Source organism: Pseudomonas sp. Yb2C2 (assembly GCF_052112325.1).
GTDB classification, from domain to species: Bacteria; Pseudomonadota; Gammaproteobacteria; order Pseudomonadales; family Pseudomonadaceae; genus Aquipseudomonas; species Aquipseudomonas marginalis.
Genome location: NZ_JAVAJK010000029.1, coordinates 1 through 57,350 on the forward strand (window position 1 = coordinate 1; position 57,350 = coordinate 57,350).

General features: G+C 61.6%; 48 protein-coding genes (1 of these 48 running past the window's edge). 20 read left to right on the forward strand and 28 right to left on the reverse strand.

What is annotated here, in order from left to right:
- Positions 1-145: 145 nt before the first annotated feature.
- The 3 genes from Q8X51_RS28695 to Q8X51_RS28705 are packed head-to-tail and all read right to left on the reverse strand — an operon-like array spanning position 146 to position 2,668.
- Positions 146-862 (reverse strand): ABC transporter ATP-binding protein, encoded by a 717-nt coding sequence (locus tag Q8X51_RS28695; protein ID WP_407694550.1) that lies wholly within the window; start codon positions 860-862, stop codon positions 146-148.
- The gene (locus Q8X51_RS28700; RefSeq protein ID WP_065927772.1) at positions 859-1,686 is read right to left on the reverse strand and encodes an ABC transporter permease; all 828 of its coding nucleotides are present in this window, start codon (positions 1,684-1,686) and stop codon (positions 859-861) included. Before Q8X51_RS28700 ends, Q8X51_RS28695 begins: the two co-directional genes overlap by 4 nt.
- A 10-nt stretch (positions 1,687-1,696) precedes the next feature.
- Positions 1,697-2,668 (reverse strand): aliphatic sulfonate ABC transporter substrate-binding protein, encoded by a 972-nt coding sequence (locus Q8X51_RS28705; protein WP_323147189.1) that lies wholly within the window; start codon positions 2,666-2,668, stop codon positions 1,697-1,699.
- Positions 2,669-3,097: 429 nt separating this feature from the next.
- On the opposite strand from Q8X51_RS28705, the gene Q8X51_RS28710 reads away from it, so the two are divergent.
- Positions 3,098-3,313: a TOBE domain-containing protein gene (locus Q8X51_RS28710; RefSeq protein WP_003173733.1), complete on the forward strand. Its 216-nt coding sequence runs from the start codon at positions 3,098-3,100 to the stop codon at positions 3,311-3,313.
- 47 nt (positions 3,314-3,360) lie between these two features.
- Here the strand turns inward: Q8X51_RS28710 and Q8X51_RS28715 are convergent, their stop codons facing one another.
- Both Q8X51_RS28715 and Q8X51_RS28720 read right to left on the reverse strand, forming a co-directional pair.
- Positions 3,361-4,506, reverse strand: coding sequence for a MalY/PatB family protein (locus Q8X51_RS28715; protein ID WP_407694549.1), 1,146 nt, complete (start codon positions 4,504-4,506; stop codon positions 3,361-3,363).
- A gap of 78 nt (positions 4,507-4,584) precedes the next feature.
- Positions 4,585-5,436: a LysR substrate-binding domain-containing protein gene (locus tag Q8X51_RS28720; RefSeq protein ID WP_370671275.1), complete on the reverse strand. Its 852-nt coding sequence runs from the start codon at positions 5,434-5,436 to the stop codon at positions 4,585-4,587.
- A 243-nt stretch (positions 5,437-5,679) separates the two neighbouring features.
- Here Q8X51_RS28720 and Q8X51_RS28725 point away from each other — a divergent pair, with 243 nt between their 5' ends.
- The 7 genes from Q8X51_RS28725 (at position 5,680) to ggt (ending at position 13,905) form a co-directional block, all read left to right on the forward strand.
- Positions 5,680-6,501 carry a transporter substrate-binding domain-containing protein gene (locus Q8X51_RS28725; RefSeq protein WP_407694548.1) on the forward strand — a complete coding sequence of 274 codons (822 nt, stop codon included), beginning with the start codon at positions 5,680-5,682 and terminating at the stop codon, positions 6,499-6,501.
- Positions 6,502-6,514: 13 nt separating this feature from the next.
- Positions 6,515-7,249 carry an amino acid ABC transporter permease gene (locus Q8X51_RS28730; RefSeq protein WP_074848142.1) on the forward strand — a complete coding sequence of 245 codons (735 nt, stop codon included), beginning with the start codon at positions 6,515-6,517 and terminating at the stop codon, positions 7,247-7,249.
- Entirely contained in the window at positions 7,239-7,922 is a 684-nt protein-coding gene (locus Q8X51_RS28735) for an amino acid ABC transporter permease (protein WP_407694547.1), read from the forward strand. Before Q8X51_RS28730 ends, Q8X51_RS28735 begins: the two co-directional genes overlap by 11 nt.
- Positions 7,909-8,733: an amino acid ABC transporter ATP-binding protein gene (locus tag Q8X51_RS28740; protein ID WP_065927767.1), complete on the forward strand. Its 825-nt coding sequence runs from the start codon at positions 7,909-7,911 to the stop codon at positions 8,731-8,733. The genes Q8X51_RS28735 and Q8X51_RS28740 overlap by 14 nt, the downstream gene beginning before the upstream one ends.
- A gap of 16 nt (positions 8,734-8,749) precedes the next feature.
- Positions 8,750-9,346, forward strand: a complete 597-nt coding sequence (locus tag Q8X51_RS28745; RefSeq protein WP_074846557.1) for a cysteine dioxygenase — start codon at positions 8,750-8,752, stop codon at positions 9,344-9,346.
- Between the two features lie 39 nt (positions 9,347-9,385).
- Entirely contained in the window at positions 9,386-12,088 is a 2,703-nt protein-coding gene (gene metC / locus Q8X51_RS28750) for a cystathionine beta-lyase (RefSeq protein ID WP_407694546.1), read from the forward strand.
- A gap of 92 nt (positions 12,089-12,180) precedes the next feature.
- The gene (ggt, locus tag Q8X51_RS28755; protein WP_074846565.1) at positions 12,181-13,905 is read left to right on the forward strand and encodes a gamma-glutamyltransferase; all 1,725 of its coding nucleotides are present in this window, start codon (positions 12,181-12,183) and stop codon (positions 13,903-13,905) included.
- A 142-nt stretch (positions 13,906-14,047) separates the two neighbouring features.
- Here the strand turns inward: ggt and Q8X51_RS28760 are convergent, their stop codons facing one another.
- From Q8X51_RS28760 to Q8X51_RS28770, 3 genes are all read right to left on the reverse strand, one after another.
- A complete protein-coding gene (locus Q8X51_RS28760) occupies positions 14,048-14,566 on the reverse strand; it encodes an AAA family ATPase (RefSeq protein WP_065927763.1) in 519 nt (172 codons plus the stop codon).
- On the reverse strand, positions 14,563-15,126 hold the full coding sequence (pnuC, locus tag Q8X51_RS28765) for a nicotinamide riboside transporter PnuC (protein ID WP_065927762.1): 564 nt from the start codon (positions 15,124-15,126) through the stop codon (positions 14,563-14,565). Before pnuC ends, Q8X51_RS28760 begins: the two co-directional genes overlap by 4 nt.
- Before the next feature lie 115 nt (positions 15,127-15,241).
- Complete coding sequence (locus Q8X51_RS28770) at positions 15,242-16,876, reverse strand: methyl-accepting chemotaxis protein (protein ID WP_065927761.1); 1,635 nt, start codon at positions 16,874-16,876, stop codon at positions 15,242-15,244.
- A 229-nt stretch (positions 16,877-17,105) separates the two neighbouring features.
- Between Q8X51_RS28770 and Q8X51_RS28775 the strand changes: the two genes are divergently transcribed.
- Positions 17,106-17,936 carry an undecaprenyl-diphosphate phosphatase gene (locus tag Q8X51_RS28775; protein ID WP_027607910.1) on the forward strand — a complete coding sequence of 277 codons (831 nt, stop codon included), beginning with the start codon at positions 17,106-17,108 and terminating at the stop codon, positions 17,934-17,936.
- Positions 17,933-18,316: a DUF1294 domain-containing protein gene (locus Q8X51_RS28780; protein ID WP_065927760.1), complete on the forward strand. Its 384-nt coding sequence runs from the start codon at positions 17,933-17,935 to the stop codon at positions 18,314-18,316. Before Q8X51_RS28775 ends, Q8X51_RS28780 begins: the two co-directional genes overlap by 4 nt.
- Here Q8X51_RS28780 and Q8X51_RS28785 read toward each other — a convergent pair.
- Both Q8X51_RS28785 and Q8X51_RS28790 read right to left on the reverse strand, forming a co-directional pair.
- Positions 18,299-18,661, reverse strand: a complete 363-nt coding sequence (locus tag Q8X51_RS28785; RefSeq protein WP_027607908.1) for an MmcQ/YjbR family DNA-binding protein — start codon at positions 18,659-18,661, stop codon at positions 18,299-18,301. The two genes, Q8X51_RS28780 and Q8X51_RS28785, sit on opposite strands and share 18 nt — an antisense overlap.
- A complete protein-coding gene (locus tag Q8X51_RS28790) occupies positions 18,658-19,566 on the reverse strand; it encodes a LysR substrate-binding domain-containing protein (protein ID WP_407694545.1) in 909 nt (302 codons plus the stop codon). Before Q8X51_RS28790 ends, Q8X51_RS28785 begins: the two co-directional genes overlap by 4 nt.
- 126 nt (positions 19,567-19,692) lie before the next feature.
- On the opposite strand from Q8X51_RS28790, the gene Q8X51_RS28795 reads away from it, so the two are divergent.
- Positions 19,693-20,304, forward strand: coding sequence for an FMN-dependent NADH-azoreductase (locus Q8X51_RS28795; protein ID WP_065927758.1), 612 nt, complete (start codon positions 19,693-19,695; stop codon positions 20,302-20,304).
- A gap of 240 nt (positions 20,305-20,544) precedes the next feature.
- A complete protein-coding gene (locus tag Q8X51_RS28800; protein ID WP_065927757.1) occupies positions 20,545-21,582 on the forward strand; it encodes an alpha/beta hydrolase family protein in 1,038 nt (345 codons plus the stop codon).
- Here Q8X51_RS28800 and Q8X51_RS28805 read toward each other — a convergent pair.
- The 5 genes from Q8X51_RS28805 to Q8X51_RS28825 all read right to left on the reverse strand — a co-directional run bounded on the left by Q8X51_RS28805 (position 21,576) and on the right by Q8X51_RS28825 (position 27,031).
- Positions 21,576-22,748 carry an MFS transporter gene (locus Q8X51_RS28805; RefSeq protein ID WP_407694544.1) on the reverse strand — a complete coding sequence of 391 codons (1,173 nt, stop codon included), beginning with the start codon at positions 22,746-22,748 and terminating at the stop codon, positions 21,576-21,578. The two genes, Q8X51_RS28800 and Q8X51_RS28805, sit on opposite strands and share 7 nt — an antisense overlap.
- Positions 22,749-22,961: 213 nt before the next feature.
- Positions 22,962-24,548 carry an ABC-F family ATPase gene (locus Q8X51_RS28810; protein WP_074846575.1) on the reverse strand — a complete coding sequence of 529 codons (1,587 nt, stop codon included), beginning with the start codon at positions 24,546-24,548 and terminating at the stop codon, positions 22,962-22,964.
- A gap of 221 nt (positions 24,549-24,769) precedes the next feature.
- A complete protein-coding gene (locus Q8X51_RS28815) occupies positions 24,770-25,096 on the reverse strand; it encodes a DUF2388 domain-containing protein (RefSeq protein WP_027607902.1) in 327 nt (108 codons plus the stop codon).
- A 71-nt stretch (positions 25,097-25,167) separates the two neighbouring features.
- Complete coding sequence (locus tag Q8X51_RS28820) at positions 25,168-25,743, reverse strand: hypothetical protein (RefSeq protein WP_065927754.1); 576 nt, start codon at positions 25,741-25,743, stop codon at positions 25,168-25,170.
- A 49-nt stretch (positions 25,744-25,792) separates the two neighbouring features.
- Complete coding sequence (locus Q8X51_RS28825) at positions 25,793-27,031, reverse strand: MFS transporter (protein WP_065927753.1); 1,239 nt, start codon at positions 27,029-27,031, stop codon at positions 25,793-25,795.
- Between the two features lie 154 nt (positions 27,032-27,185).
- Here Q8X51_RS28825 and Q8X51_RS28830 point away from each other — a divergent pair, with 154 nt between their 5' ends.
- Complete coding sequence (locus Q8X51_RS28830) at positions 27,186-27,998, forward strand: class I SAM-dependent methyltransferase (protein ID WP_065927752.1); 813 nt, start codon at positions 27,186-27,188, stop codon at positions 27,996-27,998.
- A gap of 217 nt (positions 27,999-28,215) precedes the next feature.
- Here the strand turns inward: Q8X51_RS28830 and Q8X51_RS28835 are convergent, their stop codons facing one another.
- The gene (locus tag Q8X51_RS28835) at positions 28,216-28,602 is read right to left on the reverse strand and encodes a TIGR03067 domain-containing protein (protein WP_065927751.1); all 387 of its coding nucleotides are present in this window, start codon (positions 28,600-28,602) and stop codon (positions 28,216-28,218) included.
- A gap of 335 nt (positions 28,603-28,937) precedes the next feature.
- Here Q8X51_RS28835 and lpxO point away from each other — a divergent pair, with 335 nt between their 5' ends.
- Complete coding sequence (gene lpxO / locus Q8X51_RS28840; RefSeq protein WP_407694543.1) at positions 28,938-29,837, forward strand: lipid A hydroxylase LpxO; 900 nt, start codon at positions 28,938-28,940, stop codon at positions 29,835-29,837.
- An 18-nt stretch (positions 29,838-29,855) separates the two neighbouring features.
- Here the strand turns inward: lpxO and ligD are convergent, their stop codons facing one another.
- A complete protein-coding gene (gene ligD, locus Q8X51_RS28845) occupies positions 29,856-32,333 on the reverse strand; it encodes a DNA ligase D (RefSeq protein ID WP_407694542.1) in 2,478 nt (825 codons plus the stop codon).
- A 24-nt stretch (positions 32,334-32,357) separates the two neighbouring features.
- Complete coding sequence (gene ku, locus Q8X51_RS28850) at positions 32,358-33,197, reverse strand: non-homologous end joining protein Ku (protein WP_407694541.1); 840 nt, start codon at positions 33,195-33,197, stop codon at positions 32,358-32,360.
- 184 nt (positions 33,198-33,381) lie between these two features.
- Between ku and Q8X51_RS28855 the strand changes: the two genes are divergently transcribed.
- Both Q8X51_RS28855 and Q8X51_RS28860 read left to right on the forward strand, forming a co-directional pair.
- Entirely contained in the window at positions 33,382-33,696 is a 315-nt protein-coding gene (locus Q8X51_RS28855; RefSeq protein WP_065927747.1) for a hypothetical protein, read from the forward strand.
- Between the two features lie 12 nt (positions 33,697-33,708).
- Positions 33,709-34,866, forward strand: coding sequence for a PQQ-dependent sugar dehydrogenase (locus tag Q8X51_RS28860; protein WP_065927746.1), 1,158 nt, complete (start codon positions 33,709-33,711; stop codon positions 34,864-34,866).
- A gap of 42 nt (positions 34,867-34,908) precedes the next feature.
- Here Q8X51_RS28860 and Q8X51_RS28865 read toward each other — a convergent pair whose 3' ends face one another.
- Both Q8X51_RS28865 and Q8X51_RS28870 read right to left on the reverse strand, forming a co-directional pair.
- Entirely contained in the window at positions 34,909-35,388 is a 480-nt protein-coding gene (locus tag Q8X51_RS28865) for a nuclear transport factor 2 family protein (RefSeq protein ID WP_407694540.1), read from the reverse strand.
- Between the two features lie 54 nt (positions 35,389-35,442).
- Complete coding sequence (locus Q8X51_RS28870) at positions 35,443-36,006, reverse strand: TetR/AcrR family transcriptional regulator (protein WP_065927744.1); 564 nt, start codon at positions 36,004-36,006, stop codon at positions 35,443-35,445.
- Between the two features lie 125 nt (positions 36,007-36,131).
- Here Q8X51_RS28870 and pssA point away from each other — a divergent pair, with 125 nt between their 5' ends.
- Positions 36,132-37,475, forward strand: coding sequence for a CDP-diacylglycerol--serine O-phosphatidyltransferase (gene pssA, locus Q8X51_RS28875; protein WP_074846587.1), 1,344 nt, complete (start codon positions 36,132-36,134; stop codon positions 37,473-37,475).
- Between the two features lie 155 nt (positions 37,476-37,630).
- The gene (locus Q8X51_RS28880) at positions 37,631-41,233 is read left to right on the forward strand and encodes a hypothetical protein (protein WP_407694539.1); all 3,603 of its coding nucleotides are present in this window, start codon (positions 37,631-37,633) and stop codon (positions 41,231-41,233) included.
- A 36-nt stretch (positions 41,234-41,269) separates the two neighbouring features.
- On the opposite strand, the gene efeO (Q8X51_RS28885) is transcribed toward Q8X51_RS28880, so the two are convergent.
- Genes efeO (Q8X51_RS28885) through efeU form a run of 4 tightly spaced genes read right to left on the reverse strand, consistent with a single transcriptional unit; the run spans position 41,270 to position 45,491 of the window.
- On the reverse strand, positions 41,270-42,088 hold the full coding sequence (efeO, locus tag Q8X51_RS28885; RefSeq protein WP_027607887.1) for an iron uptake system protein EfeO: 819 nt from the start codon (positions 42,086-42,088) through the stop codon (positions 41,270-41,272).
- Positions 42,089-42,113: 25 nt separating this feature from the next.
- The gene (efeB, locus tag Q8X51_RS28890; RefSeq protein ID WP_407694538.1) at positions 42,114-43,418 is read right to left on the reverse strand and encodes an iron uptake transporter deferrochelatase/peroxidase subunit; all 1,305 of its coding nucleotides are present in this window, start codon (positions 43,416-43,418) and stop codon (positions 42,114-42,116) included.
- A gap of 14 nt (positions 43,419-43,432) precedes the next feature.
- Positions 43,433-44,635, reverse strand: a complete 1,203-nt coding sequence (gene efeO / locus Q8X51_RS28895) for an iron uptake system protein EfeO (RefSeq protein ID WP_027607885.1) — start codon at positions 44,633-44,635, stop codon at positions 43,433-43,435.
- Between the two features lie 10 nt (positions 44,636-44,645).
- Positions 44,646-45,491, reverse strand: coding sequence for an iron uptake transporter permease EfeU (efeU, locus tag Q8X51_RS28900; protein WP_027607884.1), 846 nt, complete (start codon positions 45,489-45,491; stop codon positions 44,646-44,648).
- A gap of 168 nt (positions 45,492-45,659) precedes the next feature.
- On the opposite strand from efeU, the gene Q8X51_RS28905 reads away from it, so the two are divergent.
- Positions 45,660-46,676, forward strand: a complete 1,017-nt coding sequence (locus Q8X51_RS28905; protein ID WP_065927739.1) for an AraC family transcriptional regulator — start codon at positions 45,660-45,662, stop codon at positions 46,674-46,676.
- Positions 46,677-46,776: 100 nt separating this feature from the next.
- A complete protein-coding gene (locus tag Q8X51_RS28910) occupies positions 46,777-50,613 on the forward strand; it encodes a hypothetical protein (RefSeq protein WP_407694537.1) in 3,837 nt (1,278 codons plus the stop codon).
- Positions 50,614-50,718: 105 nt separating this feature from the next.
- Here Q8X51_RS28910 and Q8X51_RS28915 read toward each other — a convergent pair whose 3' ends face one another.
- The 4 genes from Q8X51_RS28915 to mexE all read right to left on the reverse strand — a co-directional run.
- A complete protein-coding gene (locus Q8X51_RS28915; RefSeq protein WP_407694536.1) occupies positions 50,719-51,966 on the reverse strand; it encodes an MFS transporter in 1,248 nt (415 codons plus the stop codon).
- A 300-nt stretch (positions 51,967-52,266) separates the two neighbouring features.
- Positions 52,267-53,682, reverse strand: a complete 1,416-nt coding sequence (locus Q8X51_RS28920) for an efflux transporter outer membrane subunit (protein WP_065927736.1) — start codon at positions 53,680-53,682, stop codon at positions 52,267-52,269.
- Positions 53,679-56,858, reverse strand: coding sequence for an efflux RND transporter permease subunit (locus tag Q8X51_RS28925; protein WP_065927735.1), 3,180 nt, complete (start codon positions 56,856-56,858; stop codon positions 53,679-53,681). The genes Q8X51_RS28920 and Q8X51_RS28925 overlap by 4 nt, the downstream gene beginning before the upstream one ends.
- 15 nt (positions 56,859-56,873) lie before the next feature.
- Positions 56,874-57,350, reverse strand: the 3' end of a protein-coding gene (gene mexE, locus Q8X51_RS28930) for a multidrug efflux RND transporter periplasmic adaptor subunit MexE (protein ID WP_065927800.1). The gene runs 765 nt beyond the window's last position; the window shows 477 of its 1,242 coding nt (coding positions 766-1,242); its start codon lies beyond the right edge, outside the window — the gene reads right to left on this strand; the stop codon is at positions 56,874-56,876.

Here is a 57,350-nt window from a genome sequence, read left to right on the forward strand (position 1 = left end):
CAACGCGGGGCAAGCCCGCTCGCCACAGGTTAGGAGTAGTCCTCAGATCACGTGGGGCGTGGAGGTGCAATCTCGAATGCGTTATTGGTTGAGCCTGCGCAAGCTTATTGTGGTGAGCGGGCTTGCCACAGGTTAGGAGTAGTCCTCAGATCACGTGGGCACGCTGCAACTCGGTCAAGGCCAGCGCCTTGAGCCGGGCCAGCAGCGGGTCACGCCGATCCCTCGGATGCGGCAGGTCGACCGTCAGCTCCTGGCGAATGCTGCTGGGCCGGTTGTCCATCACCAGTACCCGGTCACTCAGGTACAGCGCTTCGTTTACATCATGGGTCACCAGCAACAGGGCGATGGCGTGGTGCGCGGCCAGTTGCAGCAGCAAGTCCTGGAGCTTCATGCGGGTGAAGGCATCCACCGCACTGAACGGTTCATCCAGCAACAGCACCTGCGGACGTGAATACAGGCCGCGTGCGATCGCCACCCGCTGTGCCATGCCGCCGGACAATGCCTTGGGCAGCGCCTGGGCGAAGCCCTTGAGGCCGACTTCCTCGATCAATTGTGTGACCCAGGCCCTGTCGTAGCGGTTGTCATCGCTGAAACCAATGTTCTGCTCCACCGTTAGCCAGGGCATCAGGCGCGGTTCCTGGAACACGAACGCCACGTCGCCGTCAGGGCTGCGCAGTTCGCCCTGGAAGTCCTTTTCCAACCCGGCGACGATCCGCAGCAGGGTACTTTTGCCACAGCCGCTGGGGCCCAGCAGGCTGACCGCTTCGCGCGGCTGCAAGGCCAGGCGTACATCTTTCAATACGGTGGTGCTGGCAAAGCTTTTACGCTCCACCCGAATGTCCAATAACGGCTGCGTACTCATTGTTCCGCTCCTTGGCCGGTGAAGGTGTCGCGCCAGGCCAGGCAGCGTTTCTCCAACGCCGCGAGCAGGCCGTCGCTGACCTTGCCCAGTAGCGCCAATACGATAATGGCGGCCAGCACGATGTCGGGCCGAGAGGTTTCCCGCCCATCGCTGAGCAGGTAACCCAGGCCCTTGGTCGCCGCGATCAGTTCGGCCGCCACGAGGAACATCCACGCCAGGCTCAAGCCACTGCGCAACCCGGTAAACAGGCCGGGCAGGGCGGCGGGCAGCAGGATCCGGCGCACCAGGCGGCGGCGACTGAACCCGTACATTTGCCCGACTTCCACCAGCTTGCGATCAATATCGCGAATCGCCGCGACGCCATTGAGGTACACCGGGAAAAACGCGCCAATGGCGATCAGCACAATCTTCGAGGTTTCATCGATGCCCAGCCAAAGCAGCAGCAAGGGCACCCAGGCCAGGCTCGGGATCGAACGCAGGCCGGCGAAGGTCGGCTCCAGATAGGCTTCGGCTTCACGGCTCAAACCGACCCAGGCGGCGAACACCAGGGCCAGGCCGGCGCCGATGGCAAAGCCCAGCAGCACGCGGGCGAGGCTGGCGCTGATGTGTTTCCACAAGGCGCCCTCGGCGAGGTCGGTGAGGGTCACGGCGATCTCGCTGGGCGCCGGCATCTGGTAGGACGGCAGCCAGCCTACCCGCACGACCCCTTCCAGGATCATCAGGATCAGCACCGGCAAGACCAGGCCTTTGAACCGTCGTGGCCAGGCGCTGCGCTGGCTGACTGCGGGGACGGGAAGGGGCAATGCCTGGCTTTTGCTGGTCATCGCGCGCCCCTTATTGCTTCGACAGGGTTTGGCCAAACGAAGGGTCGATCAGTTGATCGATCACCTGGTCCACATTCACCCCACGACGCACCAATTCCTCGGACACCAGGATCGGCGCCGCCGCCTTCGACGACTGCACATCCTTGGCGCTCAACAACGGCGTGCTCAGATCGGTACGCGACAATTGCAGCTTGGCCACTTCCAGCGGCAGGCCGGATTCATCCGCCAGCAACCTGGCGAATTCATCGGGGTGCTTCACCGCCCAATCCCGGGCTTTTTCATACGCCCCGAGCACCTTGGTGATGGTCTGTGGGTGCGCCTTGGCGAACTGCTCGGTGACGCTCACCACGCCGTAGCTGTTGAAGTCCTTGTTGCGGTACAGCAGGCGCGAACCGGCCTGGATTTCACTCGCGGCCATGTGCGGGTCGAGGCCGGCCCAGGCGTCCACGTCACCTTTTTCCAGGGCGGTGCGGCCGTCCGGGTGTTGCAGGTGCACCAGCTCCACGTCGTCTTTTTTCAGCCCGGCTTGTTGCAGGCTGCGCAGGGTGAACAGGTACGGGTCGGTGCCTTTGGTTGCGGCGATTTTCTTGCCCTTCAGGGCGCTGACGCTGTTGAGCGGCGAGTCCTTGCGCACCACCAGGGCGGTCCACTCGGCGCGGCTGTAGACGTACACCGATTTGATCGGGCTGCCATTGGCCCGGCTCAACACGGCGGACAAGCTGGCGGACGAAGCGAAATCCACGCCGCCGCTGTTGAGGTATTCCAGGGAGCGGTTGCTGCCCTGGCTGAGTACCCAGCCGACCTTGCTGTGGGGCAGGGCCTGTTCCAGCCAGCCGAAGTGCTTGAGCACCAGGCTGACCGGCGAGTAGTAGGCGTAGTCGAGGTTGACTTCGGCGGGATCGGTTTCGGCGGCATATGCCTGCGCCTGCAGGCTCAGGACGAGGGCGCAGGCGCCGAGTACACGCTGGGTGAAGGGTTTCATGGAACAGCTCCGGACAAGGCGTTGAGAGAAGGCTTTTCTTATATTCAGAAAACTGATTCGGCATGTTCCATCATGCTTTCCAGGAATATGCAGTCTCTATGCCAAGGCCAGCGCTCCCCCGCGTAGATAACGTCTTAACCGTAAATATCGCCTTATCCACATCCGTAGCAGCTGCCGAGCGCAAGCGAGGCTGCGTCAGGCGCGCTGCCGATTCAGGCTCGAGTCGTGGCCGACGCAGCCTCGCCGGGGCTCGGCAGCTGCTACCAGGGGAGCAAATTGTTGATCAGATGTTGGTAAGGCAACAGTGTTCATATGTGTTTATGGAATAAATAAAGAGTTATATATTCCTTTTAATATTCTACGTGATAGCGCACTTTGAGGGCCTGCGCATTCGTGCGGATTGACCCAACAGCCAAAAGGAAAGCCGACATGACTATTAAAGCGATCAACGTGCGCAACCAGTTCAAGGGCGTGATCAAGGAAATCCTGCTGGGGGAGGTGGTGTCCGAAATCGACGTGCAAACCGCGTCCGGCATCGTCACCTCGGTGATCACCACCCGCTCGGTGCGTGACCTGGAATTGAAGGTAGGCAGCGAAGTGATTGCCTTCGTGAAGTCCACCGAAGTGTCCATCGCCAAGCTGTGAAGCCCACCGGATGTGGGAGCGCTGCTCCCACATTCATAAAGTCTGCCTCAGCGCTGCTGCAGCGCACGCTCCATACGTTGCAGACCCTCTTCCAGCAAAGCCCGTGGGCAGCCGAAGTTCAGGCGCACGAACTGCTGGCTGTCGTCACCGAATTCGATCCCCGCACTCAGCCCGACCTTGGCCTGCTCCAGGAAGAACTGCTGTGGGTCGTCCAGGCCCAGGGCGCTGCAGTCCAGCCAGGCGAGGAAGGTGCCTTGCGGCGCATGCATCACCACACCGGGCAAGCGGGTTTGCACGGCGTCGAGCAGGTAATCGCGGTTGGCTTGCAGGTAGTGCTTCAGCGCGTCGAGCCATTCACCGCACTGGCTGTAGGCGGCGCGGGTGGCTTCCAGGCCCAGGGGGCTGACGCTGTCGACCATGCCGCAGCGGGCCTGGTTGAAGCGCTCGCGGATCCCGGCGTTCTGGATCACCGCAAAGCAGGTCTTCAGGCCGGCCACGTTGTAGGCCTTGCTCGCCGACATCAGCGTGATGGTGCGCTGGGCAATCTCAGGGCTAAGGCTGGCGGTGGGGATGTGGCGGCGGCCGTCGAAGCACAGTTCGGCGTGGATTTCGTCGCTGATGATCAGCGCGCCGTTTTCCAGGCAGGCAGTGGCCAGGGCCAGCAGTTCTTCGCGGGGGAAGACCTTGCCGATGGGGTTGTGCGGGTTGCTCAGCAGCAGTGCGCCGGCGCCGGTCAGGGCCTTGCGCAGGGCGGGCATGGGGGTGATGTATTCGGCGTTGTTCAACTCGAACGGTACTTCGATGCGCGGCAGGTTCCAGTGGCCGGGCGCCAGGCGAATCGGCCGGTAGTTGGGGGTTTGCAGCACCACCGGCTGGCCCGGTTGGACGAAGGCGTGCAGCGCCATATTGAAGCCAGGCTCAACGCCAGGCAGGAACAGCAGGTCGTCGGGCTGCACGCGCCAGGCGTACTTGGCCCACAGGTCGGTCACGATGGCCTCGCGTACATCCGGGCCGGCCACACTGTAGCCGAGAATCTGCTGGTCGAGGCGCGCGTGCAGGGCCTGCAGCACGGCGGGCGGCGCGGCGATGTCCATGTCGGCGATCCACATCGGCAACACATCGGCCGGGTAGCGGTTCCACTTGGTGCTGCCGGTGCCGAGGCGGGGGTGGAGCGTGTCGAAATCAAAGCTCATGAAGGGGCTCGTGTCAGGGAGGGCAGGCGGGAATGGCGATGATTCTAACGGGATAAAATCCAGATGCCAGCCCCGTCTTTACAGGCCCTGGCTGCCCCGAATCAAGTCATACGCCTTGCGCGCAATGGGGTTCGCCGTATTCGGCCGAATCCACAGGTAATACGTGACCTCCGGCAACCTCGGCAACCCATCCGTTTCGCCCAGCACGCGCATGTCCGGGCCGAGCATTTCCATGCTGCGCGGCGTCACGCCCAGGCCCGCGCGAGTGGCCGCTTTAATCCCGATCAGGTTCGACGCCAGGTACGCCTGGCGCCAGGGAATGTTCGCCCGTTCCAGCGCCTCCAGCGCGTAGCGCCGGTAGATGCTCGGCTCATCCACCAGGATCAGCGGCAGCGGCTCGCTCGGCTGGTGGATGTACTGCGCCGAACAGATCCACCACACCGGCGACGTACGCAGCGCAAAGCCTTCCAGGTTCGGGTCGGCGCGGGTGGAGATCACCATGTCCACCTTGCCCCTGTGCAGGTCGTCCATCAGGAACGGACTGCGGCCCACGTCGATCTCCAGGCGCAGGCGCGGCGCCGAGCGGGCGATATGGCTGAGGATCGGCGGCAGGATGGTGTCGGCAATATCGTGGGGCGAGCCGATGCGCAGCACACCGCTCAGGCTGCTCTCGCGCAGGGAATTCAATGCATCGTCATTCAGCGCCAGCATCTGCCGCGCATGACGCAGCAGTTGCAGGCCGGGCTCGGTCAGTTGTTTTTGCCGGCCGCGCTTCTCGAACAGGCTGACCCCCACTTGCTGCTCCAGGCGCTGCATATGCTGGGTCACGGACGACTGGGTGCGCGCCAGGTGCGTGCCGGCTTCGGCGAAACTGTGGTGGTCGACCACGGCGATAAAGGTGCGCAGGAGTTCAAGGTCGAGGGTCGACATGGCCATTTCCAGGGGCGGTTTTATATCAAGGACGTGAAGTTAAACATTACAGATATTTATGCTTTTCTGAAGATTATTTTTTCGTGGTCCAATAAATAAAGGGTTATGCCAAAAACGAAGGCGGGGCAGATACGGCAAGTTATAACGATATGAGATATTTGCATTTCCGTTGCCCGCGCACTCTCCCTAGCATGCCCCTCCATCAGGTCGGGGTACGCCGATCATTCGCCAGGGGGAAGTCCAATGATGTTCAAGAAATGGTTGCCGGTGGCCCTGGGGTCGATGATCGCCCTGGGCGGCAGTGTGGCGGCGCAGGCCGATGCGACCCTGGACAAGATCGAGCAGCGCCATGTGCTGGTGGTGGGCGTGTTGTTGTCCGGCGGGCCGTTTGGCAGCATCGATCCGGCGACGCAACAGCCCAAGGGCTTGAACGTCGACCTGGCCAATGAGCTGGGCCGTCAACTCAAGGCCGAGGTGCAGCTGGTGCCGGTATTGCCAGCCAATCGCGTGCAGTTCCTGCAACAGGGCAAGGTCGACCTGCTCATCGCCAATATGGAATGGACCGCCGAACGCGGTGAAATCCTCGGCTTCGTGCCGACGCCGTTCTACCGCGTCGGCGGTGCGGCTGCGGTGCTCAAAGACAGCCAGTTCTCCCGCTGGGAAGACCTCAAGGACCAACCCGTGTGCACCTCCCAGGGCAGCAGCTACGTCAAGCCGCTGACCGAGTTCGGCGCGCAGCTCAAGGCGTTCAAGAGCTCGTCCGAATCGCTGCTGGCCCTGCGGGGCAACAACTGCGTCGCGGCGGTGCACGACTCTACCCTGATCAACCCATTGATCAACGACAGTGCCGAATGGAAGGACTACCGCGTCCTTGGTCCGGAGCTCAACCCGGCACCGTCGGTGATCTGGACCCGTCGTGGCGAGAGTGACACCCAGGCCAAACTCGACCCGATCGTCAAGGAACTGCACCGCAGCGGCTGGCTGATCAAGGCCCAGACCCGCAACCGCATCAGTCCGGCATCACCGGCCCTGGTGGAGTTGCAGAAACAGTTCAAGGGTGCTTGAGCCGGCAATGGAGATGAGTCATCTGCTTGAGCTTTTCGTCGATTGGGCCGCGCGTATCGGCCTGAACTACACCTTCCTGCTCGACGCCTATCAGCGCGGCAGCCTAGTCCAGGGCGCGCTGACCACCGGCCTGCTGTGCCTGTTCACGATCCTCGGCAGTCTGCTGGCGGGGATCACGCTGGCGGCGATGCTGACTTCAGGCAACCCGTGGCTGGCCAAGCCGGCGCGGGTGTTTGTGGAAGTCACGCGCAACACGCCGACGCTGGTGCAGCTCTACTGCGCGTTCCTGGTGTTGAACATGCTGTTGACCCAGGCGGTCGGCGCGGCCAACCCGCTGACGCCGTTCGCCTGGGTGGTGATCGTGATCTCGCTGCACAAGGGCGCGTTTCATGCCGAGGCCTTGCGCGCCGGCATCGAAGCGGTGCCTGCCGTCACGCTGGAGGCCGCCAGCTCCCTGGCCTTCAGCCGCCGCCAGTTGCTGTGGAATGTGCAGTTGCCCCTGGCGCTGCGCTTTGCCTTGCCGTCGTTGATCAACAACCTGATTGACCTGGTGAAGATGACCGCCGTGGCCTCCGCGATTGCGGTGGGCGACATCACCTACGCGGCGATCATGATCTGGACCCAGAGTGACAACGTACTGGAGCTGATGCTCCTGATCCTGAGCTTTTTCGGCCTGCTGAGTTTTATCGTCAATTGTGTGGGGCGCTGGCTTGAAGCGCGCCTGAGGATGCCCGGCTATGGCCATTGATTCATTTTCCGTGCTGTCGGCGTTGTGGCAGTGGTCGCCGGCGCTGGTCGCAGGCTTTGGCCAGAATATCCTGATCAGCCTGCTGGCGATCGGCATGGGGTCGGTGCTGGGCCTGGTGATCGGTGCGTTGGCGTTGTCGCCCCTGGGCTTTGTGGCGCGGCTGTGGGTGCAGGTGTTTCGCAATGCGCCGTGGCTGGTGCTGATCTATTTCACTACCTACGTGTTCCCGTTCGAGATTCGTATCGGCAGCAGCTATGTGTCGTTCCCCGATTGGGTCAAGGTCACTATCGGCCTGGCGTTACCGGCCAGCGCCAACGTGGCGGAAATCTTCCGGGGCGCCATCGGTTCGATCCCCAGCACCCAATGGGAAGCCGCGCGGTCCCTGGCATTCACCCGTGGCCAGCTGTTTCGCTCGATCATCCTGCCGCAGTGCTTCAAGCGCATGTTGCCGCCGTGGATGAACCTTTACGCGGTGGTCACCATGGGCACTGCGCTGGCCTCGCTGGTGGGCGTGCATGACGTGATCGACACCGCGCAGATCGCCAGCAACACCGTGAACATGACCGGCTTTACCGTGGTGATCTACCTGAGCCTGCTGGTGCTGTTCTTTGCCTATTGCTACCCGATTTCCCGCCTGACCCAACACCTGGAGCGCCGTTATGCCTTCTACTGAACCCCTGGTGAGCCTGCGGGATGTGCACTTGTCGTTCGGCGCCAACCCGGTGCTCAAGGGCATCGACCTCGACGTGCTGCGTGGCCAGGCCGTGTCGATTATCGGCCCGTCCGGCTCGGGCAAATCCACGATCCTGCGCTGCATCACCGGGCTGTTGCAGCCCCAGCGCGGCAGTATTCGCGTGGGCCAGACCCAGGTCGACAGCCTGGTCCAGGAAGCCCAGCGCATCGAGTTGCGCAAGCGCGTCGGCTTTGTGTTCCAGCAATACAACCTGTTCCCGCACTTGTCGGTGCTGGAAAACCTGGTGATCGCCCCGCGCAAGGTGCTCGGTCGCAGCCGTGCCGATGCGGAAAAAGACGCGCGGGCGCTGCTGGCCAAGGTGCGCATGGAGCACAAGGCCGATGCGTACCCCGGCCAGTTGTCCGGCGGCCAGCAGCAGCGCGTGGCGATTGCCCGCGCCCTGGCGATGCGCCCGGAGCTGATCCTGTTTGACGAAGTGACCTCGGCGCTCGACCCGGAAACCGTCGGCGAAGTGCTGACGGTGATTCGCGAATTGACCGAAGAGGGCATGACCTGCGTGCTGGTCACCCATGAAATGCGCTTCGCCGAAGAGATCAGCGACGTCGTGTACTTCACCGAAAACGGCGTGATTGTCGAGCATGGCAGCGCCACGCAGATCTTCCAGAACCCTGGCAACGAACGCACCCGGACGTTCCTGCGCCATGCCTTGGGCGATTCGGGGCGCCGTGGCCCCATCAACCATGACCCGTACCTGTTGACCCATTTGAGCCGTTACAGCCTGTCAGTCTGATAAGAGGAAAACCGTGATGAGCAACGCAAACCGTGCCGCCGTGATCGAGGCGTTTTTGCAGCAGATCCGCGTCATCAACCAGCGCGGCGTAGACCGCGCAGCCCTGGTGGACATCGTCGGCCTGCTGGAACAATTGGCCGAGCGCCGCGACCTGTTCAACTTCGAAGAATTCCCCGCGCCTGTGCCAGGGCAGGGCAGCACCGCATTCCGCTATCGCCTCAACGACGACGGCGATACGCCGACCCTGTACCTCAACTCGCTGTTGCCGGGCAAAAGCACGCTGCCGCACAACCATGAGACCTGGGCGATCATCAGCGCGGTGGAAGGCCAGGAGATCAACTACGTCTATGCACGCAATGACGAAGGCCACGAGCCGGGCTTCACCACTCTGAGCCTGGAGAAGGAAGTGATCGTGCAGCCGGGCACGTCGATCTCGTTCCTCGGTGAAGACCTGCATGGCATCAAGGTTGAAGGTGAGCAGGCCACGTTGCATTTCCACCTGTATGGCTTGCCGCTGGAATCCCTGAACGGCCGCTACGGTGTGGACGCGGACGGCCGCATCCTCAACTACAACGCCTCGCAGATGGCGCCGTCGATCAAGGCCTATGCCTGACGCGTTGCCGTCACTTTTCTCTTAATTGTTGGGACTTCCATGAGCCAGACCATCACCCCACGTCAACTGCAGCAATGGCTGTTCGATGGGCAGGAAATCGCCGTGTTCGACGTGCGCGAACACGGGCAATACGGCGAAGCCCACCTGTTCCATGGGGTGAACCTGCCCTATAGCCGCCTGGAGCTGGAGGTACGCCGCCTGGCGCCCAACCCGCAGGTGAGGCTGGTGATCTATGACCAGGATGGCGGCGAGGTGGCGGCGCTGGTTGCCGCGCGTTTGCAGGCGCTGGGCTACCGCCGCGCGCATGTGCTGGAGGGCGGTGCCGAGGGTTGGCAGGCGGCGGGGTTGCAGCTGTTTGCCGGTGTGCATGTGCCGTCCAAGGCCTTTGGCGAATTGGTCGAAGAGGCCAGCCATACGCCTCACGTCACCGCCCGGCAACTGGCCGATTGGCAAGCCAGTGGCGAGCCGCTGGTGGTGCTGGACGGGCGACCGTTCGAGGAGTACCGCAAGATGACCATCCCCGGTTCCATCTGCTGCCCCAACGGTGAGCTGGGCTACCGCGTACAGGATCTGGTGCCGGATGAAAGCACGCCCATCGTTATCAACTGTGCAGGACGCACCCGCAGCATTATCGGCGCCCAGACCCTGATCAACCTGGGCCTGAAAAACCCTGTCTATGCCCTGGAAAACGGTACCCAGGGCTGGTACCTCGAAGATTTCCAGCTGGAACATGGCAGTACTCGGCGTTATGCCGATCAGGTCAAGGGCGACCTGGCCTCGCAGCGTCTGGCGGCACGGCAGTTGGCGGGGCGGGCAGGGGTGGTCGAGGTGTCAGCGGATCAAGTCCGGCTGTGGGCCGAGGACGCGCAACGCAGCCTGTTCCTGTGTGATGTGCGCACTGCTGAGGAATTTGCCCTCGGCTCGTTGCCAGGCGCGCAACATACGCCGGGCGGGCAGTTGATCCAGGCCACCGACCTGTATATCGGCGTGCGCCAGGCGCGCATCGTGCTGGTGGACAGCGATGGCGTGCGTGCGCCGATTGTCGCCAGTTGGCTGCGTCAACTCGGGCACCAAGCCTATGTGCTCAGCGGTGGTATCGACAGCGGCCTGGCGCTGCCGGTGTTGCCGACGGTGGCGTATGAGCCGTTGCCGCTGATCAGCGCCCAGGCCCTGGCGCTGGAATTGAGCGATGTGAACCTGATCGACCTGCGCCCGAGCATGGCCTACCGCAAGGGCCATATTGCCGGGTCCCGCTGGTCGATTCGTGCGCGGCTCAAGACCGACCATCGTCCCTTGGTGCTGGTGGCGGATGACCCGGCATTGGCGGCCTTTGCTGCCGAAGGCCTGTCGGCCCGGTTGCTCGACGGTGGCTTCGCTGCCTGGGCCTCGGCCGGCCTGCCGGTCAACCAAGATCCGCAGACACCGCCCGACGCCGAGTGCATCGACTTCCTGTTTTTCACCCACGACCGTCACAACGGCAACAAGGACGCCGCGCGCCAGTACCTGGCCTGGGAAATCGGCCTGCTCGCGCAAATGAGCGAAGCGGAAATCGCCAGCCTCCAGCCGTTGGCACCTGTGTCGCGGGTGCGCACGCGCTTGATCCATGCCGCGCGTACCGAAAAAGGTCATGGCGGCCGCGCAGTCAATGTGCCGATTACGCGCCTGAGCACCGTGCTGTTCGACAACCTGGCGCAGATGCGCGACGCCCGTGCCCGCCGCGACAGCGAGCGGGTGCTGACCTACGGCGCGCGTGGCAACCCGACCTCCCATGCGCTGGAAGACCTGGTCACCGAGCTGGAGGGCGGCTTTCGCACGCGGCTCTACGGCACGGGCCTGGCGGCGGCGGCCCAGGTGTTCCTGGCCTACCTGCGCCCCGGCGATCATGTGCTGATCACCGACGCGGTGTATTCCCCGGTGCGCAAGCTGGCACGTGAATTCCTCCAGCCGTTCGGAATCGAGGTCGGCTACTTCGCACCCGATGGCAAGGGGCTGGAAGCGCAACTGCAAGCCAACACCCGGCTGGTCTACGCCGAAGTGCCGGGCTCACTGTTGTATGAGCTGTGCGATCTGCCGGCGATTGCCGCGTTGTGCAAGCCACGCGACATCCTGCTCGCCGTCGACAACACCTGGGGCTCGGGCTACCTGTACCGGCCACTGGCGTTGGGCGCGGATATTTCGATCATGGCCCTGACCAAATACCTCGGCGGCCACAGCGACGTGATGATGGGCAGCGTGTGCACCACACCAGCGGCCTGGCCGGCGCTGGGCAGGATGAGCGACACCTTCGGCAACGCGGTGAGTGCCGACGACGCCTACCTGATCCTGCGCGGCGCACGCACCCTGGCCTCGCGCCTGGATGTGCACGAACGCCAGGCCGTGGACATCGCCCTGTGGTTGCAGGCGCAACCGCAGGTCAAGCGCGTGTTCCATCCGGCCTTGCCCGGGCATCCTGGGCATGGGTTGTGGCGCCGGGACTTCACCGGCAGCAATGGGTTGTTGTCGTTTGAACTGATGAATGCAGACGCCGCTTACGTCGAGCGGTTTATCGACGGCTTGCAGCTGTTCGGCCTGGGCGCTTCGTGGGGCGGCTATGAAAGCCTGGTCACCGTGGCCGACACCGGCGACCGCGACAGTGCGGCCGACCGTGGGCTGAACCCGGTGGTGCGCCTGCATATCGGTCTGGAAGATGTGGCGGCGTTGATTGAGGATCTGCAACGCGGCTTTGTACGTGCCGTTCTGTGACCGACAGGTTCTGTAATAAAAACGCCATTGCGCTGGGGATTAAATTCGGGACGGGCTATTTTGGTGCATCTCAATAACTAGAGTAGCCATGGATGAAATACCAACCCTTCAGCCGCACACTGATTGCCACCGCCTTGGTGTTGACGGTCAGCGGCGTACAAGCCGCGTCCCAGGCCCCGGTGGCCGGTGAAAATGGCATGGTGGTGACCGCCCAGCATTTGGCCACGCATGTCGGCGTGGATGTACTCAAGGCCGGCGGTAACGCGGTGGATGCCGCCGTGGCGGTCGGCTATGCGCTGGCGGTGGTGTACCCGGCGGCGGGTAACCTGGGCGGCGGCGGGTTCATGACCGTGCAACTGGCGGATGGGCGCAAGACCTTCCTCGACTTCCGCGAAAAGGCCCCGTTGGCGGCCACCGCCGATATGTACCTTGACAAGGCCGGCAATGTCGTTGAAGGCCTGAGTGCCAAGGGTCACCTGGCCGTCGGCGTGCCCGGCACCGTCTCAGGCATGGAGCTGGCCCTGAGCAAGTACGGCACCCTCAAGCGCGCCCAGGTGATTGCCCCGGCGATCAAGCTGGCGGAAAACGGTTTTGCCCTGGAGCAGGGTGATATCGATCTGCTGCACACCGCCACCGGTGAGTTCGAAAAAGACAAGGATATGCGCGGGATTTTCCTGCACAACGGCCAGCCGCTGCAGGTCGGCCAGAAGCTGGTGCAGAAAGACCTGGCGAAAACCCTGAAGGAAATCTCCGCCAAGGGCAGCGACGGTTTCTATAAAGGGTGGGTCGCCAAGGCCCTGGTGGATTCCAGCCAGGCCGGCAAGGGCATCATCACCCAGGCCGACTTGGACAAGTACAAGACCCGCGAACTGGCGCCCATCGAGTGTGACTACCGTGGCTACCACGTGGTCTCGGCACCGCCGCCAAGCTCGGGCGGTGTGGTGATCTGCCAGATCATGAACATCCTCGAAGGCTACCCGATGGCCGACCTGGGCTATCACTCGGCCCAGGGTCTGCACTACCAGATCGAAGCCATGCGCCACGCCTACGTGGACCGTAACAGCTACCTGGGCGATCCGGATTTCGTGAAGAACCCGATCGAGCATCTGCTGGACAAGAACTACGCGGCCAAGCTGCGTGACGCCATCGAGCCGCAGAAGGCCGGGGATTCCCAGGCGATCAAACCCGGTGTGTCGCCCCATGAAGGCAACAACACCACCCACTATTCCATCGTCGACAAGTGGGGCAACGCGGTCTCGGTGACCTACACCCTCAACGACTGGTTCGGTGCGGGCGTGATGGCGAGCAAGACCGGGGTGATCCTCAACGATGAAATGGACGACTTCACCGTCAAGGTCGGGGTGCCGAACATGTACGGCCTGGTCCAGGGTGAAGCCAACGCCATCGCACCGGGCAAGGCGCCGCTGTCGTCGATGAGCCCGACCATCGTGACCAAGGACGGCAAGGCCGTGATGGTGGTGGGTACACCGGGCGGCAGCCGCATCATTACCGCGACCCTGCTGACCATCCTGAATGTCATCGACTATAAGATGAACATCCAGGAAGCCGTGGACGCGCCGCGTTTCCACCAGCAATGGATGCCGGAAACCACCAACCTGGAGACCTTCGCGATCAGCCCGGACACCCAGAAGATTCTGGAAAGCTGGGGCCACAAGTTTGCCGGGCCGCAGGATGCGAACCACTTGGCGGCAATCCTGGTGGGGGCACCGTCCCTGGAGGGTAAGCCGGTGGGTAACAACCGCTTCTATGGGGCGAATGACCCGCGTCGTAACACCGGCCTGTCGCTGGGCTACTAACCACCCCGGTGTTGTAGTGAGCGGGCTTGCCCCGCGCTGGGTGGCGAAGCCGCCCCAATAAAAAACACCGCAGCCTGCCAGACAGGTCGCGGTGTTTGGTTTTAGGGCGGCTTCGCCACCCAGCGCGGGGCAAGCCCGCTCACTACAACAGCTGTTCTACCGCAGCAAAGGCGGCGGTGCGGCGCTCCTCCCAACTCCCCCTGATGACCACCACCGCCTGTCGATGCGCCTGCATCCACGCCAGGCTGTCCTGGAAAAACGCCTGGCGGTCGGCCAGTTCCGGTTGGCAGCGTTGACCGTCGGCGGTCCATTCCACATCATCCGGCGACAGCAGCAGGTGCAGGTCGTAATGCCGCGCCAGCAGTTCATCGTCGAGCCACGCCGGGTAGTCGCCGAACAAGGTCTGGCTCCAGAGTTTGTTGGTCAGCAGGTGCGTGTCGAGGACCAGCAGGCGCGGTTGCCGGGCGCGGGCGGCATCTTCCCAGGCCAGTTGGCCGTGGGCGATGGCCGGAATATCCGCCAGGCTGGTGTCGCGCTGGTGGCGGTCCATGAAATCGCGCACGTATTCACGCACCATCAGCCCGCCGAAATGCGCGTGCAACTCGGCGGCCAGCCAGCTTTTACCGCTGGATTCGGGGCCGGCCAGTACCACCACCTTCATGGTTGCAACGCCGGGTCGGCGCGCCATTCACGCCAGCCTTGCACGGCGATCACGGTGAACAGGGCGTAGAGCGCAGCGGTGAGGTACAAGCCCTTGTAGAGGAACAGCCCGACAAAAATCACGTCCACGGCGATCCACAGCGGCCAGCATTGCACGCGTTTCTGCGCCATCCACATTTGCGCCACCAGGCTGAAACCGGTGAGGGCAGCATCCAGCCAGGGTTGCGCGGCGTCGGTCCAGTGCGCCATCGCAGCGCCCAGCAGCAGGCTGCCGACCGCGCCGATGGCCATGCTGATCATGATTGCCGGCCAACCCAGGCGGGTGACCTGGCGCCCTTGCTTGACCTCGCCGGCGCGGGTCCACTGCCACCAGCCGTAGACTTGCAGGGCGGCGTAGACCACTTGCAGCAGCATGTCGGAATAGAGTTTCACGTCATAGAACACCCAGGTGTACAGCAACACCATCACCAGGCCGATGGGCCAGCACCAGGGGTTTTGCTTGACCGTCAGCCAGACAGCGATCACCCCCAGGGCGGCGGCGAACAGTTCAAGCCCGGACATGGCGGTTCCTTGGGAGAGTGGGAGAGGGCGGGGATTGTAACCAGAGGTGAGCGATCTTCAAAACATCGGAGGGCAAATGTGGGAAGGGCTTGCCCCTCCCACATCTGGAGCGGCGTCAGACCTTGAATTGGCGCAGCAGGCCGTCGAGTTGTTCGCTCAGCCCGCGTAAATGCACGCTGGCCACGTTGGACTGCTCGGCCGCCATTGCGGTGCTGTGGGACAGGCTTGCAGCCTGGGTGACGTTCTGGTTGATGTCTTCCACCACATGGGCCTGTTGCAGGGTGGCGCTGGCAATCGAGGCATTCAAACCGTTGAGGTTGTGCAGCGCCTGGCCGATGGCGGTGAGGCTGGCACCGGCCTGGCCGGCTTGTTCGATGGTCAGTTGCGAGGCGCTGTGGCTGTCGCTGATCACCTTGACCGCGGCTTCCGAGTGACCTTGCAGGCGCTCGATCATCGCCTGGATCTCGGCGGTGGATTTTTGCGTGCGCTGGGCCAGCAGGCGGACTTCATCGGCCACTACGGCAAAACCACGGCCTTGTTCCCCGGCGCGTGCCGCTTCAATGGCGGCGTTGAGGGCCAGCAGGTTGGTCTGGTCGGCGATGGAGCGGATCACTTCCAACACACCACCGATCTGCGTGCTTTCGCTGGACAAGGTGCGGATCACTTCCACGGCCTGGCTGATGGTGGTGGAGAGCTGGTCGATCTGCTGCAGGCTGCTGTCGATATTGACCTGGCCTTGCTGCGCCTGGGCCTGGGCATCGCGCATTTCGCTGGCGGCGTGTTCGGCGTTCTTGGCCACGTCCTGCACGCCGTAGGTGACTTCATTGATGGCGGTGGCCACCAGTTCCATCTGCTGGGACTGTTGCTGGCTGCGGTCATGGGCTTGGGTCGCGTTGTTGCCCAGTTCCGTGGAGGACTGGCCCAGGGCGTTGGCGCACACCTGCAACTGGCTGACGACCTGGCGCAGCTTGGCCGTGAAGGTGTTGAAGTGCTGGGACAGTTGGGTGACTTCGTCGCGGCCGTGGGTATCGAGGCTGCGGGTCAGGTCGCTTTCGCCGCTGGCGATGTTGCCCATGGCGTTCACCGCATCCTGCAGGGGGCGCACGATGCTGCGGGCAATCAGCGAGACCAGCAGGGCCATCACCAATGCGATGCCGAGGACGATAAACGAGGCCTTCCACACTTGGCTGTTGAACTCGGCCTGCACATCGTCCACGTAAACGCCGGAGCCGATGATCCAGCCCCACGGCTCGAACAACTGGATATACGAGGTTTTCGCCACTGGCGCCTCCGCACCCGGTTTCGGCCAGCGGTAGTTGATGATGCCGGCACCCTTGGCCTTGGCCAGGATCACGAACTCGTTGAACACGGCAAACCCGTCGGGATCGCGGATGGCCGAGAGGTTCTGGCCGTCCAGCTTGGGGTTGGCCGGGTGCATGATCATCACGGGGGTGAGGTCATTGATCCAGAAGTAGTCGTCGTGGTCATAGCGCAAGCCGCGCACCGCGCTCAGGGCTTGTTTTTGCGCGGCTTCGCGGGTCATCACCCCGGTGGTTTCGAGGCTGTGATAAAACGTCAGGATCCCGCTGGCGGTCTGGACCACGTGCTGGGTCTGCTGGCGCTTGGCCTGGTACAGGTCGTCGTGGATCTGCTTGAGCATCAGCAAACCCAGGGCCATCAGCATCAGCACGGCGACGATCAGGATCATCCAGAGGCGTCGGCTGATCGACATATTGCGCAAACTGTTCATCGTCCTGTCACTCCGGGCTTTTTATAATTGTGGGCGTCGCATCGACTTTTACGCCTCGTCTGATAGGCTTTCGGCCTGAAATCGCAAAACCTGAGTACTGCCTGATTTTTCACAGAATTTTTGCAGGCCGGCATTGACCATGGTCAACACCGGGCACTTGAGTGCGCTCGTCAGTGAACCATTAAAAGATTGATAAGGCATGCCACAGCGCATGACCTTTGGGGGAAGCATGGATTTTTGGACCGCCATTCAGGCATTGATTCTTGGCGTCGTGGAGGGGCTTACCGAGTTCCTGCCGATCTCCAGCACCGGACACCAGATTATTGTCGCCGATTTGCTCGACTTCGGCGGCGAACGCGCCATGGCGTTCAACATCATCATCCAGCTGGGTGCGATCCTCGCGGTGGTCTGGGAATTCCGGCGCAAGATCCTCGATGTAGTCACCGGCTTGCCCACCCAGCGCAACGCCCAGCGCTTCACGGTCAACCTGCTGATCGCGTTCCTGCCGGCCGTGGTGCTGGGGGTGATCTTTGCCGACCTGATCCACCATTACCTGTTCAATCCGATCACCGTGGCCGCCGCGTTGGTGATCGGCGGCATCGTCATGCTGTGGGCCGAGCGCCGCGAGCATGAAGTGCACGCCGAAAGCGTCGATGACATCACCTGGAAAGACGCGCTCAAGGTCGGTTTTGCCCAGTGCCTGGCGATGATCCCGGGTACGTCGCGCTCCGGCTCGACTATCATCGGCGGCCTGCTGTTCGGCCTGTCGCGCAAGACCGCCACCGAGTTTTCATTCTTCCTGGCCATGCCGACCATGGTCGGTGCGGCGGTGTACTCGGGCTACAAATACCGCGACCTGTTCCAGCCGGCGGACCTGCCGGTGTTCGCCATCGGCTTCGTCACCTCGTTCATCTTCGCGATGATCGCGGTCAAGGGCCTGCTCAAGTTCATCGCCAGCCATAGCTACGCGGCGTTCGCCTGGTACCGCATTGCGTTCGGCCTGCTGATCCTGGCGACCTGGCAATTCGGCTGGATCGACTGGGCAGCGGCCAAGGCATGATGATTCAGCATCCGCGCCTTAAAGCGGCGATCTTTGTGCTGCTGTGCGCGGCGCCGCTGGTGGGGGCAGTATTGGTGTGGCAACGCGGCGAAACCGTGATTCCGCTGGTGGCCTATGGGGTGGTCAGCGTCATCGCGTTTTTCCTGTATTGGAGCGACAAGCGCAAGGCCCGCACCGACAGCTGGCGCACCCCGGAGAACATCCTCCACGCCGTGGAGCTGGCGGGCGGCTGGCCGGGGGCGCTGATTGCCCAGCAGGTGTTCCGGCACAAGACGCGCAAGGTGTCTTACCAGGTGCTGTTCTGGGTGATCGTGCTGTTGCACCAGGTGTTCTGGCTGGACCAGTTGTTCCTCGGTGGCACGCTACTGTCCGTTCTCTAGCAGCAACCCCACCTGTGTGCGCTTGGGCAGTTTGCTCACCACCAACTGGTGGGAGCGCTGCAACAGGCTACGCAGTTCCTCGGCCCCCAGCGGGTAGGGCGTGTTCATGATGATCCACTGCGCGCGTGCCAGGTACGGCGCCGGGTGGATGCCGGGACGGTCCACATGGCCGAGGAACAATTCCTTGTCGACCTTGAACGCCAGCGAGTCGCCGCGCAGATTCTGCAGGGCGAACATCTTGTTGCCGGCGATCGAGAACACCCGCACGCCACCCCACTTGTAGTCTTCCCGCGCGCCGGGCAGGCTCAGGCAGAACGTCGCGACCTGTGCTTCGGTCATTTTCATAGCAGGCGGTCTCCGCAGCTTTTGAAGCCTTCTTCCAGGTAATCGATCCAGGCGCGAATCGCCGGCAGAACGCCGCGGCGATGCGGGTAGACGGCCTGCAGCCAGCCGCCCGGCAATGACCACTCCGGCAGCAACTGTACGAGCCGGCCGCTGGCCAGTTCTTCTTCGCAGTACATCAGCGGCAGCACGGTAAAGCCCAGGCCCATGATGGCGCTGGCCTTGCGTACGTTGAAGTCATCGACGCCCAGGCGCGCTTCCATCACCAGGTCGTGGGGGTTGCCTTCAGGATCGAGGATGCGTTGGTGCACCATGCGGTCTGCTTCCAGCGCGCCGAGTATCGGCAGTTGCTTGAGGTCGTCGAGAGTGTTGATGTGCCGATCGTGCAAAAAGTTCGGGCTGGCGACCAGGGCCGTCTGGGCGGGGCGCAGGCGCTTGGTGACCAGCAGCGGGTCTTCATCGCCCAGTTCGCGCACGCGCAGCGCCACATCGATGCCTTCGGCTACCAGGTCGACACGGCGGTTGACCAGGGTCATCTCCAGCTGCACCTGGGGGTGGGCAGCCAGAAAACCCGCAACCACATCCGGCATTATGTTTTGCGCCAGCCCCACCGGGCACGTCACCCTCAGCCGCCCGCGCGGTTCACTGGACATGCTGGCGACGGCCTCGTCGGCCATCTCTGCTTCCAGCAGCATCGCCTGGCAATGGCGCAGGTAGCGCTCGCCGACGGCGGTCAGGGTCAGTTGCCGCGTGGTGCGTTGCAGCAGGCGCGCGCCGAGGCGCTCTTCCAGCTCGGCAATGCGCCGCGACAGCCGCGACTTGGGAATGCCCAACAGCCGCCCGGCCGCCGCAAAGCCACCGGCTTCGACGACTTTGGCAAAATAGTAGAGGTCGTTGAGGTCTTGCATGGTCAGCCTATTGTCCTGTCAGTGGGACAAACTATCGCATTTCAGGCGTCTTATCGACTATTGGTTTCATGCGTAGCATCCACTCCATCTGATCGCCACTGTCGATCCCACACTCGGAGATCCACCATGAAACTGTTGCACATCGATTCCAGCATCCTCGGCGACAACTCGGCTTCCCGTCAGCTCAGCACTGGCGTGGTCAAGGCCTGGCAGGCGGCCGAGCCGGGTGTGGAAGTGACCTACCGTGACCTCGCCAGCGAAGGCATCAACCACTTCTCCGGCGCGACCCTGGGCGCCCTGGGCACCGCCGCCGAACTGCGTGACGCCGCACAACAGCACGAGGCCGACCTGAGTGCCAACAGCCTGGCCGAATTCCTCGCCGCCGACGCCGTGGTGATCGGTGCGCCGATGTACAACTTCACCATTCCAACCCAGTTGAAAGCCTGGATCGACCGCATCGCCGTTGCCGGACAGACCTTCCGTTACACCGAAGCAGGCCCTGAAGGCCTGTGCGGTAACAAGAAAGTCATCATTGTGTCCACCTCCGGCGGCCTGCATGTCGGCCAGGCAACCGGTGTGGCCCACGAGGAATACCTCAAAGTGATGCTGGGCTTCCTCGGCATTACCGACATCGAATTCGTCCGCGCCCATGGCCTGGCCTATGGCGATGAGTTCCGCAGCAAGGCCTTGAGCGACGCCAACGTGCTCATCAACGAACAATTGTTCGCTGCTGCGTAAGGCTTGTGTAAATTTCGCCTCTGCTCGGTTTCAATCCGAAGCCGGGCGCCTAAACTCTGTATTCTTGTCGCCTGAAACGACCGGAATACGGAGTTTTTTCGTTTACCCGCTGTCATTACGTTGGCCCAGGTTATGCACGCATGGGTTTATCACCCGATGCGAGTGCCTTGAACCATGGACTTTTCATATAGACATGCCGCGGGTGTTGAACGTGGTCACGCAGCAAAGGTGGACATCCTCATGATGCGTCTTTGTGCCGTTATGGTTCTTTCCCTGCTGGGCGGCCTGATTTCAGTGCACGCCGCGCCCGCGCCGCACCCCCATTGGAGTGTGGGCTTCCATCGCATGACCTTTCTCGACCCGTTGGACCTGCAGCCGATGAAAGCCGTGGCCTTCTACCCGTCCACCGACGATGAACACAGCACGCAACTGGGTCCCTATCACGTCGCCGCCAGCGAAGATTCCAAGATCGCCATTGGCCGCTTTCCGATGCTGATGCTGTCCCATGGCAACACCGGTACGCCGCTGGCCCTGCATGACCTGGCCACTTCCCTGGCGCGCAAAGGCTTTGTGGTGGTCGCGGTGTTGCATCCCGGCGATAACTACAAGGACCACAGCCGCCTGGGCACGGTGAGTAACCTGTACGGCCGGCCGATCCAGATTTCCGAAGCGATCACCGCGACCCTGGGCGACCCGATGCTGTCGCCGTTCGTCAACGTCGATCAGGTGGGCGTTATCGGCTATTCGGCCGGTGGCGAAACCGCGTTGATCCTGGCGGGGGCCAAGCCGGACTTCGACCGCCTGCGTCGCTATTGCCAGGAACGCCCCGAAGACCGTGATGCCTGCACCACCAAGGGCGAACTGGTGGTGGACCGTGACGACCTGCAACCGCAATCCGACCCGCGCATTCATGCCTTGATGTTGATGGCGCCGTTGAGCCTGATGTTCGGCCGCCACACCCTGGCCGATGTGCATGTGCCGGTGCTGCTCTACAGCGGCGACGGCGACAAGCTGGTGGCGGTCGACAAGAACGCCGCCGCCCTGGCACGCAAACTGCCGGAGCCACCGGACTTCAAGCTGCTGGCGGGGGCAGGGCACTTCGTGTTCATGGCGCCGTGTGACAGCGACCAACTGGCCGCGATGCCGGCGATCTGCACCGATGCCGATGGCGTCGACCGCGAAGGCATCCACCGCGACCTGATCTCCGAGGCCGGGCGTTTTTTCACCCACACCCTCGGCCAGGCTACCCGCGCCGGTTTGCAGACCGCCGATCAGTAAGCGCGGCGCTTGAGCAGCAAGGTCACGCCCAGCGCCGTGACCGATAACAGCGCTGCGCAGAAGAAAATCCAGCTGTAACCCAGGTTCAACGCCACGGCGCCCATCAACGGCCCGGCAATCGCCAGGGCCAGGTCGAAAAACACCGCATAGGCACTCAGGCCCGCACCGCGGCTGCTGTTGGGCACCTGCTTGATGGCCTCCACGCCCAGCGCCGGGTACACCAGCGACAAGCCAAAGCCGGTCAGCCCTGCACCGATCAAGGCTACGCCGGTGGAGGGTGCCAGCCACAGCAGCGTCAGGCCCAGGGTCTCGATGATCATGCAGGCAATCGCCGCCCTGAAGCCGCCAAACCGGCTGATCGCGGAGATGAACAGCAGCCGCGAGAGGATAAAACACACGCCAAACACCGTGAGGCAGTACGCCGCGCCGGCCCAGCCGCGATTGAGGTAATACAGGGTGATAAAGGTGGTCAGGGTGCCGTAGCCGATGGACGCCAGGCACAGGCTGGCACCAAAGGGTGCAATGCGCCCGAACACCGCCCAGAACGGCAGGCGCTCGCCGCGTACCACCGGCACCGAGGGTTTATTGCGGATCAGCACCAGGCCCAGCGCCGCCAATACCGACAGCGCGATACCCAGGCTGGTGTAGCCATATTCGGCGACCATCACCACTCCGAGCGGCGCGCCGAGGGCGATGGCGCCGTAGGAGGCAATGCCATTCCACGAAATCGACCGCGCCGTGTGCTCCGCCCCGACCTGGCCCATGCACCAACTGATGGTGCCCACGCCGATCAGGCCTTGGGCCACGCCCAGCAACAGCCGGCCGAGTATCAGAATCCCCAGGCTCAGGCTGGGCAGGCTGTCCACCAGGGTGGCGAAGAACGTCAACACACCGCTGACCAGGATGCCCGCCAGCCCCAGTACAATCGCGCGCTTGGTGCCGACGTTGTCGGACATGCGCCCGGCCATGGGACGGCTGAGCAGAGTTGCCAGGTACTGCGAGCCGATGGTAATCCCGGCCACCACCGCGCTGAAGCCCAGTTGCTCATGGACATAGCCCGGGATTACCGCAATCGGCAGGCCGATGCAGATAAAGGCGATGAAGGTGTAGAAGACGATGGAGACGATCTGCAGGGTGATCGACAGGGAGGAGGAGGCGTTGGACATGGGCACTCGTTCGCGGGCGGGCGGTGAACGCATCATGGCAAGGGCTTGGGGGAAAAGGAAGCAGGCTAACTACTTTGGCTGAGAAACCGGCTTACTGTGGCGAGCGGGCTTTTGTGGTGAGCGGGCTTGTTGTGGTGAGCGGGGCAAGCCCGCTCACCACAACAAGCTCCCTCGCCACAACAAGCATGCTCCCAGGGTTTCAGGTCGCTACTGTTAGAACACCACGCCTTGGCTGCGCAGGTAATCGTCGTAAGTGCCGCTGAAGTCGATCACGCCGTTGGCGCTCAACTCGATGATGCGGGTGGCCAGGGACGATACGAACTCACGGTCGTGGCTGACGAAGATCAGCGTGCCTGGGTAGTTCTCGAGCGCCAGGTTCAGCGCCTCGATGGATTCCATGTCCAAGTGGTTGGTCGGTTCGTCCATGATCAGCACGTTCGGCTTTTGCAGGATCAGCTTGCCGAACAGCATGCGGCCTTGCTCACCACCGGAGATCACCTTGACCGACTTGAGGATCTCGTCGTTGGAGAACAGCATGCGCCCCAGGGTGCCACGGATCACTTGCTCGCCTTGAGTCCACTGGCCCATCCAGTCGAACAGGCTCATGTCGTTTTCGAAGTCGCTGGCGTGGTCCTGGGCGTAGTAGCCCAGTTCCGCGGCGTCGGTCCACTTGATGCTGCCGGCATCCGGGGTCAGTTCGTTGACCAGGGTGCGCAGCAGGGTGGTCTTGCCGATACCGTTCGGGCCGATGATCGCCACGCGCTCGCCGGCTTCAACCTGGAAGCTGAAGTCCTTGAACAGCGGCTTGCCGTCGAAACCTTTGGCCATGCGCTCGACGATGACCGCCTGGCGGTGCAGCTTTTTGGTTTGTTCGAAACGGATGAACGGGCTCACGCGGCTCGAAGGCTTGACCTCGGCCAGCTGGATCTTGTCGATCGCCTTGGCACGGGAGGTCGCCTGCTTGGCTTTCGAGGCGTTGGCCGAGAAGCGGCTGACGAAGGACTGCAGCTCGGAGATCTGCGCTTTCTTCTTGGCGTTGTCCGACAGCAGTTGCTCGCGGGACTGGGTCGCCACGGTCATGTACTCGTCGTAGTTGCCCGGGAACAGGCGCAGCTCGCCGTAGTCCAGGTCAGCCATGTGGGTGCACACGCTGTTCAGGAAGTGACGGTCGTGAGAGATGATGATCATCAGGCTGGAGCGCTGGGTCAGGATGTTTTCCAGCCAGCGGATGGTGTTGATGTCCAAGTGGTTGGTCGGTTCGTCGAGCAACAGCACTTCCGGGTCCGAGAACAGCGCCTGGGCCAGCAACACACGCAGTTTCCAGCCGGGGGACACTTCGCTCATCGGGCCGAAATGCTGTTCCAGGGGAATACCCAGGCCCAGCAGCAGTTCACCGGCACGGGATTCGGCGGTGTAGCCGTCCATCTCGGCGAATTCGGTTTCCAGCTCGGCCACGGCCATGCCGTCGTCTTCGCTCATTTCCGGCAGCGAGTAGATACGGTCGCGCTCGGCCTTGACCTTCCACAGCTCCTCGTGCCCCATGATCACGGTGTCGAGCACGGTGAATTCTTCGTAGGCGAACTGGTCCTGGCGCAGCTTGCCCAGGCGCACATTCGGCTCCAGCATGACCTGTCCGCCGGACGGATCGAGGTCGCCGCCGAGGATTTTCATGAAGGTCGACTTGCCGCAACCGTTGGCACCGATCAGACCATACCGGTTGCCGGCGCCGAACTTGACCGAGACGTTCTCAAAGAGCGGCTTGGCGCCGAACTGCATGGTGATGTTAGCTGTGGAGATCAATTACTTTACCTATCAATGGGTTGCGAGCGTGGCGGCAGGAGCCTTCAGGCATGCATCAACAGCGACATCAAGGCGCGAAACCCGGTCGCTGAGCAAAAAATGGGGGATGTGTGTTGGAATTTGGCGCGCATTATCGCATATGTCAGGCGACAGTTGTATGGCGGCCGACGACGGATGTTCAGCGCTTTGAATGTGGCAAGCCATTCTCGACGAAGCCGCGCTCAGTAAGTTGTTGCGATTGCCTGCGCGAGCTGCATGTCGGTCATGGGGCGCGTGTGAGGGGCCGAGCGGTAGTGTAGAGATGCCTGCTCAAACTGAGCGCCGCGAATTTCGCCCTCGGAGCCAATGAATGCAAGGGCATCATCCTTCGCTTTTTTCATTACTGAGGGCGAGTAGACCGTAAATGCCGTGGTCCCGCCGAGGACAATGGTCGGGAACAGGGTGGTGGCGCTCAGCGCTCTCTCGACCGGGTTCTCCACATACCATGCCATAGCGTTGGTGCTGATCGATGCCATGAGGGCGATTGCCAGCGTCTTCCAGGAATTCATTCTTCGATGCTTCCATTGCGGTCGAAGGACGCACGATAACAGAGTCGGCTGAGCGCCAGAAACCCGGCCCGTCAGCAATTAAACACAGGCGCATAACGCTCTTCGCGTTTCTTGAAGTGAATCGGGGCCATAGGGACTTTTTCACCGTTGACGAATATGTCCGGGAAGGTAAGCGTGAAATCATCCATGTCGCCTTGGCCCAACGCTGTCCCTTTGAACCCGCTGTGGAATGTTTTCCTGGGGTCGAAACCGGTTTTGAGTTGTTCAATGGTGACAGGATAGCTTTGCCCATTCGCCAGGGTGACCGTGACAACGGGCGACGCTGCACTGACCCAAAGCGTCGGGTCGGCCTGTTTGACGGCTGCTGTGTTATTGGATGGGTAGAGCCGTCCGAACAGGCGCAGTTCAGCAGCGGTTGAGCGCTGGTTACCCGGCCAGCTGGATGTGCCGGGTGGCGCAACATAGACCAGCACATGAACCCAGTTGAGTTCTTCTGCCAGTGGGGCATAGCTCATCGCCGCTTTCGGGCCGGGGCAGGTGCGCGAAAGCAGGGCGTTGCTGCCCACCGTCGACTCCGGATGCAGATAGGGCCCCGTGCTGCATCCTGCGAGCAGAAGCAGTAGCGGATACAGGAAGTATTTCTTCATAGTGGCAACTCCATTTGCTGTTTGGGTTCGGCGCACAGTGTCGCTTATATCAGGCCGCAGATGCGTGAGGCGCGAAGAAGGGTTTGGCCAGCGTCTCCGGCATCGCCAGCCATAACAGCGCCAACGCGACGCCCGCCACCCCGGCCAGGGTGAGGAAGGCCGCATTGTAGCCGGCCTGCTGCACCACAAAACCGGCCAGGCTGCTGCTCAAGGCCGCGCCCAGCCCAAATACGGTGGACAGCGCCCCCAGGCTGACGTTGAAACGCCCGGTGCCCTGGGTCAGGTCCTTGACGATCACCGGGAACAGCGCACCGAAGATCCCCGCGCCGATACCGTCAAGCATCTGCACGGCCACCAGCCAGTAGGGATCGCTGGACAGGGTATAGAGCACGCCACGCAGCGGCAGGATCATGAAGCCGAACAGCAACAGCGGCTTGCGCCCCCACACGTCGGCCTTGCTGCCCACCAGCCAGGCCATCGGCACCATCACCAATTGTGCGGCGACAATACAGGCCGAGGTCAGCGGCGTGGCCATCTGCAGGTTGATCTGCGAGAGCTTCTGGCTGACCAGTGGCAGCATCGCCGCATTGGCCAGGTGGAAGAGGGCGCAGCAGACGGCAAACAGCAATAACGGCCGGTTGGCCAGCAAGACCGCAATGCCGGACGGCTGCTCATGGTCGCTGTGGTGGGCAGGGTCGAAGCCCCGGGCCACCTCATGGTCGATCGCCTTGGCGGAGACGCAACTGACCGCGACGACGCTGGCCACTGCCATAAAGGCCATCAGGTAGAACACCACCACGGGTCCGAACAGGTACGCCAGGCCACCGGCCAACAGCGCCGCCACAGCGTTGCCGGCATGGTTGAAGGTTTCGTTGCGCCCGGTGCGCCGGGTGAACGCACGTGGCCCGGTAATGCCCAGGGAAATTGCGGAGATCGCCGGCGCGAACACCGAGGCAGCGATGGCACTGGCCGCCTGGGTCAAGGCAACCAGGCTGAATGAACTGACGAAGGGCAGCAGCAGGCAACTGCCGGTCACCAGCAGGGCGGCAACGGCAATCACAGCGCGTTTGCTGCGTGTGCGGTCGATCAGGGCACCCGCCGGGCCCTGGGTGATCAGCGCCGCGATACCTGCCAGGGTCATGACTACGCCGATACTGGCCGGATCCCACTTGTGCACCGCCAGCAAGTAGATGGCCAGGTACGGGCCGAGGCCGTCGCGCACATCCGCCAGGAAAAAATTCAGGCTGTCCAGGGACAGGGTATTACGCAGGTCGGCGTGTTTGGCCACGATCAGGACTTCGCAGGGGGCGTTCAAAGGCTGAACACTCATTGCGCTAGTGACCTGCGCGCAGTTCATTTAGTTTCGCCTGCTGCTGGGGTTTTAATCTGCGGGCTTGTGGCTTATTTTCTTTGCCTCGCCGTATGACTTATCTGGAGACGCAATGGACATGCCCTCAGCTCAACAGGCGATTGCCTGCAACAAGGACGCCTGGGATCAATCCGCCGACCTGCATAAAACCACCGAGACCTGGAGCGCCCTGCTTAACGGGGTCCGCGACCCTGGGTTTTCGTGCCTGGACCCCACCCTTACCGGGCTGTTGCAAGACATCGGCGTTGCCGGCAAAGAGGTGGTGCAGGTGTGCTGCAATAACGGTCGCGAAAGCCTGTCGCTGTTTGGCCTGGGCGCGTGCTCGGTGGTCGGTGTGGATCAATCCCGGGCGTTCCTGCAGCAGGCCCGTGAGCTTGCCGACGTTTCGCCCCACAACCCGGAATTCATCGAAAGCGATATCCACCAGTTGCCATCCCGCTTGCACGAGCGCTTCGACATTGCCTTGGTGACCATCGGCGTGCTGGGCTGGATGCCGGATGTGGCGCTGTTCATGCGCCATGTTGCGAGGACCTTGAAACCCGGTGGCACGCTGGTGATGTATGAAACCCACCCGTTTCTGGAAATGTTCGACCCGCGCGCGCCAGACCCACTGTTGCCGGCCAGTTCGTACTTCCAGCGTGAGCCTTTTGTGCTGCAGGAGTCGATTGTCTATGAGGGGCAGGGCGAAGTGGCGGGGCCGACCTCCTATTGGTATGTGCACACCCTGGGGGATGTGGTGAGCGCGGCGATTGCTGCGCAATTGCAGATCGACCATCTGCAGGAATATGCCCACTCCAATCGCGAAGAACTTTACGACCAGTACGAGCACCAGCCTGCCCAGTTGCCCCTGTGCTTCACGCTGGCCGCCACCAGGCGTCCCGCCTGAGCCGATTGGCGCCAGGCAAAAAAAGCCCGCGAACGGGCGGGCCAAGGGATTTACTGGAGTAGGTAGGCTTCACCTAGATTCGACAAGCCCGCTCACCACAGAAGCCTAATTGCCATAGATTCCGTATTCACTGGAAGTTGTGTAGATACCCATGCCTATAGGGCTGAAAGTGAAGGCTTTGTGAAAATGCTGTCGCGCGTTCGGATGGCGCACAGCATCAAGCGCGGCGCACGAAAGTGCGCATGGTTTGGCCTGGGCCGGTACTGAACACGATGGGCCTGGGCATACCTTCATCCGCAGCAATGAACACAAATGAATCCCCCTCGAGGCGATAACTGGCGGGCAGGTGCTTACCGGCGTCATCGCCCAGGGCGTCCACCCAGGTAATGCTTTTGGGAACCGTGCTGCTGTCGAGGAAAAACCGGCCCGCCAACAACACCTCGCCACTGACGGTCTTCACTTCGAAGCGGTCGCCGCTGATGGTGGTTAAAGCACCCGGAGCGCTGTGGGCATCGATGGGATTGAGTACGCCACTGTCTTCGAGTGAGGTTTGCTCCCAGGCGCCTTGAAGGGCTTGACTATCCGGATCTGAAAGGGCTGACATACAAATTCCTTTTTGCTGAGGGGGTAATTGCCGGACGTTGCCGGCGGTGCAGCCTTTTACCATCTTTCGCCGTTCGATGATCGGTGGTTGCCGTGCCCCAAGGCCTGCCCGTCAAGGCGTCTGCCTGGCACATTCACTAGACAGGTTTTCACAATTCTTGATTAACTTTTGGTTACAAACTGTGGCTAAATAACTGCCACGGACCACGTATCGGGTCATTACTCAGCCGGTCGTGCCAATTGTGTGAATTGTGATTTCAGACGCTGCTATCCATCCTCAGCCGTTGTGGGCGCGCAGGAGCAGCCTGTTTTCTTCTGACATGTGAACGAAATTCCTTGAAACTCATCATTGTTGTTCTCTACGTTGCCTCCATTGCGTATGTACACCTGCGTGGTCGGGTGCGGCATAAGCTGGGCCGCCAACTCAGTGATCATTCGACCTTCCTGGCCCCGATCAACTGCTTGCTGTACCTGTGCTCCAGGCTACCCGGCCGCCCCTACCTGTCACCCAGTGACTTTCCTGACTTGAGCCCCCTTGAGGCGCATTGGAAGGAGATTCGCGAGGAGGGCTTGAACCTCATGCACAAGGGTGAAATCAAGCGCTCGGACCAGTACAACGATGTAGGTTTCAACTCGTTCTTCAAGTCTGGCTGGAAGCGCTTTTACCTGAAATGGTACGGCGAAAGCCATCCTTCGGCGATGAAGCTGTGCCCGCGTACCACCGAGCTGTTACAGGGCATCGGCTCGATCAAGGCGGCAATGTTCGCCGAGTTGCCACCGGGTTCCAAGCTGGTGCGCCACCGTGACCCCTACGCCGGTTCGTACCGTTATCACTTGGGTCTGGTGACCCCGAATGATCCGGGCTGCTATATCAATGTGGACGGCGAGAACTATTACTGGCGTGACGGTGAGGCAGTGATGTTTGACGAGACCTACATCCACTACGCCGAAAACACCACGCAGCAGAACCGCATCATCCTGTTTTGCGATATCGAGCGGCCGATGAAATATCGCTGGGCTGCCACGTTCAACCGTTGGTTCAGTCGTAACGTCATGGCCGCTGCAGGCTCGCCCAACGATGCAGGCGACAAGACCGGCGGGCTCAATCGCGCGTTTAACCGGCTGTACAAGATTCGCTTGCGTGGTAAAGAGCTGAAAAAACGCAACCGCACACGTTACTACCTGGAAAAATGGGCGATCTTCGCGGCACTGGCACTCATCTTCATACTGATTTGAAGTCGACCCGGGCGTTAGTCACTCCGGTGGATTTGCGCCCAACTTTTCCCACATTTTTTTATTGATCTTCTGCCGATTGGCGTAGCCGGCCCAAGGATCAACCTTCAGCCCGTGCAAGCGTTGGTGCAGGTTGGCCACCGTCCATTGCTGAGCGCCGCGCAAGCCCTTCAATTCCTCGCGACTGACCGGCACCGACACCGGCAGCCCAGGGCGTGCGCGCACCGAATAGGCCGCCACGGTGCTCGCGCCTCGTGCATTGCGCAGGTAATCGATAAAGATCTTGCCTACACGGTTTTTCGGCCCGGAGGTGGCGGTGAAGCGCTCGGGCAGTTGCTCGGTCATGAATTGGGCAATGGCCTTGGCAAAGGCCTTTACGCTGTCCCAGCCATCCCGCCGCGCCAACGGTATGACCAGGTGCAAGCCTTTGCCGCCGCTGGTCTTGACGAAGGCTTCCAACCCCAGTTCGTCGAGTACCGACAAGGTGAGCTGAGCGGCTTCCAGCATGGTTTTCCAGGGCAGCGCCGGGTCCGGGTCAAGGTCCAGCACAAACAGGTCCGGGGTTTCGATCTTGTCCGAGGTGGCGCCCCAGGTATGCAGTTCGAGGGTGCCCATTTGCACGGCCCCAATCAGCGCTTTCGTCGTGTCGATCTCCATCAGGCGCGCATGGCCTGGATCCAGTGCCGGGTCCAGTTGCTTGATGTTCGGAATCGCCAGGCGCTCCGCGTGCTTCTGGAAGAACTGCTCGCCCTCGATGCCTTCCGGAGCCCTGAGCAGGGACACGGGGCGATGGCGCAGGAAGGGCAGGATCCATTCGCTGATGCCTTCGTAGAACTGCGCCAATTGCTGTTTTTGTGTGCCGCTTTGCGGGTCGATGACGCGCTCGGGGTGAGTGATGTTCACGCCGCTGCTGGGCTTCTGGCTTTTCAGCGCTTTGAGGGATTTTGCCGTGCGCGGCTGTTCATGGATGATCTGCCCTGCGGGCTTGTCGGTGCGCAACCCCACGAAGACCGCCTGGCGCACCACGCCTTCGCGGGTCCACTCGGCAAATTGCACTTCGCCGACCAGGCGCGGTTCCACCCAGTGCACACCCCGTGCCTGGGCGGCGGTGAGGGGTTTTTCCAGAGGCGATGCCTTGCGCTCCAGAGGGGTGAGTTGGGCGTAGATGTTTTTCAATGAGGCCTGGTCGAACCCGGTGCCCACCCGCCCGGCGTAGACCAGCCCGCCATCGTCATTGACTGCCAGCAGCAGCGCGCCGAAACCACTGCGCGAACCCTGGGGGCGGGTGTAGCCGACAATCACGAACTCCTGGCGCAGGCGGCATTTGAGCTTGATCCAATCGGTATTTCGAGTGGAGACGTAGGGGCTGCCCTTGCGCTTGCCGATCACGCCTTCCAAGGCCAGGTCGCAGGCGCTTTCGAAAATATCCTGCTGGTTGGCGGCAAACGCTTCGGAGAAGCGCAGCAGTTTGCTGCGGCTGCCGGACAAGGCGTCTTTGAGCGCGGCGCGACGCTCCTCCAGCGGCGCCTGGCGCTGATCGCAGCCGTTTAAAAACGGCGCGTCGAACAGGTAGTAGACAATGTCCAGGCTGCGGCCGATATCAAAGGCATTTTGCAGCGCCTGAAAGTCCGGCAGGCCATCACCATTGAGGCTGACCACCTCGCCATCGAGCCAGCTGTCCTTGAGCTTGAGGGCGTGCAAGGCCTTGGCCTGGCGTGGCAGGCGTTCGGTCCAGTCGTGGCCGTTACGCGTGAACAGGCGAACCTCGCCGTCGCGTATGCGGGCGAGCATGCGGTAACCGTCGAACTTGATTTCGTAGTGCCAATCGCCCTCGGGCGCGCGGTCAACCAGGGTTGCCAATTGCGGCGCGAATTGATCGGGTAAGGCGGCTGTGGCTTTCTGTGTTTTTGCGCGTGGTTTGGGCTTGGTTTTGCCCACGGATGCGCCGCTGAGCACGCTTTTGGGTTGGGCCTGGACAATGTCGTAGTCGGCGGCGGGGCGTGCCTGCTGGTCTTTTTCCTTGATCAGCAGCCACTGCTCCTTGTCGCCGCTGCCCTTGAGGCGCGTACGCACCAGCGCCCAGTCACCCGAGAGCTTCTCACCGACCAGGGTGAATTTGAGTTTGCCGGCGGCATAGGCCTTGTGCGGGTCGTCGTGGGGCTTCCACACACCGCGGTCCCACACGATCACGTCGCCGGCGCCGTACTGGCCGGCCGGGATACTGCCCTCGAATCCGCCATAGCTGATGGGATGATCTTCAACATGGACAGCCAAGCGTTTCTGGCTCGGGTCCAGACTCGGGCCTTTGGGCACCGCCCAACTAAGCAGCACGCCGTCCAGTTCCAGGCGAAAGTCATAATGCAGGTTGCGCGCATCGTGCTTCTGGATCACGAAGCTCAGTGCCGATGCCTTGCGTTTACGGCCCGGTGAGCTGCCTGATGGCTCGGCGGTGACCTCGAAATCGCGTTTACGGTTGTATTCGCTCAGGGGCTTTGCCATGGGGTTCTCCTGTAGATGGCAGGCTCAAGAGGCCTTTTTGCCGGCTTTTTTTGCCGCCGGTTTTTTCGTCGTCGGTTTGCCGGCCAGGCTGCGTTTGAGCAACTCGGTCAGGTCGATCACATCGGCCGACTTGCGCTCCTCACTGCCTTCCTGGGATTCGACGTCTTCGATCTTGCCGGCCTTGGCCTTCTTCGCCACCAGCGCCATGATTTTTTCCTGAAAACTGTCGCGATAGTCCTCGGGCTGCCAGTCTGCACTCATGTCTTGCACCAGACGCTTGGCCATGTCCAGCTCGCCCTTGGCCAGGCTCGGTTTGGTCACGTCGCTGGGGAGTTCCAGTTCATCCAGGCCGCGCACCTCGGCGGGCCAGCGCAGCATCACCAGCACCAGCGCCGACTCCAGGGGCATCACTGCCGCCAGGTGCTGCTTGGTATGCAGCACCACGTTGGCCAGGGCGACCTTGCGGGTTTTGTTCAGGGTTTCGCGCAGCAGCGCGTAGACCTTGCCACCGCGTTTGTCCGGGGCCAGGAAGTAGGGGGTGTCGATGTTCGGCAGCGGGATCTGGTCACTGTCGACGAAGGCGATGATCTCGATGGTCTGGGTCGATTTAGGGTGGGCCGAGCGAATTTCCTCTTCACTGAGCACCACATAGCGGCCTTTCTCAAACGCCACGCCCTTGACGATATTCTCCTTGGCGACCTCCTTGCCCGTGGCCTTGTTGATGCGTTTGTAGCCCACCGGGTCCATGCTGCGCTTGTCCAGCCAGTCGAAATCCACGCCCTGGGCGGACGTGGCCGAGACCAGCGATACCGGAATATGAACCAGGCCGAAACTGATGGCGCCTTTCCAGATTGCCCGTGGCATACGTGTGATTCCTTAACAAGAAGCTGTGTTCTGGTGACTCGAAGGCTGCGTGAAAAGTTTCGCCGGGCAGATGCGCGGACAGATCTCGTTACACCTGATCAGAAACTATTTAGTTACGAAAGCCGAACCCAGGGCGTAGCGTGGTATCGAAAGCACGTACTCCTCGCCCCAGAGAGGCTTTGTCATGAACAGCTGTGTGCGTCATCTCGCGGTGCTGGTGTTGGGCCTGGCACTTGGGCCAGTTGCCCTCGCGCAAAACCTGCCCGGCAGAAGCGATTCCAATACCGGCCCGATCCACCGGGCCAATCCCAACAGCATGCAGGGCACCCAGCCCAATACGCCGGCGGTGCGTGGTATTCAGACCGTGCCGACGCCGCGCGCACCGACCCTGGAAAACGGTGGTATCGGCAATCGCTACCCGCAACGCGATGCGGCCCCCAGCCGCCCAGCCACCGACTCCAAAGCCCCCACCTATGATGCCAACGGCAATCGCCGGTAAGGACGCTGTCTTATGTTTATACGCAAAACCCTGCTCGCCACCCTGTGCGCCACCACCCTGCTTGCGCAGACGGCCGTTTATGCCGCCGATGGGCAGCAGTTCCCCAGTGAACAAGGCAGCATCACCGCGACCCCGATCGCCAAAGGCCTCGATCACCCGTGGGCCGTGGCATTTCTACCCGACCAGCAAGGGTTCCTGGTGACCGAGCGTCCGGGGCGCCTGCGCCTTGTCAGTCCGGACGGCAAGCTGTCTGCGCCGTTGACCGGCGTGCCTGAGGTGTGGGCCAAGGGGCAGGGCGGTTTGCTCGATGTGGTGCTGTCGCCGGACTTCAAGCAGGACCGCATGGTCTACCTGACGTACGCCGAAGGCGGTGGCAAGGGCGGTACGGCCGGCACCGCAGTGGGGCGCGGGCGCCTGGCTAAGGACATGAGTGGCTTGACCGATTTCAACGTGATCCTGCGCCAGGAGCCGAAACTCTCCACCGGCAACCACTTCGGTTCGCGCCTGGCCTTCGACCGCGATGGCTACCTGTTCGTGACCCTGGGGGAAAACAACGACCGCCCGACCGCCCAGGACCTGGACAAGCTGCAGGGCAAAGTCGTACGGATCTACCCGGATGGCCGCGTGCCCGATGACAACCCGTTTGTCGGTCAAGCCGGGGTACGTTCCGAGATCTGGTCCTACGGCCAGCGCAATCCGCAAGGGCTGGCGCTGAACCCATGGAGTGGCACGCTCTGGGAAAACGAACACGGGCCGCGCGGCGGTGATGAAATCAACATTATCGAGCGCGGCAAGAACTACGGCTGGCCGCTGGCGACTCACGGCATCAACTATTCGCTGACACCGATTCCCGAGGCCAAGGGCAAGACCGCAGAAGGCACCGTAGCGCCCCACCATGTGTGGGAGAAATCACCGGCCATCAGTGGCATGGCCTTCTACGACGCCGACCGGTTCAAGGCGTGGCAGCACAACGTGTTCATCGGTGCGCTGGCCAGCCAGGAACTGATTCGTCTGCAGTTCGATGGCGACAAGGTTATCCATGAGGAGCGCTTGCTGGGCGGCTTGAAGGCACGCATTCGCGATGTGCGGCAGGGGCCGGATGGCTTTCTGTATGTGCTGACGGATGAGGACGATGGCGTGCTGTATCGGGTGGGCCTCAATCAGGATTGAGCAATGAGCCGCAAGCTTGAAGTTTCAAGCTTGCGGCTTCAGTCAAAGCCCGAGTTCGGACAACCCCGGATGATCATCCGGGCGCCGTCCCAGCGGCCAGTGGAACTTGCGTTCGCTCTCCTTGATCGGCAGGTCGTTGATGCACGCGAAACGATTGGCCATCAGGCCGTTCTCGTCGAATTCCCAGTTCTCATTGCCATAGGAGCGGAACCAGTTACCCGAGTCGTCGTGCCATTCGTAGGCATAGCGCACGGCGATGCGGTTGTCGGTAAAGGCCCATAGCTCCTTGATCAGCCGATAATCCAGCTCCCTGGCCCATTTGCGCGTGAGAAAACCCTTGGCCTCTTCGCGGTCATGGGCGAATTCGGCACGGTTACGCCATTGCGTGTCCCGGGTGTAAGCCAGCGACACCCGGTGCGGGTCGCGGGAATTCCAGCCGTCTTCGGCCAGGCGCACTTTTTCAATCGCCGATTCACGGGTAAACGGCGGCAAGGGCGGACGTGTTTCTGCGGTAGATGACATCAGGCGGCTCCTTAAAACCATACAGCGTTATCGAAAGTTGCCAGGCGGGTGCGTTCACAGTCCCAATAACGTTCGCGCCATGCATTGCGCATTATCGGCAGCTGTTGAATCACCCATGACCAGGGCAACGGTAATGGCGCCATCGATCAGGATCAGCAGTTGCGCGGCCTGCCGTTCGGGGTCGGGGGTACCATGTGCTTGGCACAGTTCGAATGCGTACTCGAACAGTTTCTGTTTATGGGCCTTGGCCAGCAGGCGGACCGGGTCGTGCGGGTCGCCGGTTTCGCCACTGGTGTTGATAAAGGCGCAGCCGCGAAAATCCGCCGAGCCGAACCAGGCCTTGAGCGCGTCGAACAGCGCCAGCAAGCGTGCGCCGCTGCCATCGACGCGCTCCACTTCGCCGCGCAGCCAGTGCATCCAGCGCTCGTCACGGCGCTGCAGGGCCGCGATCACCAGCTCATCTTTATTGGCGAAGTAACGGTAAATGCTTTTTCTCGAGACGCCGGCGGTTTTCACCAGGAAGTCCATGCCGGTGGCGGCGATGCCGTGGCGATAGATCAACTTCTCGGTGACGTCGAGGATAATGTCGCGTGTTTCGTTATGAGTCATATCGTTCATGGCTTGAAAAGTAGAACGATCGTTCTTCTTGGTCAACAAGAATTTTACTCTCTGCCACTGCGAGACCTGAGCACCCCCATGGTGTAAGCTCGGGGCCTCTTCGGATTCGACCCATTGCGAGCCTTATGCCGTCGTTCTTCAAACGCTCCCTGTTGCCAAAACTGCGCGGTTTTCCCCTGACTCCCGACGCCATTGATGTGCTGTCCGGCGCTGACGCTTTCCGTCGCTGCCTGCTGGAGAACATCGCCACGGCCACCCGCCGCATCTACATCGTCGCGTTGTACCTGCAGCAGGACGAGGCAGGGCAGGAGATCTACGACGCCCTGCACGCCGCCAAGGCCGCACGGCCGGAACTGGACATCGTGGTGGTAGTCGACTGGCTGCGCGCCCAGCGCGGGCTGATCGGCGCCGGCAAGCAACCGGGCAACAGCGCCTGGTACCAGGCCATGACGCAGCGCCATGCCAGTGAAGTGCCGGTGTACGGCGTACCGGTGCAAACCCGCGAGCTGTTCGGTGTGCTGCACCTCAAGGGCTTTGTGATCGATGACAGCGTGTTGTACAGCGGTGCCAGCCTGAACAACGTGTACCTGCACAAGTTCGATAAATACCGCTTCGACCGTTACCACCTGATCCACAGCCAGCCCCTGGCCGATTCCATGCAGCACTTGGTGGAACACGGCCTGGTGACCTCCAAGGCCGTGCACCGCCTCGACCTGCCCAACCCGCCGACCACCCGCAGCCTGCGCAACGACATCGGCGACCTGCGCAGCCGTCTCAAGCACGCGGCCTACGACACCACGGCAGGGCAGTTGCCCAACGGCCACCTGTCTGTCAGCCCGTTGCTCGGCGTGGGCAAGAACAACCCGTTGAACCGCGTGATCCTCGAACTGATCGCCAGCGCCCAGCACCAACTGACCATCTGTACGCCGTACTTCAACCTGCCGCTGCCGGTGACCCGGGAGATCAACCGCGCCCTGGCGCGTGGGGTGAAGGTCGACATCATCGTCGGCGACAAGACCGCCAACGATTTCTACATCCCGCCCAGCGAACCCTTCAAGGTGATCTCGGCACTGCCGTACCTGTATGAAATCAGCCTGCGCCGCTTTGCCAAGCGTCATCAACCGGTGATCGACAGCGGCCAGTTGAACCTGCACCTGTGGCGCGACGGCGACAACACCTACCACCTCAAGGGCATGTGGGTCGATCAGCGCTACACCTTGCTCACCGGCAACAACCTCAACCCACGGGCGTTTCGTCTCGACCTGGAAAACGCCTTGCTCGTCGATGACCCCCAAGGCCAGTGGCTGGAGCCGCGACGCACGGAACTGGCGCAGATCTTCCAGCACACCACGCGGATCGAGCGTTACCAGGACTTGCAAACCCTGGTGGATTATCCGCAGGCGGTGGGCAAGTTCCTGCGTCGCGTCAGCCGGGTGAGGATTGAGCGATTGCTGTACCGAATCCTTTAAGCCGCCTTGTGAAATCATCAGCAATGCAATCGTAGAGGGTATCGGACAGTTCCTATATCCAGCCTGGGATAAGCGTCTTTACAGTGCCTCTCACCGTTCACGGATGGACGGATCCATTCTTAATGGACTCATCCGAGAGAGCGATGACTATGTTGATGCTACTGCCTCACAGCCGCCCATCCGTTCCGGAGTTTCCCACCCCACCCAGCGCAGTGCCTGCTGCGCCTGATCCCATACCGACTCAACCACCCGCCCTGCGCAAGCGGCGATCCACTGCCGATGCAACGCCGGCCGCGGCTGGCCCGTGGACGCGACTGCCTCCCCGGGATCAGGCCCGCACTGCCGCCGCCGACACTCAGTTGGCTGAGCGCGTTGCCGCCGCTGAAAGCAGCGGCTACACGATGGTCGAGGTGCCGCCGGACAGCAGTCCGGGCATGGCAACGCGCTTGTACCAACACCTGCTGAACCGACCAGCGTTGCAACAGTGGATTGCCGAGCAGCGCCTTGAACCTGCGACCCTGACCTTTCACCGCGATCATATCGAGGGTTATGCCAACCATAATGGTGTACGCAGCGCCGTCAGATTCAGCCTGACCGATAACTCCGGCTGGAACGAAGTTTCCCGCACCCTGAGGCCGATTCGAGAACTGCTGGACCCCTCGGACCAGGGGCTGCCTTTTATCGGGCCAGACGACGCATTGTGGCTGCCGCGCCAAGGGCTCGGCCAGATCACTGCCGGCAACCTTGAGCAGACCTGGCAAGTGATCAGCGAACTGGCGGAGCGCCTTGCCCTGGCCGATCGCCTTGAAGCAGAACTTGAAGAACTGCCGGACACTGCGCGTACGGACTGGTCGGATCATGAGACCGAGCTTTCACCGGCATCGTCATTGCCCCGGCATAGCCAGGCTGCGGTGGAGCGTTTGCAGCGGTTTGTCACGTGCCCGCAAATGGTTCGCCTGCTGGAGCAGGAGGGCTTTGCCTGGGCCGGTGCGCCATTCAGGGTGTCTGAAGGCAGGCTTGAGCGCCTGAGTCCGGTAGGCGGTTGGGTGAATCTGACCCGCTATGTGGAAGCCGTACCGGAACTGAACGATGAGCTCGAGGCACTGGCGGCGCTCAGCGTGCCCTTGGGCAACGCCCTGTACTCGACGCCACGCTACGACATGCGCCAGCTCCTGGATTTCAAGGGCTTGGGCTCGGCGCGTACCGTGAGTGAAACACGCAACCTGGTTGCCTGGTTGCGCACTGCCTTGCCAACGCCGCCGCCATTGGGGGACTACGGCGCGTTGTTGCCCCGGGACTGGAAGCCGGGCACCTTGACCGCAGACGATCAAAAGCACATGGGCACCATGGCCGACATCCGCCTGCGCGGTCCCCTGGCTCGTGGGTTCAGCGCATTGTCCGGGGTCACATTGCAGGCGTTGCAGGCCGACCCGCAGGCTCACCTGGACAGGCTGCTGGACAGCCCGGATGCCTTGGCGTTCGGCGAGCAAATGGCTGGCGCGCTGCGCTGGCAGGTGGGCCAGGGCGCTAACTCGACGCTGCCCAGGACGCTGCTCCAGCAACTGGTAACCGCCGCGATCAAGCTGCACGTCGATCCCTCGATGTCCGACAAGCCCGGGGAAGTGGCTGGCTATTCGATCTACCAGCCAACGAACATGGGGCGCTCGTTCAGTCAGGTACGCCGTGATATTGAGCGCCACCTTCAGCACAACAAAGGCCTGGAACCCAAGCTGGCGGTGTTGGCTGCCCAGGTGTGCCTGGCGCAGGCGGCGCCGGAAATGCTCGTGCGCGACGTGCCCGAGTCCGTGAGTATCGGCACGCCGGCCTGGATGGAGCTGCGCCTGGGCTGCGCATTGGCCGATCACAATGCGCCAGGGACGTCGAGGACGATGAATGAACAGCAGGTCACCGACTTGACCACCCTGGAACCCGTCAGTGACGCGCAGGCGACGCTGATGCAACTCAATGCCTTGAAAGTCATCGTTGATTGGGGGGTGTTGAACGGCTGTATCAGGCAGCGCAGTGACGGTGAATACTCGTCGGGGGATATCCAGGAGGCTGCGCGGGTATTTTTCCGCCAGCGCGAAGACGTCGCCACCGCCTTCACGGCTGCGAGCAGTGAACTGCCGACGCGCAAGGCGCTGGCGATCAAGGAATTGCTGCGCGTGCTTCCTGGTATCACCCAGGCCGAACTGGAAGGCATGACCGTGCATGTGGCCAGTGCAGAGGATCGTCGCAACCTGCCGATCTCGGAACCGCGCACCCGCTCGTTGGTGGAGACCTATATGACCGGCGACCTGGCACCGGGCAAATGGGTGCTCAGTGACGACATGCCTGCTTTCCCGGCGGCGGCGAAAACGCCTTACCAGCACGCGCGGCCCCCCCAGGTAACCGAGGCGGCGCGGGCCAGGCTCGATACACGTATTCGCCGTCTGCCCGAGCTGGATAAGTTGCTGGAAAACTCGGTGCTCCAGCACCGGAAAAAGCTCCAGGACGCGTACGCCACCAAGCTTAAGCTGATGTTTGCCGAGTTGCCTCTGGAGGATCGCAAGTTGCTTGAACTGGGCAAGGTCGAACTTTTCACCTTGCGCCGGGAAACCGGGGAGATCCAGGCCAAGGAGACCGACGCACTCAAAGACGCCAGCAGGGCGCGCCACGGCACCCTGATGCGCGTTGAGCATGGACCCACGGTCGTGCATTTCGAGGTGTTCGCCAACGGCAAGATCATCAAGCGTACGGATCTACCCGACGCGATGGAGCTCGACGGCGTCATTCACCGCGAGGGTTTTCCATCACCCCGCGGCCTGGTGTATTTACCGGTGGTGCGCGGCGCGCAGATGAACCTTGATTTGGACGCCTATGCCAACGGCTCCCATCCTGATCCCAACCCAGCGTTCCAGGCGGTGATCGTGTCGGCGTTGGGCGGCGCATTTGCTGCGCGAGAATTACCTCTCAGCCATACGCCGGAATCGTTCGTCCCGGACACCTACAGTTCGCGAAAAACAGCGAGCATCGTCAACAGGATCGCCCAGGACAACTTTTACGAGCCCACCGAAAGCATGTTGCAACGCGCAAGCGAGTCACTGCCGCTGGAGAAGCATCGTGAGGCGCGGGCACGCGATCATGCCTTTCTATTGGGGTTCGTGCCGTTCGTGGGGGCGTATCAGGAGTTCAAACAAGGCAATATCAGCGCAGGTCTGACCAACCTGGCACTGGATGTAGTCGGCGTGGCCATTGGTGCGGGTAGCCAGGCCCGGGCGCTGATCCGCTCTGCCAGGGCCCTGGTGCCCAGCCGCCTGACCCAGCTTGTTACACGACTCAAGCCATCGGCGATTGCAGTGCCCCAGGTGAAAGCTGGAGCGAGTTTCAGCGATCGAGCATTTGACTTCATCAAGCAGTCCGGTTTGTTTACCAGTGCGGCGCTGAACCCGCTGGATGGTTACCCGCAGATGATCAATGCCGCGACCAAGGGACTGGTAAAACTGCCGGCGTTGCTGGCGGGTGGGGCAATGAAGTGGGGCAGGACGGTCCCACACCTGGTGACCGCCGAGGAGAAATTGCGTGCGTATCTGCTGGTTGCAGCCGGGCAGGCGAGCGGCGCGGAGGCGCCCATGGTGACACCGACAGCGGGCAAGGCGGGGCGTTATCGGGAGGTCGACATGCACGCCACGCCATACAACGGCCGCTGGTATGCGATTGACCCGCGCAGCGGCGCGCCTTTCGGCACGCCACTGAACGGCTTCCAGCCAACCCGTTGAGCCGACGACCTCCCGCGCCAGGCGCGGGAGGTCGTATCAGTTCAGGCCCAGCTTGCCGCGCAGGGTCGACAGGTCTTCGGCCAGGGTGTTGACCGGGCCCACCAGCGCCTTGCGGTCGTTTTCCTTGACCTTGTCGTAGGTCTGGAAGCCGCCGTCCTTGGTCTTGTACTTGGCCAGGATCTTGTCCACGCTGGCGAAGTTCTTGTCGACCTTGGCCAGGAAAGCCTTGTCCTGTTTCTCGATCTGGCCACGGAACAGGTCGACGATTTTCTTCGCACCGTCGATGTTGCCCTGGAAGTCATACAGGTCGGTGTGGCTGTAGCGGTCTTCTTCACCGGAGATCTTGGTGGCGGCAACTTCTTCCAGCAACGCAGCGGCCCCGCCGACGACTTTCTCCGGCGGGAAGGTCAGGCCGTCGACACGGGTTTTCAGGTCGTTGACGTCAGTGTTGAGCTTGGCCGTCAGGGCTTCCAGGCCTTTGGTGGTGTTCTGGGAGAACAGCGCGTACTCGATGCGGTGGAAACCGGTGAAGTCTTCGGCGGTCACGCCTTTTTCGTGGTCATCGACCCGGGAGTCAATCGATGCATCCAGGTCGCTGAACAGCTCGGCGATCGGCTCGATGGACTCATAGTGCACACGGGTCGGCGCGTAGAGCTTCTTGGCGGTGGCCAGGTCGCCTTGGTTGATGGCGTCGGTGAACGCCTGGGTCTGGGTGACCAGTTCGCCGATTTCTTCGGTGACGTAGATCTTGTAGTCCGACACTGGGCCTACCAGGTCCAACGGCGCGGTAGCGGCAAACGCTGCCAGCGGCGAAAGGGTCATTAACAACGACAACGCGATAGTCGACTTCTTCATGGGACGTGTTCCGCTCTGGTTTGTTTTAGGTGTGGGCAGTGGTTTGAAAAGGCGTTGCAGCGAGCAGCGTGCGCCCGATGAAATCCTTGGGCCCCGTGACCCCCGGCAAGGTGAAGAAATACCCGCCGCCGACCGGCTTGAGGTATTCCTCCAAGGGTTCGCCGTTGAGCCGGGTTTGCACGCTGATAAAGCCTTTCTCCAGGTCAGCCTGGTAGCAGATGAACAACAGCCCCATGTCCAGCTGACCGTTTTTATTGACGCCGTTGGAGTAGTTGAACGGCCGACGCAGGATCAGGTTGGCCTGGGTCTGCGGGGTGCGCGGGTTGGCCAGGCGGATATGGGCATCGAGCTTGGTCAGCTTGCCTTCCGGGTCCTTGCTGTAGTCGGGCACCTGGGACTCTTTCTGGCCATCCATGGGCGCGCCGCTGGTCTTCACGCGGCCGATGATGCTTTCCTGCTCTTGCAGCGGCGTGCGGTCCCAGCGTTCGACGAAGTTGCGGATGATGCGCACCGCCTGATAGCTGCCATGGGCCGCCCAGCTCGGTTCGTCGCTGCCGGGTTGGACCCACACAATTTGGTCCATGGCCTTGTTGTCGTTGGAGTTGGGGTTGGCCGAGCCGTCGCGGAAACCCAGGAAGTTGCGCGCGCTTTGTGCCGGTTCGCCGGGCTTGGCCGGTGCCTGGGGCGGCACGCTGCCTTCCTGCTTCCAGCGCACCAGCAGCAGGTCGGGCAGGTTTTTCACGATGTCGCGCAGGGCGTGGATATTGGTGTCCGGGGTGTTGGAGCTGAATTGCAGGCTCAGGTCGCCGTGGCACTGCGCCGGTTCCAGCGCATCGTTGGGGAAGCCCACCATGCGGATCAGGCGCTTGGGTTTGACGGCGGCCAGGCCGAAGCGCTCATCGAACAACGATGCGCCGACGGACACGGTGATGGTCAGGTTATCCGGCGTGACCACCGGGCCGAGGATGCCGGAATCGGTGGGCGGCAGCTTCGGGTCGGCCTGGGGTACGGTGCCGCCGGTCATCAGGAAGCCGATGCGCTCGTTCAAGGTGCGGAACAGGCGCTCCAGGTCTTCGCGGTCGCTGGCCAGGACATCGAACGCCACGAGCATGCCGCAGGCCGGGCGTGGGGTGACGATGCCGCTCTGGTGCTGGCCGAAAAAATCGTGGTGGTCCTGGGTCTTGTCGCTGCGCGGTGCGGTGGTGACTTGCTCGGCGGCGGCCGCCATGGCCGGGCAGGTCAGGGTGCTGCCGGCGATGGCGGCACCGGTGGCGGCCATGCCCAGGAGGACACGGCGACGTTGTGCTGAAAACTGTTCTGAATCACTCATGTGTGCGGTCGTCTTCACTGCAGGCCGGAAAGGCCAAGGGCGGGGTCGATTCCATCGAGTGCGGCGGCCAGAGCCTTGGCCTTGTCGGCGATCTGCTTGCGCTGATCGGCGGTAACGCTGTCATACGTGGCGTAGCCTTTGTCGAGCTTGAAGCCCTGGAGCTCGGCATCGAAGGCGGCGAGGGCGCTGTCGACTGTCGGCAGCAGGTCGGCGGCGGACTTGGTCAGCAGCGGACGCATCAGTTCGACCACCTTGTGCGCGGCCTCCAGGTTGGCGGCGAAACCATTCAGGTCGACATGGCTGTAGCGCTCTTCTTCACCGCTGATGGCGCGTACATCCGCCAGGCTGTTGAGGTTGCGCACCACGATGCTCACCAGTTGTTCCGGCGGCAGCGACTGCGCCAGCAACTGCTGTTTGAGGCGGGTGACATCGGTGACCAGGCGCTGCGCAATCGGCCCCAGGCCATCAAGGCTGCGTTGCTGGAACAGGCTGTATTCGAGGCGATGGAAGCCGCTGAAGGCCGGGTCTTGCTCACGTTTTTCAAAGTAATCGGCCCGGGCGTTGATGGCGTTGTCCAGCTCGGCCAGGCGCTGCGAGGCCGGGGCCAGACGTTGGTAAGCCTCACGGGCCGGCACGTACAGCGCTTGCGCCTGGGCCAGGTCACCGGCGTCGATCGCCTGTTGCAGGGCGGTCACGGCCTTGACCAGGGCACTGCCCTGGCTGCTCAGGTACACGCGAAACTCCGACAGCGGGCCGATAAACGCCACCATCGACGGCTTGGCCTTGGCCTGGGCGTCGGATTCTGCGGTTGGCGTCACATGCAGGGTGCCGCGCGGGTTGCTCAGCAGGCCGCACGTGATCGCATAGTCGCCTGGCAGCAGGTTGGCGTTGATCACCTGGCTCAGGCCGGGGGCGATGTTTTCGCGCTCTTCGACCACCAGCACGCCGTCGAGGATTTCCCACTCCACCGCCCGGTCAGAGCGGTTGATGATGCGAAAGCTCGCACGGCCGGCCGGCACCGTCAGTGCATTGGGCTCGCAGGCATGGCCATGGATGGTCACGGCGATTTCATCGTGGTTGGTCTGGCGCTTGCTGGCCGCCAGCTGCGAGGCGTAATAGAACAGGCCACCGGCGGCGATCATCACGACCACCGAGCCGGCTACCGCCCAGCGCAGGGCGCGGGGGGGCGAAGCGGGTTGAGGCGTTGGGTTGGACAAGAGACGGTCCTTACTGGCTGGAAACGGAAGAAGGGCTGGCGGCAGGCTTGGGCGGTGCCGCGGGCAGGAAAAACATCACCAGCGCCACCACCAGATACATTAGATAGGCGCCCAGGGTGCTGACGGTCGGCGCTTCCTGGTAGCCGAACATGCCGGCCAGTACCGAACCGAGCGGGCTGTCCATCGGCAGCTCGGCGCTGAAATCGAACAGCACGGTCTGCCAGTGGTTCCACACGCCCGCTTCATGCAGGGCTTGCACCGAATTGGCGAGGATGCCGGCGGCGACCACGAGGATGAACAGGCCGGTCCAGCGGAAAAACGCACCGAGGTTCAGGCGCATGCTGCCGGTGTAGATCAGGAAGCCGACGATGATCGCCAGGACCAGGCCGAGCAGGGCGCCAATCGGTGCGCCTGGGCCTTCGCTCTGTTGGAACACAGCCAGCAGGAAGAACACGGTTTCCAGGCCTTCACGAGCGACGGCAAAGAACACCATGAGGATCAGCGCCGTGACCTGGTGTTTGGAACCGGTCAACGCCTGGTCAAGGGAGGCGTGCAGCGAATGCTTGATGGAGCGCGCGACCTTGCGCATCCAGAACACCATGGAGCTGAGGATGCCCACGGCGACCAGGCCGACGATGCCCTCGAACAATTCCTGCTGCTTCTGCGGAAACTCGGCACTGACCAGTTCCAGGCCACCGCCCACCAGCAAGGCCAGGGCCGCGGCGAGGAACACGCCGATCCATACGGCGGGCATCCACTGGCCGCGGCCGGTTTGTTGCAGGTAACTGGCGATGATGCCGACGATCAGCGCCGCTTCAATGCCTTCGCGCAGCATGATTAAAAAGGGAACAAGCATCGGGCACCGCAGCTTAAGTAGGTAGGAAGCTAAGTTGTAACATAATGATACTCATTGCTAAACAGGAAAACTTGACGTTTGCTGAACAATGGCTGAACGGTGGTGGCGAATCGCAACCCACCTTATGATGCACGGCATCTCGAGTGCCGCCGGATTGCCCAACCTCCCATGTCGGAAAAAGACACCATCTCCATCCATCTCGTGCGCGAAGCCTTGTTGCAGAGCTGCGCACCGGGGCCGGCCACCGTCGAAGCCTTGAGCAAGGTCGGGATCGATCCGGCATTGCTGGAACAGCCCGTGGCCCGCGTTCCGGCCACCGCCTACGCCCGTTTGTGGCGTCTGCTGGCCAGGCGCATGGACGATGAGTTCTTCGGCATGGACCCGCGCAAGCTCAAGTCCGGTAGCCTCGAGTTCCTTTGTCGCGCCGCCATTGCACAGCCCAGCCTGGCAGCGGGCCTGCAAACCGGCCTGGGGTTCCTCTCGCTGATGCTGGAACACCTGCCAGCCCAGCTGGTGCGCCAACAGAGCCTGGCGGAAATTGTGTTGCAAGAACCCGAGCCAGCGCCCAAGCGCGCATTCACCTATTTCACCTACTGGATGATCGTGCACGGCGTCGCCTGCTGGCTGGCAGGCCGGCGCATCCCGATCCTGGCCATCGAACTGCGCTGCCCGCAGCCGGACTTTTGCGATGACTACCAGGTGATGTTTTCCGACAACCTGCGTTTTGATCGGCCACGCACGCGGATGATCTTCTCTGCCGACTGCCTCGACCTGCCGATCAAGCGCAGCCCGGAAGAACTCAAGCGCTTCCTCGGCCATGCGCCGGCCAACATCCTGGTCAAATACCGCAACCCCGACAGCCTGGCTACACGCATCAAGCACGACCTGCGGCAAATGCCTCCCGACACCTGGCCTGAGACCGAGGGCCTTGCGGCCACGCTGTGTATCTCCGCTTCCACGCTGCGCCGCCGCCTGGCGGAAGAAGGGCAGAGCTACCAGGGGCTCAAGGACAGCGTGCGCAAGGAGTTGGCGATTGTGTGGCTGGCCGAACCGCAGATCAGCTTTGCCGAGATCGCGGCGCGGTTGGGGTTTGCCGATACCAGTTCGTTTTATAAGGCGTTTCGCAAGTGGGTGGGGTCCAATCCTGGGCATTACCGCAGTTTGATCCTGGGGGAACCTCGTTGAGTCGCGCACAGGCTGCTGGCGGCCAGGACTTTTCCGATCCCATCCATTCGTTTTCCGGGGCAGGGTAGACACTCTTCAATCGTGAAAGCGAGTTCTCCTGATGTCCAAGGTCGTTGCTACGCCTGAACCCGTTGCAGTGGGTTTTCCATCCACGGCCACCGGGATTCAGCCAGATCGTTACCCGGAGGTCATCCGTCCGGAGCCTTTGCTGCGCCCTTCGACGCTGGTTCATCACATCCCCGGCCAATTGCAGGGCATCAGCGATTTTTCGCAAGCCCTGCTCGACACGGCGATACTGGAAGCCAGAAATAAGGAACGCTGGATCGCTGCCTTGGAGCGCCACGTGCAGGGCAAGGCGGATCAGGACACTATCGACCTCGCCGAGATCCGCTTTTCAAGCGTCACGAGATCCACGCTGGCGACCGATGTACAGCGTGGGCGCAAGGCCCTGGCCGCTTTGGCAAATCGTCCAGGCATGCAGGCGGCCTGGGAAAAATATGGAATCGACAGCCAGACCGCCCATCTACGCATCTTCGATGGACGCTTGGAGGTATTGGACAGTGCAGGGCGCTGGATCGATTTGAGCGAGCCTGTATCCGCCCGGCCAGGCTTGAAGAAACGCTTCGACACGCTGTTGGACATGGCGCAAACCACCGGACATATCCTCCATTCCACGGGCGAAGTCGATGCATTGCAGATGCTGCGCGTGACGCTACCCAACGCCGACGGGCAGGATGTCCCGCGCTCGGCCAAGGTCATTCGCAACCTGATTGGCTGGCAGCGCCATCCGCTTCCCTCCAGCCCGCCGATGGGCAGCTATACCGGGCCCTGGCTGGCGCTGGACTCGCCGCTGAAACTGAGCCAGCAAGACCGCCAAACGCTGGTTGGGTCCTTTGAACGCTTCGTCGGCCCGCAGTGGCTGGATAAACAGCAGCCTCTTTCCGGTGATGTCGATGCGCACATCCTTGGGCGGTTACGCAGCCAGAAGAATCTCAATGTGTACCGCCAGCACCGTTTGCTGGAAGGGCTGAACGCTCCCCACGATGGTTTGCGCAAACAGCCGCTCAATCAGTTGCAGGTCACCGCCCATCTGTTGCGTATTGATCCGCACCTGGGGCAGCAGAGAAATCACGTGGCGGGGTATGACCTGTACTCGCTGCAAAATGCCGGGCTCAAGATGGCCGATGCCCGCAAAGACCTGCACATGCACCTGGTGCAGAACAAAGGCGTGAGTCCGGACGCCGTGGAGGTTGTCAGCCATCTATTCCTGGCGACTGTCGCGCCGGAGTTTCTGGTGCGGGATATCCCCGACACCGTGCATATCGGTTCTCCCGCCTGGCTGGTGTTGAGGAAAACCGTTGCCCTGCTTGAAGCCCTCGCGCCAGGATCGAGTCGGACCCTGACCTATGCTCAAGTGCTGGAGCGCGCGGCTCTCCAGCCTCCAACACCCACACTGGTGCCGTTGTTCCAGGCGGCCGAGGCAGATCCGTTGCTGGATTTGGGCGTGCTCAATGGCGTGATCGCGGGCCGTGCCGATGACCGTTACACCGTGGAAGATCTGCGCAAGAGCGCGGGCAAATACAAGGACTATATCCAGACCACGCAAAAGGCCACTGCGGTCCTGCAGACCCCTCCCGTGACGCGCAGAGCCTTGGCCCAGGCGGACCTCAAGGCGGTGTTCCCAGGGCGAGACTTGGATAAGCCCGTGCAGAGAGATACCTATCCGATGCCTTTTTTCATGGCTGATCCCTCCCATGAATTGAGCTTGATCGACCTGCATATGATGGGGGCGTTGAAGAACGGTGAGTATGCGCAAAAAGTGGCCAACGGTCCCTTTGGCGGGACTACGGCAGAAACGGGCGGAGAGCTCGCCGACCTGCAGGCGGGTTTTAATCGGCTTCGGTTTACCAAAGACATGCTCGACCGTTCGGTAAAGTCGGGGGGCGACACGTTCACCTCAGCCATCACCACACGTCTCAAGGAACTGTTCAGCAAAATGCCCTATCAGGACCGACAGCTGCTTGAGCGAGAAGAACTGACGTTTTACCGGGTCGAGGGCGAGTCCATCACCGCCGAAGGAAAGGCCATCAGCGATGCGGCGGAACAAACGGAGCGGGTAAAGGGGCGCTATGGTTTTATCGTCCAGGCGGGACAGGGTGACAATGCGAAATGTTTTGAGTTTTGGCCCTTGAGGGGCGAGTACTTCGAGCGTCCCGATTTCCTCAAGGCACTGGCCCGAGGCGAAGCGCAGGTGCCCCGTGTGTGGGTGACGAAACTGCAATCCCACGCGGACGGCCATGGGGCCGGGGAGTCCGAGGTACAGATACGCGCCTTGCGCGAAACCCTGCCGGCCGGCAGCGGGCGCGGATCATTGGCAGACGGCGGATACTTTTCGCAGAAAACCAGGGATTTTGCCGCCTATGTACGGCGCCATGACCTGGTGCTCAATCGCCAGGAACTCCTGGACTCCGCCATGGGCACGACGCCGCGTGAGCGTTTCGAGGCGCGCACGCAGGAAGCGGTCAAGACCATTGAAGACCTGCTTATTCCGTTCAAGGGATGCTACGACGACATCGCCTCCGGGCGCGTGAAGACCGAGCTGGGCGCGCTCACCGGCTGTGCGCTCGACGCCGTGATGATCGGCTCCGTGGTCGCTGGCGAGGTTGTGGAAGGGGCGCAGGCTGTCAGTCGGGCAGAGACTGCCTTGTCCAAGATGTCGGCGGCCACCAGAGCGTTTGGTGCGCTGAGCAATAACCTGTTCAACCCTGTTGCGGGTTTGGAGCAGCCGTTACAGGCAGGCTACGAATGGTTGAGCAGCCGCCCTGTTTTTCGTCTTGGCAGGCCGCTGGGGGAGCTCCGTGCGACCTGGAAGACCGCGATGAAGGAGCAACTGGGCGCGCCGCCTTTTGCCACCGAGCGTCCCCGGAAAATGCGCAGGCCTTCCGTTGACGGTGAGCAACCACGTCCTCACGACCCGGCTCAACTGCCCACCCTGGAGACCGCCGGGACGCCCGCCGCGACACCCCTCCTTGAGCAAAGCCGTCAAGCCATTGAACGAGCACTGCCCATCGCCCGGGAGCGACTCAATGGTGCCTTGAGTGCGTTGTCCGATCCTGAGTTCGAGAAAGACCTCAAATTCGTGTGCAAAACCTTCTTCGGCGCGGATTCCGAGGACGTCGTGGCTGCCTTTACGCGCAAGCAGCGCACCATGAAAGTGGATTTGGACAAGCTGGATCTTTCCAACATCAACTTCCTCGAAAACGAAGGCTCGGAGTGGCAGGCCCAGCTCCTGCCGTCGTCCTATAGCCGTTACAAAGCAGGCTATCGCCAGGAAAAATACATAGAGGTTAATGTGAACGGCGCCACGGACTATTACCGCAGCATGGGGAGTAGCGACGATGCCATGGCCAACACACTGATCCATGAGCAGGCCCATGGTTTTCCCGGTGATGAGGATTATGTCTATTCCGGCGCGATCAAAGGCGGATGCGAGGACATTGCAGACTTGCTCAACCTGGGCAACACCACGGACCCCAAGCACTTTCGCCACTTGGGGGACGAGGTGCAGGAGGCGACCTTGAGCTTGTTCGCCAAGGCGCCCCAGGCGCATAACGCCGATTCGACCCTGTTCGGCATTGCGTTGCTGGACCAGGCTAAAAACAACCGGCCGTTGTACAAGGAAAATGTGAAAGCGATTCAACAGGCGCTGGACAAGGCCAAGGCCACAGGTGGTGTAATTACCGAACAATTGCCCGTCAGGATTATTCGCAAGCGTGCAGTCAGCAGCGCTCCTTTACCGCGCTTTGTGCTGGTGCGCCATGATCAGACCGGCAAAATCGTCCAGGTGCTGGAGCGGCTCCCCCGGCCGGGCGGGCACGGGCCTCACGCTCCACGGTCTGTCAGCGATGTCGTTCAAGAGGTGTTCAAGTGGCACTGAAGCGCATGTTCGAATGCACTGGGGAAAGACGGATTGGCTGAAATTTGCCGTTTAAAACCACGATAGTTCAACGACTCGACGGCCCCGTGGAAAACCTGGGACGATTCAAGCTTCTTGTTTTTTTAAATGGTCTTTTTGCCCACTTGACAGCAATGTTGTACTTACACCCAATAAACCAACAAAACAGGAGACTGCAACGATGATCAACGTCACCGAAAAACCATATGCATCCAACAAACCGCCGAAAACAGTATAGGAGATGCCGATAATAACTGAGTTAACCAGGTTCGCCACAGATAGGCACGATGCTCGGATGTGTGACTCAATATTGTCATGAATATAGGTTTCGTATGAGGTTTCATATATGGCAGGGAGCGACATGATTAGAAGGAAGCTTGCGACCGAAGTGGTTGTACCGATATTCAATGAAAGAATGAAAAGAAGAAAGGTGGCAATAAGGGTGGTAGAGAAAGCAATTATGCCGAGAGAAAAACGAGAACAAAAAAAGCCAGCAGCCATGAACATTAATGCCGACAGGGCTTCAACAGCAGCATAAATGCCAGCGATGATAGGTACCTCTAAACCCTGCATGGAAAAAAAGGGTTGGCCATAGATGAACAAGGGGATCGTTGAAAGCTCGAATAAAGCATATCCAATAAACAAAGGTATAAGAAATGCGCCTTTTTTAGACCGAAAAAAAATAATCAGCGAGGTGAGATGTCCCTCCGTTTTTTCATTGATTTTGTGACTTTTTTTATTCAAATTCAGTGAGAACGCCGGGAGCTTCATTTCGGGAATGAATGTCACAACAACAGCTCCAATGAGCTTTGATGCCGCAAAAAAAATATAAACACTGTTCCAAGACCATGTGTCTTGTAATACGCCACCAAGCAGCATAGATAAGCCTAATGAAATCGCACCAATGGCACGGGCGCGTGAGAGTATTTTAGGATACTCTTCGGCGCGATGCTGGGCCAGTAAGTTATCATACAGTAATGCCCTGTCCGAACCGGAGCCCATGGCAATGCTGGCGCCGAACAGACAAAATATTATGGCGAAAGGAATAAAGGAGGAAAATAGCAGAAATCCAATGCCGCTTATAAATAGCCCTAAAAAGCCGAGTATGAGAGAACATTTACGACCATATCGATCTGCGAGCAAACCAGATGGGATTTCTAACGCTACGGAAGAAAAGAATAAAAAAGATTGAAGAATGCCTATTTCCCCTTGTGTAATTCCAAATTGCAGCAGGTAAAGTACAAACAGGCTTCTTTGGACATCAAGGTTCATAAAAATTGATAAGGAGTAATATAGGTTGTCGTGCTTGTTTTTGAGTGGGTTCAGGGTGCTCATTTTTATTTAAATATCTGTCTTTTTAAGCTGGCGATATTTAAAGTTTAAGGTGCATCCATTTTTTTTAGAAGGCCTCATTTTCTGTGTTGTAGAAGAAATGGCAGCCGCAATAAAAAGCATGTACTCCTGATTGCCAGGCGCAGCGCGGTATTAGGAAGTGACCTACGAAGGACTTCTTGTTTCGCTTACAGAAGTAACTTTCAACATTTTAGGACGCTCCAAACAAAAAAAGCCCCATGACCAAATAGGCCACGGGGCTAAAAATTGGCTGGATGCGACCAACCAAAGGAGCTCTTTACGTTACTTGGCAGTCGCCACGACGGTGTCTGGCTTCCAGCCACCTCCCAGCGCCTTGTAGATCGCCACAATCCCGCGATACAGGTCCACTTCGGCCTGGGCCTGGGAGTCTTCGGCGGCCAGGCGTTCGCGTTGCGCGTCGAGCAGGACGAGGAAGTCCACGGTGCCTTCGCGGTAGCGGATCGCGGCGAGGTCGGCGGCGGCGCGGCTGGATTCGCTTTGGCGGATCAGCGAGACCAGGCGTTGCTGACGCTTGCCGTAATCGCTGAAGGCATTCTCGGACTCTTCCAGCGCCAGCAGCACTTGCTGCTCGTAGGTTGCCAGGGCGCCATCGGCTTCGGCGTCTGCACCCCGCAGGCGGGCACGTACGCTGCCCAGGTCGAAGGCGGCCCAGGTGATGCTCGGGCCCAGGGCCCAGGCATTTGCGGCGGATGAACCGATCTGCGAACCGCGCCCGGCGGTGAAGCCGAGGAACCCGCTGAGGCTGACCCGTGGGAACAGGTCGGCCTTGGCTACGCCGATACGCGCGGTGGCGGCGGCCAGTTTGCGTTCGGCGCTGAGGATGTCCGGGCGCCGTTGCAGCAGTTGCCCCGGGTCGCCGATCGGCAACGCCTTGGCAATCGCCGGCAGGTCTTTCGGGCCCAGGTCCACGGTCAGCTTGTCGGGGCGCTGGCCGAGGAGGGTGGCGATGCGGTTGCGCTCACGCACCTGTTCGGCCTGCAGTTGCGGCACGCTGGCCTCCACTGCTGCGAGGCGTGCGTCGGCACGCTCCACGTCGAGTTGGTCACCCACACCGGCGTCGCGCAGGCTGACGGTGATGGTGCGCGAGTCCTGCTGGTTCTTCAGGTTGTCGAGGGCAATGCGTTCACGCAGTTGCGCGCCGCGCAATTGACCGTAGGCGTCCACCAGTTCGGCAATCAGGGTGACTTGCAGTTGGTACAGGTCGGCCTCGGCGGCTTGCTGGTCGGCGTCGGTGGCTTCCAGGTTGCGCTGGATGCGCCCGAACAGGTCCAGTTCCCAGGCCATGTCCAGGCCCAGGTCGTAACGCTCGGTCTTGACCCGGCGGGTGGTCTGGCCGGGGATCTGGCCCTTGCCCTGGTCGCTGCTGACGCGGCTGGTAATGGTCGGCATGGCGTCGTTGCTGGCGTCATCACGAATCGCCCGCGCGGCCCGCAGACGGGCAAACGCCACGCGCAGATCACGGTTGCCTTGCAGCGATTGCGTGACCAACTGGTTGAGGGTCGGGTCGTCGAACTGCTGCCACCAGATGCCTTCGAACTTGGCGTGGTCATACTGCTTGGCATCCGCGGCGGCGGTGATGTTCGCCGCCTCCGGGGTCTGGGTCTTGTAGTCCGGGCCCACGGCACAGGCGCTCAGCGCCAGGACCAGCAAGCTCGGCAGGAATACTTTCACACTCATTGCTGTGTCTCCAGCTTCAAGGCCTTGGCCGCTTTGCGCGCTTCGCTGCGCTCCACATAGCGACGGATCAGTACGTAGAACACTGGTGTCAGCAACAGGCCGAAGAAGGTCACCCCGATCATCCCGGAGAACACCGCCACGCCCATGGCATGACGCATCTCGGCACCGGCACCGCTGGACAACACCAGTGGCACCACACCCATGATGAAGGCGAACGAGGTCATCAGGATCGGCCGCAGACGCAGGCGGCAGGCTTCCAGTACCGCAGCGAGCGGATCGAGGCCTTCCTGCTGTTTGTCCTTGGCGAACTCGACGATCAGAATCGCGTTCTTGCACGCCAGGCCCACCAGTACGATCAGGCCGATCTGGGTGAAGATGTTGTTGTCGCTACCGGAGATGATTACCCCGGTAATGGCCGACAGCAGCGTCATCGGGACGATCAGGATCACCGCCAGCGGCAGGCTCCAGCTTTCGTATTGGGCGGCCAGGACCAGGAACGCCAGCAGTACGCAGAGCGGGAACACGAACAGCGCAGTGTTGCCCGAGAGGATTTGCTGATAGGTCAGGTCGGTCCACTCGTAGGTCATGCCGTTGGGCAGTTCATCCTTCAACAGTTTTTCAATCGCCGCCTGGGCCTGGCCGGAGCTGTAGCCCGGTGCCGCGTTGCCGTTGATCTCGGCGGTGATAAAGCCGTTGTAGTGCATCACGCGGTCCGGCCCCGAGGTGTCGCTGACCTTGATAAAGGTCGCCAGCGGGATCATCTCGCCCTTGTTGTTGCGTACTTTCAGCTGGCCGATCTGGTCGGCGTCCTGGCGGAACTGTTGTTCAGCCTGCACGTTGACCTGGTAGGTACGCCCGAAGCGGTTGAAGTCGTTGGCATACAAGGAACCCAGGTAGACCTGCAGGGTGTCGAAGATGTCGCTGATCGCCACGCCGTGGGTCTTGGCCTTTTCGCGGTCGATGGCGGCATCGACCTGGGGCACGTTGACCGTGTAGCTGGTGAACAGGCCGAACAACTCGGGCACGCCACGGCTCTTGGTGATGACGTTCTGCACTTCTTTGTACAGCTCGTCATAGCCGAGGTTGCCACGGTCTTCGATCTGCAGGCGGAACCCGCCGATGGTGCCCAGGCCCTGTACCGGCGGCGGTGGGAAGATCGCCATGTAGGCTTCTTCGATGTTGGCGTACTGGCCATTCAACGCACCGGCAATTGCCCCAGCGGACATGCTCGGGTCTTTACGCTCATCGAACGGCTTCAGGGTCACGAACACAATGCCGCTGTTCGGGCTGTTGGTGAACCCGTTGATCGACAGGCCGGGGAAGGCAATCGCAGCTTCCACACCGGGCTGCTTCAGGGCGATCTCCGACATGCGCTTCATCACGTTTTCGGTGCGGTCCAGGCTCGCAGCGTCGGGCAGTTGGGCGAAAGCCACCAGGTATTGCTTGTCCTGGGCCGGTACGAAGCCGGTCGGGGTGTGGGCAAACCCGAAGAAGGTCAGCACCATCAGGCCGGCGTACACGAACAGGGCAATGCCCGTGCCGCGAATCACCCGGCGTACGGTACTCACGTAGCCATGGCTGGACTTTTCGAAAAAGCGGTTGAAGGGACGGAACAGCCAGCCACCGAGGAGCTTGTCGAGGACCTTCGAGAAACGATCCTTCGGTGCGTCGTGACCGCGCAGCAACACGGCGGCCAGGGCAGGGGACAGGGTCAGCGAGTTGAACGCCGAGATCACCGTCGAGATCGCAATGGTCAAGGCGAACTGTTTGTAGAACTGCCCGGTCAAGCCACTGATAAACGCCGCTGGAATGAACACCGCACACAGCACCAGCGCGGTGGCGATGATCGGCCCGGTCACTTCGCTCATGGCTTTTTCAGTCGCCGGGAACGGCTCCAGGCCCAGCTCGATATTACGTTCGACGTTCTCCACCACCACGATGGCGTCGTCCACCACGATGCCGATGGCCAGTACCAATCCGAACAGCGACAGCGCGTTGAGCGAGAAGCCGAACAGGTGCATCACCGCAAAGGTCCCGATCAACGAGACCGGCACCGCCACCAACGGAATGATCGAGGCGCGCCAGGTCTGCAGGAACAGGATCACCACCAGCACCACGAGGATCAGCGCTTCGAACAGGGTGTGCACCACCGCTTCGATGGAACCGCGCACAAAGATCGTCGGGTCATAGGCGATGCGGTAATCCATGCCGGCCGGGAAGCTCTTTTTCAGCTCGGCCATCTTGGCGCGCACATCGTTGGAGATGTCGATGGCATTGGAGCCGGGGCGCTGGAAAATCGGAATCGCGACGGCCGGCTGGTTATCGATCAGCGAGCGCAGTGCGTATTGGCTCGATCCCAACTCGACCCGGGCGATGTCCCTGAGGCGCGTGATTTCACCGTTGGCGCCGGCGCGGATCACAATGTTCTCGAACTCTTCCTCGGTGACCAGGCGGCCCTGGGTGTTCACCGATAACTGGAAGCTGGTGTCAGACGGTGCAGGCTGGGCGCCCAGGGCACCGGCTGCCACCTGGCGGTTCTGCTCGCGGATCGCGGTGACCACATCGGTGGCGGTCAGGTTGCGCGAGGCGGTCTTGTTCGGATCCAGCCATACACGCAGGGAGTAGTCGCCCATGCCGAACAACTGCACGTCGCCGACGCCGCCCAGGCGGGCCAGCTCATCCTTGATATTGAGGATCGCGTAGTTGGACAGGTACAGCATGTCGTAGCGCTGATCCGGGGAGGTCAAGTGCACCACCATGGTCAGGTCGGGGGAGGCCTTGTCCACGGTGATACCGATGCGCGTCACTTCCTCAGGCAGTTTTGGCTGAGTCCGTGTCACCCGGTTTTGCACCTGCACCTGCGCATTGTCCAGGTCGGTGCCCAGGGCGAAGGTGATGGTCAGGGTCAGCTTGCCGTCGGCCGTCGATTGCGAGGACATGTACAGCATGCCCTCGACGCCGGTGATGGCTTGCTCCAGCGGCGCGGCCACGGTTTCACCGATGACCTTGGGGTTGGCGCCCGGGAAGTTGGCGCGCACCACCACGGTCGGCGGCACCACCTCCGGGTATTCGCTGATCGGCAACTGGAACAGCGAGATCGCACCGGCGATCAGGATCAGCAGCGACAGCACCGCTGCGAAGATCGGCCGTGAAATGAAGAACTTGGAAAAATTCATCTTGAGTCGTATCCCTTAACCGCGTGGAGACGCAACGGCTGCGAGCTTGGGCGCGGTTTTTTCCGGCGCCACTTGCTCCAGGTTGCTGGCTTCAAGCGCTTGTCGTTGTTGGGCCAAGGCGGCGAGGGTTTCCTTGCTGGCCATCGGGATGGTTTCCGGGGCGACCGGCGAGCCGGGGCGTGCGCGTTGCAGGCCCTTGACGATAATGGTGTCGTCCTTGTTCAGGCCGCTGCGCACGATGCGCAAGCCTTCGATCTTCGGCCCCAGTTCCACTGCGCGATACGCCGGCTTGTCGCCTTCCATCACCAGCACGAACTTCTTGCCCAGGTCGGTGCCGACGGCCTCGTCGTTGATCAGCACGGCGGAGTAGGTGCCGCTGCCGACCAGCTTCAGGCGCGCATACAGGCCAGGGGTGTATTCGCCCTTGCTGTTATCGAACACGGCGCGCCCACGGATGGTGCCGGTGGCCGGGTTGACCTGGTTGTCGACGAA

Excerpts from the sequence above, each read along its gene's own strand:
- Q8X51_RS28695 (WP_407694550.1), bottom strand. The coding sequence starts at position 862 with ATGAGTACGCAGCCGTTATTGGACATTCGGGTGGAGCGTAAAAGCTTT.
- Q8X51_RS28700 (WP_065927772.1), bottom strand. The coding sequence starts at position 1,686 with ATGACCAGCAAAAGCCAGGCATTGCCCCTTCCCGTCCCCGCAGTCAGC.
- Q8X51_RS28705 (WP_323147189.1), bottom strand. The coding sequence starts at position 2,668 with ATGAAACCCTTCACCCAGCGTGTACTCGGCGCCTGCGCCCTCGTCCTG.
- Q8X51_RS28710 (WP_003173733.1), top strand. The coding sequence starts at position 3,098 with ATGACTATTAAAGCGATCAACGTGCGCAACCAGTTCAAGGGCGTGATC.
- Q8X51_RS28715 (WP_407694549.1), bottom strand. The coding sequence starts at position 4,506 with ATGAGCTTTGATTTCGACACGCTCCACCCCCGCCTCGGCACCGGCAGC.
- Q8X51_RS28720 (WP_370671275.1), bottom strand. The coding sequence starts at position 5,436 with ATGTCGACCCTCGACCTTGAACTCCTGCGCACCTTTATCGCCGTGGTC.
- Q8X51_RS28725 (WP_407694548.1), top strand. The coding sequence starts at position 5,680 with ATGATGTTCAAGAAATGGTTGCCGGTGGCCCTGGGGTCGATGATCGCC.
- Q8X51_RS28730 (WP_074848142.1), top strand. The coding sequence starts at position 6,515 with ATGAGTCATCTGCTTGAGCTTTTCGTCGATTGGGCCGCGCGTATCGGC.
- Q8X51_RS28735 (WP_407694547.1), top strand. The coding sequence starts at position 7,239 with ATGGCCATTGATTCATTTTCCGTGCTGTCGGCGTTGTGGCAGTGGTCG.
- Q8X51_RS28740 (WP_065927767.1), top strand. The coding sequence starts at position 7,909 with ATGCCTTCTACTGAACCCCTGGTGAGCCTGCGGGATGTGCACTTGTCG.
- Q8X51_RS28745 (WP_074846557.1), top strand. The coding sequence starts at position 8,750 with ATGAGCAACGCAAACCGTGCCGCCGTGATCGAGGCGTTTTTGCAGCAG.
- metC (WP_407694546.1), top strand. The coding sequence starts at position 9,386 with ATGAGCCAGACCATCACCCCACGTCAACTGCAGCAATGGCTGTTCGAT.
- ggt (WP_074846565.1), top strand. The coding sequence starts at position 12,181 with ATGAAATACCAACCCTTCAGCCGCACACTGATTGCCACCGCCTTGGTG.
- Q8X51_RS28760 (WP_065927763.1), bottom strand. The coding sequence starts at position 14,566 with ATGAAGGTGGTGGTACTGGCCGGCCCCGAATCCAGCGGTAAAAGCTGG.
- pnuC (WP_065927762.1), bottom strand. The coding sequence starts at position 15,126 with ATGTCCGGGCTTGAACTGTTCGCCGCCGCCCTGGGGGTGATCGCTGTC.
- Q8X51_RS28770 (WP_065927761.1), bottom strand. The coding sequence starts at position 16,876 with ATGAACAGTTTGCGCAATATGTCGATCAGCCGACGCCTCTGGATGATC.
- Q8X51_RS28775 (WP_027607910.1), top strand. The coding sequence starts at position 17,106 with ATGGATTTTTGGACCGCCATTCAGGCATTGATTCTTGGCGTCGTGGAG.
- Q8X51_RS28780 (WP_065927760.1), top strand. The coding sequence starts at position 17,933 with ATGATGATTCAGCATCCGCGCCTTAAAGCGGCGATCTTTGTGCTGCTG.
- Q8X51_RS28785 (WP_027607908.1), bottom strand. The coding sequence starts at position 18,661 with ATGAAAATGACCGAAGCACAGGTCGCGACGTTCTGCCTGAGCCTGCCC.
- Q8X51_RS28790 (WP_407694545.1), bottom strand. The coding sequence starts at position 19,566 with ATGCAAGACCTCAACGACCTCTACTATTTTGCCAAAGTCGTCGAAGCC.
- Q8X51_RS28795 (WP_065927758.1), top strand. The coding sequence starts at position 19,693 with ATGAAACTGTTGCACATCGATTCCAGCATCCTCGGCGACAACTCGGCT.
- Q8X51_RS28800 (WP_065927757.1), top strand. The coding sequence starts at position 20,545 with ATGATGCGTCTTTGTGCCGTTATGGTTCTTTCCCTGCTGGGCGGCCTG.
- Q8X51_RS28805 (WP_407694544.1), bottom strand. The coding sequence starts at position 22,748 with ATGTCCAACGCCTCCTCCTCCCTGTCGATCACCCTGCAGATCGTCTCC.
- Q8X51_RS28815 (WP_027607902.1), bottom strand. The coding sequence starts at position 25,096 with ATGAATTCCTGGAAGACGCTGGCAATCGCCCTCATGGCATCGATCAGC.
- Q8X51_RS28820 (WP_065927754.1), bottom strand. The coding sequence starts at position 25,743 with ATGAAGAAATACTTCCTGTATCCGCTACTGCTTCTGCTCGCAGGATGC.
- Q8X51_RS28830 (WP_065927752.1), top strand. The coding sequence starts at position 27,186 with ATGGACATGCCCTCAGCTCAACAGGCGATTGCCTGCAACAAGGACGCC.
- Q8X51_RS28835 (WP_065927751.1), bottom strand. The coding sequence starts at position 28,602 with ATGTCAGCCCTTTCAGATCCGGATAGTCAAGCCCTTCAAGGCGCCTGG.
- ligD (WP_407694542.1), bottom strand. The coding sequence starts at position 32,333 with ATGGCAAAGCCCCTGAGCGAATACAACCGTAAACGCGATTTCGAGGTC.
- ku (WP_407694541.1), bottom strand. The coding sequence starts at position 33,197 with ATGCCACGGGCAATCTGGAAAGGCGCCATCAGTTTCGGCCTGGTTCAT.
- Q8X51_RS28855 (WP_065927747.1), top strand. The coding sequence starts at position 33,382 with ATGAACAGCTGTGTGCGTCATCTCGCGGTGCTGGTGTTGGGCCTGGCA.
- Q8X51_RS28860 (WP_065927746.1), top strand. The coding sequence starts at position 33,709 with ATGTTTATACGCAAAACCCTGCTCGCCACCCTGTGCGCCACCACCCTG.
- Q8X51_RS28865 (WP_407694540.1), bottom strand. The coding sequence starts at position 35,388 with ATGTCATCTACCGCAGAAACACGTCCGCCCTTGCCGCCGTTTACCCGT.
- Q8X51_RS28870 (WP_065927744.1), bottom strand. The coding sequence starts at position 36,006 with ATGAACGATATGACTCATAACGAAACACGCGACATTATCCTCGACGTC.
- pssA (WP_074846587.1), top strand. The coding sequence starts at position 36,132 with ATGCCGTCGTTCTTCAAACGCTCCCTGTTGCCAAAACTGCGCGGTTTT.
- Q8X51_RS28880 (WP_407694539.1), top strand. The coding sequence starts at position 37,631 with ATGCTACTGCCTCACAGCCGCCCATCCGTTCCGGAGTTTCCCACCCCA.
- efeO (WP_027607887.1), bottom strand. The coding sequence starts at position 42,088 with ATGAAGAAGTCGACTATCGCGTTGTCGTTGTTAATGACCCTTTCGCCG.
- efeB (WP_407694538.1), bottom strand. The coding sequence starts at position 43,418 with ATGAGTGATTCAGAACAGTTTTCAGCACAACGTCGCCGTGTCCTCCTG.
- efeU (WP_027607884.1), bottom strand. The coding sequence starts at position 45,491 with ATGCTTGTTCCCTTTTTAATCATGCTGCGCGAAGGCATTGAAGCGGCG.
- Q8X51_RS28905 (WP_065927739.1), top strand. The coding sequence starts at position 45,660 with ATGTCGGAAAAAGACACCATCTCCATCCATCTCGTGCGCGAAGCCTTG.
- Q8X51_RS28910 (WP_407694537.1), top strand. The coding sequence starts at position 46,777 with ATGTCCAAGGTCGTTGCTACGCCTGAACCCGTTGCAGTGGGTTTTCCA.
- Q8X51_RS28915 (WP_407694536.1), bottom strand. The coding sequence starts at position 51,966 with ATGAGCACCCTGAACCCACTCAAAAACAAGCACGACAACCTATATTAC.
- Q8X51_RS28920 (WP_065927736.1), bottom strand. The coding sequence starts at position 53,682 with ATGAGTGTGAAAGTATTCCTGCCGAGCTTGCTGGTCCTGGCGCTGAGC.
- Q8X51_RS28925 (WP_065927735.1), bottom strand. The coding sequence starts at position 56,858 with ATGAATTTTTCCAAGTTCTTCATTTCACGGCCGATCTTCGCAGCGGTG.